The sequence below is a fragment of the Actinomycetospora sp. genome, from assembly GCF_036497245.1.
Lineage (GTDB): Bacteria > Actinomycetota > Actinomycetes > Mycobacteriales > Pseudonocardiaceae > Actinomycetospora.
The window spans coordinates 1-43,350 of sequence record NZ_DASXJS010000067.1 but is presented as its reverse complement, the minus strand read 5'-3'; the positions used below and the strand labels follow the sequence as shown (position 1 = coordinate 43,350).

The 43,350-nt window shown below is 75.4% G+C and carries 42 protein-coding genes; 18 read left to right on the top strand and 24 right to left on the bottom strand.

What is annotated here, in order from left to right; genetic code table 11:
- Window positions 1-88: 88 nt before the first annotated feature.
- A complete protein-coding gene (locus tag VGI02_RS07610; RefSeq protein ID WP_331626690.1) occupies window positions 89-298 on the bottom strand; it encodes a tyrosine-type recombinase/integrase in 210 nt (69 codons plus the stop codon).
- 155 nt (window positions 299-453) lie between these two features.
- Between VGI02_RS07610 and VGI02_RS07605 the strand changes: the two genes are divergently transcribed.
- The 7 genes from VGI02_RS07605 to VGI02_RS07575 all read left to right on the top strand — a co-directional run bounded on the left by VGI02_RS07605 (window position 454) and on the right by VGI02_RS07575 (window position 4,505).
- Window positions 454-819: a DUF2510 domain-containing protein gene (locus VGI02_RS07605; RefSeq protein ID WP_331626689.1), complete on the top strand. Its 366-nt coding sequence runs from the start codon at window positions 454-456 to the stop codon at window positions 817-819.
- Window positions 820-1,090: 271 nt separating this feature from the next.
- Entirely contained in the window at window positions 1,091-1,468 is a 378-nt protein-coding gene (locus tag VGI02_RS07600) for a hypothetical protein (RefSeq protein WP_331626688.1), read from the top strand.
- A 231-nt stretch (window positions 1,469-1,699) separates the two neighbouring features.
- Window positions 1,700-2,248 (top strand): hypothetical protein, encoded by a 549-nt coding sequence (locus tag VGI02_RS07595; protein ID WP_331626687.1) that lies wholly within the window; start codon window positions 1,700-1,702, stop codon window positions 2,246-2,248.
- Between the two features lie 115 nt (window positions 2,249-2,363).
- The gene (locus tag VGI02_RS07590) at window positions 2,364-2,714 is read left to right on the top strand and encodes a DUF4180 domain-containing protein (RefSeq protein ID WP_331626686.1); all 351 of its coding nucleotides are present in this window, start codon (window positions 2,364-2,366) and stop codon (window positions 2,712-2,714) included.
- Window positions 2,715-2,819: 105 nt separating this feature from the next.
- The gene (locus VGI02_RS07585; RefSeq protein WP_331626685.1) at window positions 2,820-3,539 is read left to right on the top strand and encodes an alpha/beta fold hydrolase; all 720 of its coding nucleotides are present in this window, start codon (window positions 2,820-2,822) and stop codon (window positions 3,537-3,539) included.
- Window positions 3,540-3,625: 86 nt separating this feature from the next.
- Window positions 3,626-3,904, top strand: coding sequence for a hypothetical protein (locus tag VGI02_RS07580; protein WP_331626684.1), 279 nt, complete (start codon window positions 3,626-3,628; stop codon window positions 3,902-3,904).
- 49 nt (window positions 3,905-3,953) lie between these two features.
- A complete protein-coding gene (locus VGI02_RS07575) occupies window positions 3,954-4,505 on the top strand; it encodes a DUF4334 domain-containing protein (RefSeq protein WP_331626683.1) in 552 nt (183 codons plus the stop codon).
- Window position 4,506: 1 nt separating this feature from the next.
- Here VGI02_RS07575 and VGI02_RS07570 read toward each other — a convergent pair whose 3' ends face one another.
- Window positions 4,507-5,658 carry a glycosyltransferase family 4 protein gene (locus VGI02_RS07570; protein ID WP_331626682.1) on the bottom strand — a complete coding sequence of 384 codons (1,152 nt, stop codon included), beginning with the start codon at window positions 5,656-5,658 and terminating at the stop codon, window positions 4,507-4,509.
- Window positions 5,659-5,830: 172 nt separating this feature from the next.
- The gene (locus tag VGI02_RS07565) at window positions 5,831-6,712 is read right to left on the bottom strand and encodes an AurF N-oxygenase family protein (RefSeq protein ID WP_331626681.1); all 882 of its coding nucleotides are present in this window, start codon (window positions 6,710-6,712) and stop codon (window positions 5,831-5,833) included.
- A 75-nt stretch (window positions 6,713-6,787) separates the two neighbouring features.
- Here VGI02_RS07565 and VGI02_RS07560 point away from each other — a divergent pair, with 75 nt between their 5' ends.
- The 3 genes from VGI02_RS07560 (at window position 6,788) to VGI02_RS07550 (ending at window position 8,746) form a co-directional block, all read left to right on the top strand.
- Window positions 6,788-7,444: a TetR/AcrR family transcriptional regulator gene (locus VGI02_RS07560; RefSeq protein ID WP_331626680.1), complete on the top strand. Its 657-nt coding sequence runs from the start codon at window positions 6,788-6,790 to the stop codon at window positions 7,442-7,444.
- Window positions 7,445-7,478: 34 nt separating this feature from the next.
- Window positions 7,479-7,958, top strand: a complete 480-nt coding sequence (locus tag VGI02_RS07555) for a VOC family protein (RefSeq protein ID WP_331626679.1) — start codon at window positions 7,479-7,481, stop codon at window positions 7,956-7,958.
- 80 nt (window positions 7,959-8,038) lie between these two features.
- The gene (locus VGI02_RS07550; RefSeq protein WP_331626678.1) at window positions 8,039-8,746 is read left to right on the top strand and encodes a DUF3159 domain-containing protein; all 708 of its coding nucleotides are present in this window, start codon (window positions 8,039-8,041) and stop codon (window positions 8,744-8,746) included.
- Window positions 8,747-8,764: 18 nt separating this feature from the next.
- Here VGI02_RS07550 and VGI02_RS07545 read toward each other — a convergent pair whose 3' ends face one another.
- On the bottom strand, window positions 8,765-9,523 hold the full coding sequence (locus tag VGI02_RS07545) for an SGNH/GDSL hydrolase family protein (RefSeq protein WP_331626676.1): 759 nt from the start codon (window positions 9,521-9,523) through the stop codon (window positions 8,765-8,767).
- A gap of 232 nt (window positions 9,524-9,755) precedes the next feature.
- Here VGI02_RS07545 and VGI02_RS07540 point away from each other — a divergent pair, with 232 nt between their 5' ends.
- Window positions 9,756-11,075: a hypothetical protein gene (locus VGI02_RS07540; RefSeq protein WP_331626675.1), complete on the top strand. Its 1,320-nt coding sequence runs from the start codon at window positions 9,756-9,758 to the stop codon at window positions 11,073-11,075.
- A gap of 51 nt (window positions 11,076-11,126) precedes the next feature.
- Here VGI02_RS07540 and thiE read toward each other — a convergent pair whose 3' ends face one another.
- Complete coding sequence (gene thiE, locus VGI02_RS07535; protein ID WP_331626674.1) at window positions 11,127-11,801, bottom strand: thiamine phosphate synthase; 675 nt, start codon at window positions 11,799-11,801, stop codon at window positions 11,127-11,129.
- A 147-nt stretch (window positions 11,802-11,948) separates the two neighbouring features.
- Between thiE and thiO the strand changes: the two genes are divergently transcribed.
- The 3 genes from thiO (at window position 11,949) to VGI02_RS07520 (ending at window position 14,118) form a co-directional block, all read left to right on the top strand.
- A complete protein-coding gene (gene thiO / locus VGI02_RS07530) occupies window positions 11,949-13,097 on the top strand; it encodes a glycine oxidase ThiO (RefSeq protein ID WP_331626673.1) in 1,149 nt (382 codons plus the stop codon).
- Window positions 13,094-13,294 carry a sulfur carrier protein ThiS gene (thiS, locus tag VGI02_RS07525; protein ID WP_331626672.1) on the top strand — a complete coding sequence of 67 codons (201 nt, stop codon included), beginning with the start codon at window positions 13,094-13,096 and terminating at the stop codon, window positions 13,292-13,294. The genes thiO and thiS overlap by 4 nt, the downstream gene beginning before the upstream one ends.
- 68 nt (window positions 13,295-13,362) lie before the next feature.
- Window positions 13,363-14,118, top strand: a complete 756-nt coding sequence (locus tag VGI02_RS07520) for a thiazole synthase (protein WP_331626671.1) — start codon at window positions 13,363-13,365, stop codon at window positions 14,116-14,118.
- 93 nt (window positions 14,119-14,211) lie between these two features.
- Here the strand turns inward: VGI02_RS07520 and VGI02_RS07515 are convergent, their stop codons facing one another.
- The 15 genes from VGI02_RS07515 to VGI02_RS07445 form a co-directional block, all read right to left on the bottom strand.
- Complete coding sequence (locus VGI02_RS07515) at window positions 14,212-14,967, bottom strand: alpha/beta fold hydrolase (protein WP_331626670.1); 756 nt, start codon at window positions 14,965-14,967, stop codon at window positions 14,212-14,214.
- Window positions 14,968-14,969: 2 nt separating this feature from the next.
- On the bottom strand, window positions 14,970-15,416 hold the full coding sequence (locus VGI02_RS07510; RefSeq protein WP_331626669.1) for an SRPBCC family protein: 447 nt from the start codon (window positions 15,414-15,416) through the stop codon (window positions 14,970-14,972).
- A 137-nt stretch (window positions 15,417-15,553) separates the two neighbouring features.
- Entirely contained in the window at window positions 15,554-16,750 is a 1,197-nt protein-coding gene (locus VGI02_RS07505) for a cytochrome P450 (RefSeq protein ID WP_414638214.1), read from the bottom strand.
- 222 nt (window positions 16,751-16,972) lie between these two features.
- Window positions 16,973-17,668: a hypothetical protein gene (locus VGI02_RS07500; RefSeq protein WP_331626668.1), complete on the bottom strand. Its 696-nt coding sequence runs from the start codon at window positions 17,666-17,668 to the stop codon at window positions 16,973-16,975.
- Window positions 17,669-17,717: 49 nt separating this feature from the next.
- Window positions 17,718-18,554, bottom strand: coding sequence for a bifunctional hydroxymethylpyrimidine kinase/phosphomethylpyrimidine kinase (gene thiD / locus VGI02_RS07495; RefSeq protein WP_331626667.1), 837 nt, complete (start codon window positions 18,552-18,554; stop codon window positions 17,718-17,720).
- A 113-nt stretch (window positions 18,555-18,667) separates the two neighbouring features.
- On the bottom strand, window positions 18,668-19,534 hold the full coding sequence (thiD, locus tag VGI02_RS07490) for a bifunctional hydroxymethylpyrimidine kinase/phosphomethylpyrimidine kinase (protein WP_331626666.1): 867 nt from the start codon (window positions 19,532-19,534) through the stop codon (window positions 18,668-18,670).
- A complete protein-coding gene (thiC, locus tag VGI02_RS07485; RefSeq protein ID WP_331626665.1) occupies window positions 19,531-21,156 on the bottom strand; it encodes a phosphomethylpyrimidine synthase ThiC in 1,626 nt (541 codons plus the stop codon). Before thiC ends, thiD (VGI02_RS07490) begins: the two co-directional genes overlap by 4 nt.
- 188 nt (window positions 21,157-21,344) lie before the next feature.
- Window positions 21,345-22,283 (bottom strand): S1C family serine protease, encoded by a 939-nt coding sequence (locus tag VGI02_RS07480; RefSeq protein ID WP_331626664.1) that lies wholly within the window; start codon window positions 22,281-22,283, stop codon window positions 21,345-21,347.
- 115 nt (window positions 22,284-22,398) lie between these two features.
- On the bottom strand, window positions 22,399-23,688 hold the full coding sequence (locus tag VGI02_RS07475; protein WP_331626663.1) for a lipase family protein: 1,290 nt from the start codon (window positions 23,686-23,688) through the stop codon (window positions 22,399-22,401).
- Window positions 23,689-23,721: 33 nt separating this feature from the next.
- A complete protein-coding gene (locus VGI02_RS07470) occupies window positions 23,722-25,122 on the bottom strand; it encodes an MFS transporter (RefSeq protein ID WP_331626662.1) in 1,401 nt (466 codons plus the stop codon).
- Between the two features lie 98 nt (window positions 25,123-25,220).
- The gene (locus VGI02_RS07465; RefSeq protein WP_331626661.1) at window positions 25,221-26,249 is read right to left on the bottom strand and encodes an alpha/beta hydrolase; all 1,029 of its coding nucleotides are present in this window, start codon (window positions 26,247-26,249) and stop codon (window positions 25,221-25,223) included.
- 121 nt (window positions 26,250-26,370) lie between these two features.
- Window positions 26,371-27,207 (bottom strand): SDR family NAD(P)-dependent oxidoreductase, encoded by an 837-nt coding sequence (locus VGI02_RS07460; RefSeq protein WP_331626660.1) that lies wholly within the window; start codon window positions 27,205-27,207, stop codon window positions 26,371-26,373.
- 8 nt (window positions 27,208-27,215) lie between these two features.
- On the bottom strand, window positions 27,216-31,613 hold the full coding sequence (locus VGI02_RS07455) for a beta-ketoacyl synthase N-terminal-like domain-containing protein (RefSeq protein ID WP_331626659.1): 4,398 nt from the start codon (window positions 31,611-31,613) through the stop codon (window positions 27,216-27,218).
- Window positions 31,610-33,358, bottom strand: coding sequence for a fatty acyl-AMP ligase (locus VGI02_RS07450; RefSeq protein WP_331626658.1), 1,749 nt, complete (start codon window positions 33,356-33,358; stop codon window positions 31,610-31,612). The genes VGI02_RS07455 and VGI02_RS07450 overlap by 4 nt, the downstream gene beginning before the upstream one ends.
- Window positions 33,359-33,500: 142 nt before the next feature.
- Window positions 33,501-34,088 carry a peptide deformylase gene (locus VGI02_RS07445; RefSeq protein ID WP_331626657.1) on the bottom strand — a complete coding sequence of 196 codons (588 nt, stop codon included), beginning with the start codon at window positions 34,086-34,088 and terminating at the stop codon, window positions 33,501-33,503.
- A gap of 197 nt (window positions 34,089-34,285) precedes the next feature.
- Between VGI02_RS07445 and napA the strand changes: the two genes are divergently transcribed.
- Together napA and VGI02_RS07435 are read left to right on the top strand one after the other, a co-directional pair.
- Complete coding sequence (gene napA, locus VGI02_RS07440) at window positions 34,286-34,615, top strand: nucleoid-associated protein NapA (protein WP_414638213.1); 330 nt, start codon at window positions 34,286-34,288, stop codon at window positions 34,613-34,615.
- A gap of 77 nt (window positions 34,616-34,692) precedes the next feature.
- Window positions 34,693-35,445: a LytR C-terminal domain-containing protein gene (locus VGI02_RS07435; RefSeq protein ID WP_331626656.1), complete on the top strand. Its 753-nt coding sequence runs from the start codon at window positions 34,693-34,695 to the stop codon at window positions 35,443-35,445.
- A 72-nt stretch (window positions 35,446-35,517) separates the two neighbouring features.
- On the opposite strand, the gene VGI02_RS07430 is transcribed toward VGI02_RS07435, so the two are convergent.
- The 4 genes from VGI02_RS07430 to moeA all read right to left on the bottom strand — a co-directional run bounded on the left by VGI02_RS07430 (window position 35,518) and on the right by moeA (window position 41,300).
- Window positions 35,518-37,857 carry an AAA family ATPase gene (locus tag VGI02_RS07430; RefSeq protein ID WP_331626655.1) on the bottom strand — a complete coding sequence of 780 codons (2,340 nt, stop codon included), beginning with the start codon at window positions 37,855-37,857 and terminating at the stop codon, window positions 35,518-35,520.
- On the bottom strand, window positions 37,854-38,873 hold the full coding sequence (locus VGI02_RS07425) for a CDP-alcohol phosphatidyltransferase family protein (RefSeq protein WP_331626654.1): 1,020 nt from the start codon (window positions 38,871-38,873) through the stop codon (window positions 37,854-37,856). The genes VGI02_RS07430 and VGI02_RS07425 overlap by 4 nt, the downstream gene beginning before the upstream one ends.
- A 4-nt stretch (window positions 38,874-38,877) precedes the next feature.
- On the bottom strand, window positions 38,878-39,672 hold the full coding sequence (locus VGI02_RS07420) for a phosphatidylserine decarboxylase (protein ID WP_331626653.1): 795 nt from the start codon (window positions 39,670-39,672) through the stop codon (window positions 38,878-38,880).
- A 413-nt stretch (window positions 39,673-40,085) separates the two neighbouring features.
- A complete protein-coding gene (gene moeA, locus VGI02_RS07415; protein ID WP_331626652.1) occupies window positions 40,086-41,300 on the bottom strand; it encodes a molybdopterin molybdotransferase MoeA in 1,215 nt (404 codons plus the stop codon).
- A 164-nt stretch (window positions 41,301-41,464) separates the two neighbouring features.
- Here moeA and VGI02_RS07410 point away from each other — a divergent pair, with 164 nt between their 5' ends.
- Together VGI02_RS07410 and VGI02_RS07405 are read left to right on the top strand one after the other, a co-directional pair.
- Window positions 41,465-42,721 carry a serine/threonine-protein kinase gene (locus VGI02_RS07410; protein WP_331626651.1) on the top strand — a complete coding sequence of 419 codons (1,257 nt, stop codon included), beginning with the start codon at window positions 41,465-41,467 and terminating at the stop codon, window positions 42,719-42,721.
- 188 nt (window positions 42,722-42,909) lie between these two features.
- On the top strand, window positions 42,910-43,350 hold a 441-nt coding region (locus VGI02_RS07405), incomplete at its 3' end, for a TCP-1/cpn60 chaperonin family protein (protein WP_331626650.1).

Below are 43,350 nucleotides of genomic sequence, written 5' to 3'. Positions count from 1 at the left end.
GCGAAAGGTCCGGGGTTCGATTCCCCGCGCCGGCTCGGCGCCCCCACCAGCGGCGATGCTGGTTGATGATGGCGCCTCGGGGCGGTCACTACACCAACGACTGCGTCAACGGTGCCCAAAGGTCCTTCCACTCGATGGCGTCGAGGGCCTGGCGCATCGCGTCCAGGTTGGTGTGGGCGTAGATCGTCATCGTCACGTCGATGTCCGCGTGCCGGGCGATGGCCTGCACCACGTGCGGTGGTGTGCCGAGGTCGAGCAGCAGGCTCACGACGGTGTGGCGCAGGTCGTGGAGCCGCACGCCCGGCATCCCGGCGCGGTCGAGGGACAGATCCCGAAGCCGGCCCTCGTTCGGTCAAGGGCGAGTAACAGCCCGGGTGGACCCGCCGATGCAAGTTCCAGACGCGTCGCGGGGACGCACAGGAGTGGGGGAACGACATGGGCCTCATGCGCAAGATGACCAGCCTCAGCACGCTCGGTCTGGTCGACTACCGCTCCGACAAGGAGCGCATCGCGAAGTACACGCGCCAGACCCGCAATGCCACCCGCGCCGCCGCCGCGCAGAACATGATGCAGCTCGAGCTCCAGCGCGAGCAGCTCGCTCAGGGCCACGTGCACCACGTCGAGTCGCAGGCGAACGCCTTCATGCTCGAGGCCCACCGGCAGCAGCAGGCCGGGGGACGTCACGTGCAGCAGCAGATCGCCGCGACTCCGACTCCGCCGCCCTACGTGTCGAACTCGATCCCGGCCGGCTGGTACGACGACGGCCAGGGCATGACCCGCTGGTACGACGGCACCCGCTGGACCCCGCACACTCGCTGACCCACGGGCGACGTTGATGCACTGCACCAGCACTGCATCAGCCGGGCTCCGTTCAGCGCCGTCCGCTAGGTGGCGTCCCGGATACGGGTCGTCCCGGATACGGGTCTGTCCGAGGCGACCCCCGTGCCGCCGCAGGAGATACGCTGGCGCCGGACCTACCGGAAGCGCAACGCTGAACGAGTGAATCGCCTAGGTAAACACGAAGTCGGCGCGCCACAATGCGTGAGCAAAGTGCCCCTGAATGGGGCACTGCCCGGCCTGGAGTAGAGCGATGGGCGATCGAGGCGCAGTCATCGGCGGCGGCCTGCTCGGCATCCTGGCCGTCGCGGGAGCGGCCACGGTCCTCGTGAGCTCCCCACCACCGGCCGTCTTCGCCATCGTTCTGCTGTGCAGCGTGGTGACGCTCGGCGCCGTGGGGATGTGGGCAGCGGGCCGCTCCCGGCGACCCGCGATGTGGGTCGCCGTCGTGGGAGCGGCGGTGACAGCGTTGTTGTGTGTCCCGCCGATGGCCTTCCCGGACGAGCCGATCGGCGCCGGGGGACGCCTCTACTTCGCCCTTGTCATCGTGCTCACGATCGTCGCGATCGTCCTGGTCCGCGGCGAACTCAGCCGAGGGACCCCGCAGGCGCGATCCACCCGGGTGGCCTGAGCAGAGCGGATCCGTCCTAGTCGGGCGGCTGGTCGAGACCCCCACCTGCGGCAATCCTCCCCGCCGCAAGTGTCGAGTGCCGTCACCGCAGCGCCCGACCCGAGGCGACCCCCGGAGCCGCGACCTCCAAGGGCTACCGGCGCGCCAAGGATGATCATGTGAGCTGGGCCACCACGACGGCGTCGAAACGCCTAGAGTTGAAGCGGCAACCCATCGCAAGGGAAGGTCGCCATGAAGCTCCCGATCAAGGGCCGTCACATCCCCGGGCGCATCGCCGCCGGGGCGTTTATCCTCAACTCCGGGCTCGAGAAGGCCCGCGGTGACGAGCAGACCGCCGCAATGGTCCACGGCATGGCCAGCGGCACGTACCCCTTCCTGGGGAAGATGAAGTCCACCCAGTTCCTGAAGGTGCTCTCGACCAGCGAGATCGCGCTCGGTGCCGCGCTGCTGCTGCCGGTCGTGCCCACGCTGGCCGCGGGTGCCGGCCTCGCGGCGTTCTCCGCCGGACTCCTCGGCCTCTACCTGCGGACGCCCGGCATGCGCCAGGAAGGCAGCCTCAAGCCGACCCAGCAGGGCACGGCGATCGCCAAGGACATCTGGATGCTCGGCATCGCGGCCGGCTTCATCGTCGACGAGATCGTCTCCGCCAAGGACCAGCCGCCGACGCGGACGATCATGATCTATGACCCCCCGGAGGACGACGACGCGATGGCCCCCAGCGGTCCCGAGGATCTCGCTGCGCAGGGCGGATTCGTGATCGTGAGCGGCCCGGAGGCCTGATCAGCGCCCTTGATCACCGAGATGAGGCGGATTCGGACGCCAGGGCCCCAGAACCGCGTCGTTCTGGTGATCATGGAGCAGAAACCCGCTTGGCCTGCTGGCTAGCGTCATCAGCATGGTCACGACGAGGGTCCTCGCGGTGGCGGCCGACGGGTCGCCCGTCGCGGACGAGGCCTCGGCGCTCGACCTCATCGGAGACGCGTTCGGGGCCGGCGCGAACGTGGTCAGCGTGCCCGTCGAGCGGCTGTCCCCGGAGTTCTTCCGGCTGCGCAGCGGCGTCGCGGGCGCCGTCGTGCAGAAGTTCGCGAACTACCGGCTCCGCCTCGTCGTGGTCGGCGACGCCACGTACCACGGGCCCACCAGCGGCCCGGTCGACGACTGGATGCGCGAGGCGAACCGCGGCCGCGAGCTGTGGTTCGTCGCCGACGACGCCGAGCTGGAGCGCAGGCTCGACGCCGAGGGCTGACCGCGAGGATGTGGAGTTGCTGACGTCCAGTGTCAGCGATGCCGCATCGCTGACACACCCGGCATAGGCAGGCCGACGTCCGGGAAGCCCGCCGCCATGCCGCTCATGGACAACGGTGACGTGCGCATCCACTTCGAGGAGATGGGCGAGGGATTCCCGGTCCTGACGTTCGCGCCCGGGGGGATGCGATCGACGATCGAGGCGTGGTCGAACGCCCCCTGGGACGTGCCGGGTGCGGTCGCCGCAGACCACCGCGTGATCCTCATGGACCAGCGCAACTCCGGCGACTCGTTCGCCCCGGTGCAGGCCTCGGACGGCTGGGACTCCTACACCGACGACCACGTGGCGCTGCTCGACCACCTGGGTATCGAGCGGTGCCACCTGCTGGGCATGTGCATCGGCGGGTCGTTCATCGCCAACCTGCTCGCCCGCGCGCCCGAGCGCGTGGCCGCCGCGGTCTGCCTGCAGCCGATCGGGCTCGACGACAACCGCGAGGCCTTCACCGGCCGGTTCGACGAGTTCGCCGCGGACGAGGCCCCGAACCACCCGGAGGCGTCGGAGGCGGACTGGCGGGGCATGCGCGAGAACCTCTACGGGGCGGACAACACGCTCTGGAGCGTCCGGGACGCCGCGGTCACGGGATTCCAGGCCCCGATCCTGGTGTTCGCCGGCGGCGACGAGCCCCATCCGGCGTCCGCGTCGTCGATGCTCGCCGACCTCGCGCCGCACGCCACGCTGGTCGAGCGCTGGAAGGCCCCGGAGTACAACGACGCGGCACGGGAGAGCATCCAGAGCTTCCTCTCGGTGCACACGCCGCTGGGCTGATCGCGGGGCCCGTTCACCGGACGGTCCTCACCGCGCGGAGTGAATCACGAGGGCATTCACCGTCGGTGGCCGTAAAGTCGCTCGACGTGAGTGTCATGTCCGACGCGACCCGAATCCGGATGGTCGCCCGCACCGCCATCGTCGAGCTCGACGTGCTCGTCGACGACGGGCTCTGGGGCCCGGGCGTCGACGCGCTCATCGGCCACGCCGAGGCCCTGGCCGTCGCGCCGTTCGCGCGGACCGGGCGCGACCCGTCCGGGCACCTGTGCGCGCTGCGCGACGTGCTCGGGACCGTCGCCGGACGGACGGCCGAGTCGCTGGTCCACACCCTCGACGAGCTCATCGCCCGCTCGGTCGCCGTCTAGGGCACAGGACACTGGGGTCGCGGCGGCGACGGGCGGCACACTGAGGGCCATGACGACCGTCGACCCGTCCTTCGACGTCCTGCTCGCCCGGGCGAACCGCGGCGAGGTACGGACCGACGAGGCCCTGGCGCTGTTCGACACGCTGCCCGCGGTACGCCCGGAGGAGATGTTCGGGGAGTGGCGCGGTGAGGAGTTCCCCACCGGCCACCCGATGGACGGCCTGCTCGCGGCGACCGGCTGGGCGGGGAAGCGGTTCGAGGACGCGGACCGTGTCCACCCGCTGCTGTTCTGGAACGCCGAGCGGACCGGCACCTTCCCGGTCGACCCAGTCCGTGTGCCCATGGGGCTCCCCGTCCCGACGGCGCTGCGGGGCCCCTGGCTGCACCGCGTCATCACCGCCGGGCGCCCGCTGCTGGCCACGACCCGGTACACCGCGCGGCTGCGGGCCACGGAGTTCCGGGGCGTCTCGTCGGCCACGATGATCTACGACGCGCGCCCCATCAACGACGTGTTCCGGCGGGTCTCCCCGACGAGGCTGCTCGGCCTCATGGACCACCGCGGCGACGCCGCGCCGTACTTCTTCGTGCTCTACCGGCCCTGAGTCAGGCGTCCGCCCAGATGGTCGCGAGCCGTGCCGCCCAGCGCGGCGCGGCGTAGGCCTCGGCGTCCGCCCGGGCGCGCTGCCCGAGGGCGGCACGGCCCGCGTCGTCGACGAGCAGGGACTCGAGCGACAGCGCGAGGGCGGCGGGGTCGCCGACCGGGACCATCGTGCCGTTGACGCCGTCGTGCACCAGTTCCGGCAGGGCGCCCACCGGGGTGACCAGCGGCGCCACCCCGAACGCCATCGCCTCGAGCACCGCCATGGGCAGGCCCTCGGCCGAGCTCGGGAGCACGAACAGCTGGGCACGGCGCAGCAGGTCGTCGCGCTCGGCGCGGTCGAGCCACTCGGCGACCTCGACGACGTCGTCGACCCCCGCCGCCGCGACCGCGGCACGCACCCCGTCGACCTCGCCGTCGCCCGCGGCCACCAGCCGCAGCCGCCGCCGTTGCTCGGGCGCGAGGCGGGCGCAGGCGTTGACCAGGTCGTAGATCCCCTTCCGGGCGCCGAACCGGCCCAGGAACAGGGCCAGCACCGACCCGTCCTCGACGACGGGAGGCACCGTGAGCGGCCACTCCACGGGGTTGGGCAGAGCGACGACGTGATCGAAGGGGACGCCGAGCCGGGCGCTGTACGGGCCGCGGAGGGTCTCGGAGAGGACGACGAGGCGGTGCGGGCGCAGCAGGCCGCGCACGACGGCCCGGGCCGGCCGCGGCAGGCCGTCGAACCAGTCGAGGAACTCCGAGCCGTGCAGGTGCAGGACCACCGGCACGCCCTGCGTCCGGGCGACCAGCCCGAGCAGGCCCTTGCGGAGCACCGACGCCCGCTGCGAGACGTGCATGTGCACGACGGAGGGGCGGTCGACGACGATCCGCCGCGCGGCCCGGAGGGTCCCGACGGCCATCGTGCGCATCCGGGCGCCGGTCGGGCCGTCGCGGTGGGTGGTGACGACGTCGAGGTCGGCCAGCGCGGAGGCGTGCTGCTCGAGGACGTGCTGGACGCTGCCGATGCCGCCGTGGGCGTCGGCCCGCGGACCCACCACGAGCACGGCCGGGCGCGTCTCGGCCGCGACGGCCGCCGCCGGCACGGCCGGCTGCGCCGACTGGTCCGGCTGGGCGACCGGTCGCGGGGGATCCGGCACCTGAACGTCCGTCACCGGTACATCTCCTCTGCGTCGGTCGAGTGATCCGTCCCCCTCACGGCCTATGTACTCGATCGCTTCAGTATGTCGATCCGGTGACGTGCGTGTGCGAATCCGATGTCGGACGTCGACCGGTGGTGCCTCGACGCCCGGCGGTTGTCGATCTTCGGGTGACGGACCCGGCCGTTCAGCCGAGGGTGCGGGACCAGACGCGCTCGGAGGTGCCGCCGACCATGCCCACCTCGTCCAGGAAGCCCCTCACCTTCTCGAGCATGAACCGCTTCGTGGCGCGGTGATGCGGGTTCGCCAGCGCCGCGGTCCGGCCGACCCGGCCCGAGATCCCGACGCTGCGATAGATGCGCGCCTGCCACAGCGAGTTGACGACCTCGGTGCCCACCAGCGCGGTCAGCCAGCGCTCCTTCTCGAGCTGGGCCCGCGACAGCGTCGGGACCAGCCGCTCCAGTTCCTCGCGCGCGAACCGGACGTGGCGCGCCTCCTCGACGACGTGCACCCGGGCCACCGAGCGCATCAGGGGGAGCACGCGCTCGTCGTGCATGGACTCGCGCTGCAGGCGGTCGGTCGCCTCCTCCGCGACGAGGACCGACGCGAACATGCTCGCCCCGGCACCGAGGTGGCCGTACCAGCCGCCGAACCGGTGCAGCAGGCCGTGCGGGCGGTAGTCGGGGCAGTCCAGGGCGTCGACCGCCTTCGCGAACATCACCGAGTGCCGCGTCTCGTCCCCGACCTCGGTGAGCGCGTACTGGGCGTGCGGGCGGCGCAGGTCGAGGTCGTAGGCGTGGCGCACGAGCATCTGCATCAGCAGGACCTCGAACCACAGTCCGACCGAGAGCAGGCTCGCCGCCTCGTGGCGCGCCAGCGTGCGCCGGGCGTCCTCGTCGAGGTCGTCCCAGAGCGGGGTGCCGTAGATCGAGATCCGCTCGGGTGGGACGGCCCACCCGTCCGGGTCGACGGGGGCGGCCCAGTCCACCTCGAGCGCCGGGTCCAGCGTGTGGCGCGCGCTCGCCGTGAGCAGTCGGGCCGCGGAGTGGTCGCGGTCGAGGGCTGTCATGCAACACAATGTACCCCGTACATCGTGTAGCTCATAGTTGGCGGTTCCCCGGAGTCGGTGCACCCTGGTCTGACCATGGACGGCAGGACGCGACGCTGGGCGGGCCACCGCGAGGCCCGTCGCCTCGAGCTGGTCGACGCCGCGGTGGTCGCGATCGAGAAGCACGGACCCGAGGTCACCACCGAGCAGATCGCGACCGAGGCCGGCGTCTCCCGCCCCGGGCTCTACCGGCACTTCGACGGCAAGGACGACATGCAGGCGGCCATCGCCGCCCGCAGCGTGGAACGCCTGGTGACCGAGCTCGAGCCGGTCTGGCGCCCGTCGGGGAAGCCGCGCGAGATGCTCGAGCGCGCGATCTCGGCGCATCTGCGCTGGCTCGCCGCGCACGAGAACGTCTACCACTATCTCAAGCGCAACTCGTTGCCCTCGAGCGACTCGGCGGAGTCGGCGAGCACCAACGTCCGCGGCGTGGTGTCCGCGCACACCGCGCAGATGCTCGTCGACGGCTCGCTCGGGGCGGAGATCCCGCCGGCCACGGCGCACCCGCTGGCGTACGGGCTCGTCGGGATGGTCGACGCCGCCGCGGCGCACTGGCTCGACGAGGCCCACGGCGCGGACATCGGGGCCCTCGGCGCGCAGCTCACCGAGGCCTGCTGGGCGGTGATCCGCGTGTCGGTCGGCACCCGCGTCGTGGCCGCGCTGGACCAGGTGGACGCCGAGAGCGTGTCGTGACCCCTGCTGGTCGGTGCCGGGGCGGGTATCGCCCATGATGGAGCCGACCCGCGAGGAGGCCCCGATGGTGCTGCAGCGTGCGTATTCGACCATCCTGTCCGACCGCCTGCCCGAGACCCGCGACTTCTACGTGGGTCTGCTGGGCTTCGAGGTCACCTTCGACAGCGACTACTACGTGGCGCTCGCGACGACGCCCGAGGCTGAGGGCGAGCCGGTCTGCGAGCTCGGGGTCTGGGCGGTCGGCCACGAGATGGTGCCGCCGCCGTACCGGGCCGATCCCGCGGGCATCGTCCTCACGTTCGTCGTCGACGACGTCGACGCGCTCCACGTCCAGGCCCGTCGGCAGGGCATCCCCGTCGTGGCGCCGCCGCGCGACCAGTTCTACGGCAGGCGCCGGATGCTCGTGACCGACCCGAACGGTCTGCTCGTGGACGTCTCGACGCCGTCCACGCCCTCGCCGGAGTTCCGGGCCGAGATGATGCGCCGCGGGATCGCGCCGGCGACGAGCCCGTAGCCATCCGGTCGGGGGCCGTCGTCACTCGGACGCCGACGCCGTCCTGAGGCGAGGCTGCCCTCACACCTAGAGTGGATCGCGTGCGGTTGAGGCGTCGGGACGACCCCATCCTGGAGATCCTCGCGGGCACCGGGCGCCAGATGGCCGACGCCGCGCTGCCCACCGTGGCGTTCGTGGCCGTGTGGCTCGTCGCCCAGGCCCTGGCGTGGCCGGAGCCGATCCTGCTCGGCGGGCTCGCGGCCGTCGTCGTCGCCGGGGTGATCTCGGTGGTCCGCTGGCGCGGCGGGGAACGGCCCCGGGCGGCGGCGGTGGGCCTGCTCGTCGCGGTCGTCGCGACGTTGATCGCGCTCTACACCGGCCGCGCCGAGGACTTCTTCCTCCCGCGCATCATCGCCAACGCCGGGAGCCTCGCGGCGTGGCTGGTCTCGATCGCGATCCGCTGGCCGCTGCTCGGGCTCGTCGTCAGCGCCGCGCTGGGCCGGCCCCGGGCGTGGCGCAACGACCCGGACCTGGTGCGCGGCTACTGCCGGGCCAGCTGGCTGTGGGCCGCGCAGTATCTGGTGCGGATCGTCGTGATGCTGCCGCTCTGGGCCACCGACCACGTCGTGGCGCTGGGCATCGCCCAGGTGGTGCTGACCTGGCCGCTCGTCCTGGTGTGCGCGCTCGGGTCCTGGCCGCTGGTGCGCTCCGTACTGCCGCCCGGGCACCCCGGACCGCGCCACCCGGTGGACGGCGGATTCGTGCCCGGCGAGCAGGGTGTCGACGCGGAGGCGCCCGGCCCGGCGTGAGGATGTGGCCCGGGCGACCTATCGGACCGGTACCGGCTCCGGACGCTTCGGTGGCCTGCCGTCGCCCGTGCTGCGGCCCTGCACCCGGCGACCCACCCACGGCAGCAGGTACTCCCGCGCCCAGCGCAGGTCCTCCTCCCGACGGCGGACCCAGGGCGTGGAGGCCTGCGGTGGCCAGGGGTCGCGCCAGTCGTCCCCGGTCGGCACGCCGAGAACCTCGCAGACCCGTGCGGCGACGCGCCGGTGCCCCTCGGCGTTGAGGTGCAGGCGGTCGTCGGCGCGGGCCCGCGGGTCGGCGAGGGTGTCCATCGCCCACAGGTCGACCAGCAGGGCGCCCTGGCGCTCGGCGATGTCGCGGATGTGCTGGTTCATCGTCGCGAGCCGTCGTCCGACGAGGTCGACGACGGGGGTGGCCCGCGTGTTGAACCCGGTGAAGACGAGCACGTCGGCGCCGCCGTCGGCGAGGCGGACCACCGCCTCCTCGAAGCGGCGCGCCAGATCCGCCGGCCGGGTGGAGGGGCGCAGCAGGTCGTTGCCCGCGGCGCAGAGGCTCACGAGATCGGGTGCCATCGCGTGCGCCCGCTCGACCTGACCCGTGACGATCTGGTCCAGGAGCTGGCCCCGCACGGCGAGGTTCGCGTAGCGCAGGTCGGGGGACCGGACGGCGAGCGCCTCCGCCACCCGGTCGGCCCAGCCGCGCTCGGCGCCGGTCGGATCGAGGTCCCCGACTCCTTCGGTGAAGCTGTCGCCCACGGCGACGAACGTGCTCCAGGGCATGGTCCAGATCATCCTCGCGCCTGCCGCGGGCGGTGCGATGCCCCGTCCGGAGCAGTCGGCTCGTCCTGCTCGTCTCGATGGCCTCCGCGAAGGGGGTGAACGTTCTCACCACGGCTGAACACTGGCAGGCTGTCCGACGTCCTGGATGGTGGATCCTCGTGGAGCCGGCGTGCTGCCTGCTGCGCGACGTCCGGCCCGCACGACCCCGATGTGACGACGAGCCCTGGGAGTTATGGCACAGACCTCGACGAGGACGACAGGCGGTGGCGCGACTCCGCCGCCCGACGACTCGACGAAGAGCTCGTCGTCCTCCGGCCTCACCGTCCCGCAGATCGTCGCCAGCGCGCTGGCGGCGGCCACTGCGGCGATCCTGGGCTCTTTCCTCGGTGTCGTCGGCACCATCGGTGGCGCCGCCGTCGCCTCGATCATCTCCACGATCGGCGGCGCGCTCTACCAGCGCTCCCTGGAGAAGACCCGGGACGCGGTGAAGGACCGCCTGGTGGTGAACGCGGTCGCGGGGAACAAGGTCGCGAACGCCGTCGCCAAGGTCACCGGCGACCCGGGTGCTCCGACGCGCCAGGCCGGTGTCGTCGGACGCCCGGTCGGCCCGGGCGCACCCCCCGGGGCGCGGCCGCCGGGTCCGGTCGGCCCGCCGAACCGTCCCGTGGCGCCCGCCCTCCCGACCCACCGTCTCCCCGACGGCGGGCTCGCCCCCGGACGCCGCCAGGTCGGCACCCCGCAGCAGGCCGCGAACCCGCAGCCGGGCCTGACCCCGCAGCCGGGCGGTCCGCAGCAGCTCCGCGCAGGCGGGCGCACGGTCACCACGCGCCTCGACGCGTCGGGCCGCCCGCTGCCGCCGCCCGCGGACCCGACGCGCCGCATCCCCGACGCGCGCACTCCCGACGGCGGGCCGCCCCGCGGTCCCGACGGCAGGCCCCTGCCCCCGGGTGCTCCCGGGACGCCGCCGCGCGGCACCGGGCCCGCCGACCCGACGCGTCGCGTCCCGACGCCGGGTCTGCCCACGCCCCCTCCCGGCATGCCGGTGACACCCCCGGGCGAGGCGGTCACCGCCCTCCTCGGCGCGGGACCGGGCAACGACCCCACCCAGCTCTCCGACGCGGTCGAGGCGCCGCGCCGGAAGCTGAACTGGAAGCTGGGCTGGAAGACCTGGGCCGCCCTCGGAGGTGTCGCGGCGAGCGTCTTCGCCATCGCGATCCTCGCGAGCTTCGCGGTCGAGTCGGCGGCCGGGCACCCGCTCTCGGGCGGGGACTCGGGCACGTCGGTGGGCTCCGTCTTCGGGCAGTCGACCGGTACGGCGACGAGCAGCGAGACCCCGACCACCGGGAACACCGACAGCTCCGACTCGACGTCGTCGACCTCGGAGACCCGGGAGAGCGGGTCGAACCAGGAGAACGGCGGCCAGACCGGGTCGAACTCCTCGCAGTCGTCCGCGCCGAGCACCAGCCGGAGCCAGCAGCAGCAGGGCAACGGCGGGGTCCTCTCGACGCTGCTGCCGCGCTTCCAGGGTCAGACGGGCAGCTCGTCGCCCTAGGTGCGCTTCGCGCTTGTGAGCACTTTCCGGGGCTATAGCCCCGGAAAGTGCTCACAAGCCGAAGGCACCTACGAGCGACCGAGCCGCGGCCTCCGGGTCCTCGGCGTCGGTGATCGCGCGGACGACAACCACCCGCGTCGCCCCGGCGGCTACGACCTCCGGCAACCGCGCGTGGTCGATCCCCCCGATCGCGAACCAGGGCCGCTCCGGCGCCGCCGCGGCGGTGGCGCGCACGAGGTCGAGGCCCGGGGCCGGACGGCCCGGTTTCGTCGGGGTCGGCCAGCATGGGCCGGCGCAGAAGTAGTCCACGCCGGGCTCGACGGCGCCCGCGAGCGCCTGGTCGACGTCGTGGGTCGAGCGCCCGATCAGCACGTCGTCGCCGAGGATCCGGCGTGCGTACCCGACCGGCAGGTCGTCCTGGCCGAGGTGCAGGACGTCGGCTCCGGCGGCCAGGGCGATGTCCGCGCGGTCGTTGACGGCGAGCAGGGCGTCGTGGCGGTGGCAGGCGTCGGCGAGCACCTCGAGCGCTGCCAGCTCGTCTCGCGCCTCCATCCCCTTCTCGCGCAGTTGCAGCAGGTCCACCCCGCCGCGCAGGGCCGCGTCGGCGAACTCGGCGAGGTCGCCGCGCTCGCGGCGGGCGTCGGTGCAGACGTAGAGCCGGGCCCCTGCCAGCCGCTCGCGGCGGCGGGTGCCGATGTCCTCCGGGGCGTGCGTCGAGCTGGTCATCGCCGCCGACGCTAGCGCGTAGGGTGGCGGTCGAGCACCACCACGGGAGCCCGGAGGAGCCGGGCTGAGAGGGGACGGCGCGCAGCGCGCCAGGGTCCCGACCGTCGAACCTGATCCGGGTCATGCCGGCGCAGGGAGGGAAGCACCATGAGCGACCGCCTTGTGATTCTCGGCGCGGGCGTCGTCGGCACGACGGCGGCCTGGGTCGCCGCGCGCGACCGGCTCGCGGACGAGGTCGTGCTCGTCGACCCGGAACCGGCCTCGGGAGCGTCGTGGGTGGCGGGCGGCATGCTCGCGCCGATCACCGAGGCCTGGCCCGGCGAGCGCGCGCTGCTCGAGCTGGGCGCGGCGTCACTCGCGCGGTGGCCGGCGTTCGCGGACGCCGTCGAGCGGGCCTCCGGGCGGTCCGTGGGCCTGCGCCGGGAGGGCACGCTCGCGGTCGTCGTGGACGCCGCCGACCGGGAGGACCTCGACCGCATCGTCGAGCACCTGCGCGCCTGGGGCCGCGACGCCGAGCGCCTGACCGGCCGCGAGACCCGTCGTCGGGAACCGGCCCTGGGACCCGCCGTCCGGGCGGGCCTCGCCGTGCCGGACGACCTGGCCGTCGACAACCGGCTCCTGCTCGCCGCGCTGCGGACGGCGGCCGAGCGGGCGGGGGTCGTCGTGCGGACCGAGCCCGCCGCGCGGGTGGCCGAGTCCGGCGGAGCGGTCTCCGGCGTGGAACTGGCGTCGGGCGAGGTGCTCGCGGCCGGGCGGGTCGTCGTCGCGGCCGGGGCGTGGTCGGCGTCGCTGCACCCGGCGCTGTCCGGGCTGGTGCGGCCCGTGAAGGGCGAGATCCTGCGGGTGCGGGCCCGGCCCGGCTCGCTGCCGCCGCCGACGCGGACCGTGCGGGCCGCCGTGGCCGGGCGCGCGGTGTACGCGGTGCCGCGCGACGGCGGGCGGCTGGTGCTGGGCGCGACCCAGTACGAGGTCGGGTTCGACGGCGACGTCACCGTCGGCGGGGTCCGCGACCTGCTCGCCGACACCGAGCGCGTGCTCCCGGGGATCGCGGACTACGCGCTCGAGGAGAGCTCGGCGTCCTTCCGGCCCGGCACCGAGGACAACCTGCCCGTGCTCGGTCCCGTCCCGGGCGCGCCGGAGGGCCTGTTCGCGTGCTTCGGGCACGGCCGCAACGGCATCCTGCTCACCGCCCTGACCGCCGACGTCGTCGGGGAACTGCTCGCCGGTCGTCCGGCTCCGGACGAGTCGCTCGCGGCGTCGGCGTCACGGCTCGCGCCCCTGGAGGTGTCCTCATGAACGTCCTCGTCAACGGCGTCGTCACGCCGGTCCCCCCGGACGCGACGCTCGCCGACGTCCTCGCCGCGCACGGCGTGCCCGAGCGCGGGGTGGCGGTCGCGGTGTCGGGGGAGGTCGTCCCGCGCGCGTCGTGGGCGTCGACCCCGCTGCGCGAGGGCGCCGTCGTCGAGGTGCTCACCGCGGTGCAGGGAGGTTGAGTCACGTGGCAGGGGCGAGCGCAGCGACGGGGGTCGGTGCAGGGGCGAGCGCAGCGACGAGGATCGGGGTGGATCCCCTGGTGATCGGCGGCCGGGAGATCGGATCCCGGTTGATCATGGGGACCGGGGGCGCGGCCAACCTGGCGGTGCTGGAGCGGGCGCTCGTCGCGTCCGGGACGGCGCTGACGACGGTGGCCATGCGCCGCCTCGACGCCGGCGGCGGGCCGGGGGTCCTCGCGCTCCTGGAGCGGCTCGGGATCGAGGCGCTGCCCAACACCGCGGGGTGCCGGACGGCGGCCGAGGCGGTGCTCACCGCGCGGATGGCGCGCGAGGCGCTGGGGACCGACCTGGTCAAGCTCGAGGTCGTCGCCGACGACCGCACGCTCCTGCCCGACCCCATCGAGCTCCTGGACGCCGCCGAGCAGCTCGTCGACGACGGGTTCACGGTGCTGCCCTACACCAACGACGATCCGGTGCTGGCCTCGAAGCTCGCCGACGCCGGGTGCGCCGCGGTGATGCCGCTAGGCTCGCCCATCGGGACCGGGCTCGGCATCCGGAACCCCCACAACATCGAGATGATCGTGGCCTCGGTGAGCGTGCCGGTGGTGCTCGACGCCGGGATCGGGACCGCGTCCGAGGCGGCGCAGGCGATGGAACTGGGCTGCGACGCGGTGCTCCTGGCGACGGCGGTGACGCGGGCGTCGGACCCGGAGGCGATGGCGTCGGCGATGCGGCTCGCGGTCCAGGCCGGCCGGCTGGCCGGTGGGGCGGGGCGCATCCCGCGCCGGTACTGGGCGCAGGCGTCGTCGCCGACGGTGGAGTAGGTCGCCGCCGGGTTCGTCAGCGATGCCCTATCGGCGTGCTGAACTGAATGCTGACGCGAGACGTCAGTAGCTCCGCATCCTCGACCGGCTGACTCAGCGGGCGAGGAAGTCCTCCAGGATCGGCAGCACGACGTCGGCGCGGTGCATGAGGCCGTTGTGCGTGGCGTCCGGGACGACGGCGAGGCGCGCGCCCGGGATCCGGTCGAGCTCGAGGGCCGCGTGCTCGATCGTCACGAAGTCGTGGTCGCCGACGAGGATCAGCGTGCGTGCCGTGACCCGCGCCAGCTCGTCGTCGGACCAGCCGGTGAACCCCTGGATCGTCGGCTGCATCTTGGCCATGAACACGTCCAGGCCCGCGCCGCCCGCCGGCGCGAGTCGCTCGTGCTCGCTCTTCATGGCCGCGAAGTCGTCGGCGGTCGGCATCCGGGTCGAGGTCGCCCAGCGCGAGGGGTCGGTGATCTCGACGTGGTACCCGTCGGGGCGGACGTGGCCGGAGGCGAACACGAAGCGCTCGAACCGGTCGGGGTACCGGATCGCCGCATCCATCAGCGCCAGCCCGCCGAGGCTGAAGCCCAACGCGTCGACGCGGTCCAGCCCGAGGTGGTCGAGGAGCCCGACGACGTCGTCGGCGAGGTTCTCGAGCGTCGGCGCCCGGTCGACGTCGGCGGTCCGCCCGTGGCCCTGCTGCTCCATCGCGACGACCGGCCTGCCGGACGCGAGGGCGGGGAGGACGTCGTCGTAGTTCAGGTCGATCGTGAGGTGACCGCCCGGGACGAGCAGCAGGGGGACCCCTCCGGAACCGTGCTCCTCGTAGTAGAGGGACAGGCCGTTCACGGGTGCGTACGGCATCGTCAGGACCCTCCCCGGTCTTCGACGTGGGCCTTCAGGCGCGGCAGCGTCGCCTCGATCGCGCGGGTGTTCGTCGCCGGGTAGCGCAGCAGCTCGAGGAGCTTCGGGGCGCGGGCGGTCGACCAGTCGAAGGTCTCGGTGACCTTCGTCGAGCCCTCGCCCGCCGGCTCCAGCTCGTAGCGCCAGCGGTGGTGGCCGACGTGGCGCCACGCGATGCAGTGGTCCTCGTCGAACTCGACGACCTCGTTGTTGATGACGTACGGCACCCCGAGACGCATCGACATGCCGAACCGCGCGCCGAGTGCGAGCCGGTCGGGGCCCTTGATCGCGGACCGGACCGTGCCGGACCCGTCGAACCGGCCGTGCTCGCGCGGGTCGGCGAGGACGCCGAACACGGTGGCGGGCGGGGCTTCGACGACGATGTCGCGGCTGACCTGGCGGGCGCTCACGGGCGCGCATCCTAGCGAGGCCGGCCGGGGGCGAGACCGTGGAGATCGAGGATGTGGAGTGACTGACGTCGAGCTTGTCAGCATTCGGTTCAGCACGCCGATAGGGCATCGCTGGCACCGGCACCGGCACCGACCGGTCAGCGCAGCGTCACCGGCAGCGCGTCGACCCCGTAGACGATCGACGTCGTCCGCAGCGGCAGCGTCCGCTCGTCGGCGGCCATCGCGATCCCCGGGAACCGCCGCAGGAGCGCCGGGTAGGCCGTGCGGAGCTCCATCCGGGCCAGCTCCGCCCCGATGCAGCGGTGGATCCCGTGGCCGAACGCGAGATGCGGGGACGGCGGGCGGCGCGGGTCGAAGACCTCGGGGTTCGGGGTCAGCCGCGGGTCCCGGTCGGCGGCCGAGAGCGAGACGAGGATGCCGTCGCCCTCGGCGATGTCGACGCCCCCGACCGTCATGTCCTCGGTCGCGAACCGCGGGAACGCGATCTGCACCACGGTGAGGTAGCGCAGGAGCTCCTCGACGAAGCCGTGCACCGAGCCGGGCTCGTCGCGCACCATCGAGGCCACCGACGGGTCCCGCAGCAGGATCACCGACCCGAGCGCCAGCATCGACGCGGAGGTCTCCAGCCCGCCGGTGAGCAGGCCGTCGGCGAGCTCGGCGAGCTCGTCGGTGTCCAGTTCGTCGCCGTGCTCGCGGATGAGCATCCCGAGCAGGCCGTCTCCCGGTGCGGCCCGCTGCCGCTCGACGACGCCGCGCAGGTAGACGAGCGACTCGGAGATCTTGTCGAACGCCGCGGTCGCGCCGGCCAACAGGTCGAACCGGGCGGTCGACAGGGCCTGGAACTCGTCCCGCTCGTCGTAGGGGATGCCCAGGAGCTCGCAGATCGTCAGCGAGGGGATCGGCGTCGCGAAGTCGCGGACGAGATCGACCTCACCGCCCTCGTCGGCGATGGCCGCCATCGCGTCGAGCCGCCCCGACACGATCTCGGAGATGCGCGGCCCGAGCCGGGCGAGCCGTCGCCCGGTGAACTCGGGGGTCAGCAGCCGACGCAGCCGGGTGTGCTCCGGCGGGTCCGTGAAGCCGAGCCCGCCGGGGTTCTGACCCGACGCGATCCCGGCGCGCCCGATGAGGTGGGTGAAGTCGGTGGAGAGGCCGTGGGTGCGGCCCAGGATCTCGCGGGCCTCCTCGTGGCCGGTCACCAGCCACGCCTGCACCCCGAAAGGCAGGGGGAAGTCGGTGACCGGGTTGTCCTCGCGGGCCTCGCGCAGGGCGGGCACCGGGTCGAGGCCGTCGCGGCGCAGCGGCATGAGGGCGTAGTCGGGGATGAGGCTCATCGGGTCGAGCCCGCGCCTGCTGCGCCAGGAGAGGTACTGACGGGCGACGAAGCCGGTGACCCGTGTGCGCACGGCCGTCACCCCGCGCGCGAGGGCGTCGCGCGTCGTCCTGCCGGAGCCCACGGTGACCACGACCCCACCCTCCCGTATCGCCCGAGCTGCCCTTCCGGACGGGTGCAGGGTAGGACGTACCAGTAGCGCCCGGGTGTGACGGGCCCCGTGTCACCCGTCTCCCAACGCGTCCGGACGGGTGACGGGTGCGGTGCCGGTCGTCACCGACATCGGGCCCCGCAGGCCCATTCTCCGCAGCTCCACGTCTGCCAACCGGAGGAGCACTCTGGGCTCACCCCGGCGCCATGCGCTAGCCGGGTCCCCACCCGGTCCCGCGGCGCGGCGCACCGGTCCGGGCGCCCCGCCGACGAGGGCGCGCAGCGCGAGCAGGTCCACGTCGAGGTCCCGGGCGGTCAGCGCGTGCCGCGCCCGCAGCACCCAGCGCAGGCGCAGCGCGAGCCACGTCACGACGACGGGCACGACGGCGACCACGACGACCAGCCACGCGAGTCCCGTCGCGATCGCCGCGACCGCCTCGACCTGGGCCCGCCCGGCGTCCGCGAGGGCGGTGCCCGCGTCGGTGCCGGGGGTGAACGCGCCGGAGAGCCGGTCACCGACCAGCGGCACCCCGCCCGCGGCCTGTGCGGCCCCGTCGAACGCCCCGCGGACCTGGTCGCCCGCGCTGGTGAGCCCGCGCCCGGGGGCCTGCAGGGCGAGCACCGTGTCGTGCAGGGCGATCGCGGCCGTGGCCACGAGCACGACCCACACCACGACGGCGAGGTCGGTGAGGATCTGCAGCATCCGCCGGCGCGGCCGCTCGGCGTAGAGGAGCAGGCGGGGGCCGCGCGGGGCGAGGGTCGAGGTCACGCCCAGATGTGTGCCCGACCTCTCACCCCGGCACACCGGAGGTGGCCGCTCACGAGGTCTCGGCCCACCTGGTGACCGCCCAGAACGGGGAGACCGGGCCCGTGCCCGCGCCGAGGGGGTAGGAGGCGGCGACCGCGCGGCGGATGTAGCGCTCCGCGAACGCCACCGCGTCGGGCATCGCGAGACCACGGGCGAGGCCGGCGCAGACGGCGCTGGCCAGGGCGTCTCCCGCCCCGTGCACGTTCGGGGTGTCGATGCGCGGCCCGGAGAACTCCCACGTCCGCTCGCCGTCGGAGAGCAGGTCGGTGACCTCGGGCGAGCCGTGCAGGTGGCCGCCCTTGACCAGCGCCCAGCGCGCGCCGAGGTCGTGGAGGGCGTCGGCGGCCTTCCCGGCGGACTCGCGGTCGCGCACGGTGATCCCGCAGAGCAGTCGGACCTCGTCGAGGTTCGGGGTCACCAGCGCGGCCCGCGGGAAGAGCCGCGTGCGGATGGCCTCCATGGCGTCGTCGTCGAGGAGCGGTTCGCCGTACATCGACGCCGCGACCGGGTCCACGAGGAACGGCACCCGGTGGTCGCCCCGCCCGATCCCGACCTCGTCGACGACGTCCGCGACGGCTTCGATGATCTCCGCGGTCGCCAGCATCCCGGTCTTCGCCGCGCCGACACCGATGTCGCCCACCACGGTGCGGACCTGCGCCGCGACGACGTCCGGGGGCACCAGGTGCACCCCCGAGACGCCGAGCGAGTTCTGCACGGTCACCGCGGTGACCGCTACGCACCCGTGGACGCCGCACGCCGTCATCGCCCGGAGGTCGGCCTCGAGTCCGGCGGCGCCGCCGGAGTCGGAGCCGGCGATCGTCAGCGCGCGCGGAGGGGTCTCGGCCACGGTCGGGAGGATGTCACGACCGCGGATGCGGCCCGCCGGCCGACGAGCGGATGGCGCCGTCCGCTCGTCAGATGACAGCAATGGGCCATTGCTGTCACCGACCGGAGGACCGCTCACATCGGCATCGCCCTGACCGGACCGTGGCCCGCGCCCAGCGGGTAGGAGTGCTCGACGGCGAGGGTGATGAACTCCTTGCCGAGCGCCACGGCGTCCACCAGGGACATCCCCCGCGCCAGCCCGGCCGTGATCGCCGAGGCCAGCGAGTCGCCGCCGCCGTGGGTGTGCGGGCGGTCCAGGCGCGGCGAGCGGAACTCGTGCACCTCGCCGCCGACCGACAGCAGGTCCACGCACTCCGGCTGTGGCCGCCCCGTCGTCGCCTCCAGGTGCCCGCCCTTGACGAGCACGGCGGCGGCGCCGAGGTCGTGCAGCGCGGCGGCCGCGTCCCGGGCCGAGGCCAGGTCCACCACCTTGACGTCGACCAGCAGCGCGATCTCGTCGAGGTTCGGGGTCACCAGCGTCGCCCGCGGGAGCAGCTCGGTGCGCACGGCGTCGAGCGCGTCGCCGGCCAGCAGCGGGCTGCCGGACATGGACGCCGCGACGGGGTCGACGACGAACGGCACGCCCTCGCCCACCGAGGCGCGGCGGCCGATCCCGACGGCGTCGCACGCCCCGACCACCGCCTCGATGATCTGCCGCGTCGCGAGCATCCCGGTCTTCGCGGCGTCGACGCCCATGTCGCCGGCGACGGTGCGGATCTGGGCGGCGACGACGTCGGGCGGGACCTCGTGGACGTCGGTCACCCCGAGCGAGTTCTGCACCGTCACCGCGGTGACCGCGACCGCCCCGTGCACGCCACAGGCGGCGAACGCGCGGACGTCCGCGGTCATCCCCGCCCCGCCCCCGGAGTCGGTGCCGGCGATCGACAGCGCGACGGGCGGCGCGATACCGGCCGCGCCGGTCGTCGTCGGGACCTCGCTCACGAGCCCGCCACCGGCAGGTAGATGCGTGAGCCCTGGTCGGTGAACTCCGACGCCTTCTCCGCCATCCCGGCGTCGATCGCCTCGGCGCTCGTGAGCCCGTGCTCCTCGGCGTAGGCGCGGACGTCGTGGCTGATGCGCATCGAGCAGAACTTCGGCCCGCACATCGAGCAGAAGTGGGCGGTCTTCGCGGGCTCGGCGGGCAGCGTCTCGTCGTGGAAGGACCGGGCGGTGTCCGGGTCGAGGGCGAGTCGGAACTGGTCGTGCCAGCGGAACTCGAACCGTGCTGTCGACAGGGCATCGTCCCGGGCCTGCGCGTTCGGGTGGCCCTTCGCGAGGTCGGCGGCGTGCGCGGCGATCTTGTAGGTGATCACGCCGGTCTTCACGTCGTCGCGGTTCGGCAGCCCGAGGTGCTCCTTGGGCGTGACGTAGCAGAGCATCGCGGTGCCGGCCTGCGCGATCTGCGCCGCGCCGATCGCCGAGGTGATGTGGTCGTAGCCCGGCGCGATGTCGGTGGCGAGCGGCCCGAGCGTGTAGAACGGCGCCTCGCCGCAGAGCTCCTCCTCGAGCCGCACGTTCTCGGCGATCTTGTGCATCGGCACGTGGCCCGGCCCCTCGATCATCACCTGCACGCCGCGGTCGCGCGCGATGTGCGTCAGCTCCCCGAGCGTCCGGAGCTCGCTGAACTGGGCCTCGTCGTTCGCGTCGGCGATCGACCCCGGGCGTAGCCCGTCGCCGAGCGAGAACGTGACGTCGTAGCGGCGCAGGATGTCGCAGAGCTCGGAGAAGTGCTCGTAGAGGAACGACTCCCGGTGGTGGGCCAGGCACCACGCCGCCATGATCGATCCGCCGCGGCTGACGATGCCGGTGACCCGCTGCGCGGCGAGCGGGACGTAGCGCAGCAGCACGCCGGCGTGGACGGTCATGTAGTCGACGCCCTGCTCGCACTGTTCGACGACGGTGTCGCGGTAGAGCTCCCAGGTGAGCTGCGTCGGGTCGCCGTCCACCTTCTCCAGCGCCTGGTAGATCGGGACGGTGCCGATCGGGACCGGCGAGTTGCGCAGGATCCCCTCACGGGTGGCGTGGATGTCCGCGCCGGTCGAGAGGTCCATGACGGTGTCCGCGCCCCAGCGGGTCGCCCACACCATCTTCTCGACCTCCGCCGCGAGCCCGCTGGTGACCGCGGAGTTGCCGATATTCGCGTTGATCTTCACCGCGAAGGCCTTGCCGATGATCATCGGCTCCGACTCCGGGTGCCGGTGGTTCGCGGGGATCACGGCCCGCCCGGCGGCGACCTCGCGGCGCACGAGCTCGGGATCGACGCCCTCCCGGATCGCGACGTAGCGCATCTCGGGGGTGGTCCCGCCGTCGCGGGCGCGTTCGAGCTGGGTCCGCGCGGTGTCGAGGTCGGTGCCGATCCACGGTTCCCGACGACGGGGCAGGCCCGCCTCGACGTCGACCGTCACCTCGTCGTCGGTGTACGGCCCGGAGGTGTCGTAGACGTCGAGATGGGTGCCGTCGGTCAGCTCGATCCGGCGTGCGGCGACGTCGACCCCGTCGGGGCCGGGCAGGTGGATCCGGTGGGACCCGTCGATCGGGCCGGTGGTGATGGTGGGCGCACTCATGCTGCGCGATGCCTCCCTACGCCGGCATTACCCGGTCAGGTTCGTGCGGTCGGCGGCACCGGAACACTCGGGTTCCAGCCGCCCTCTCAGCCCGCTCCTGGCGCGAGCTCCCGCGGTGTGCAGTTGTCCGTTCGGCGTCCGACCGTGCCATCCCGGGTCCGGGCGCGGCAAGGTGGCCTCCGCCGCACCTACCCCAGCTCGGTCGGCGTCGCGAGCACGTCGACCATGGCCTGACCCCGCAGCACCGTCACCGGCAGCGTGCGCCCGATCGACCCCGCGAAGAGGCGCCGCTGCAGGCCCTGGGCGTCGGTCACCGGCTCGCGGTCGGCGGACACCACCAGGTCCCCGGGGCGCAGGCCCGCCCGGGCGGCGGGGCTCCCGGCGACGACGTCGGCCACGCGCAGGCCCCGGGCGCGCCCCAGTCGCGCCGCCACGTCCACCGGCAGCGGGGCGGGGGAGCCGACGACGCCGAGGTAGCCGCGCCGCACCCGGCCCTCCCGGCGCAACGCGTCGAGGATGTCGCGGGTGGTCGTCGTGATCGGGACCGCGAGGCCGAGGCCGACACCCGCGACGGCGGTGTTGATGCCGACGACGCTCCCGGACGCGTCGGCGAGCGCGCCGCCCGAGTTGCCGGGGTTGAGCGCGGCGTCGGTCTGGATCACGTCCTCGACGACGCGGCTCGCGGAGCCATCGCGGGTGGGCAGCGACCGGCCGAGGCCGCTGACGACGCCCGCGGTGACGCTGCCGGCGAGGCCGAACGGGTTGCCGACGGCCACCACGAGCTGGCCCACCCGCAGGCCCGCGGCGTCGCCGAGGGCGACCGGGGGCGGGGTGTCCGCGTCGGGGTGCGCGGCGAGGACCGCGAGGTCGGAGAGCGGGTCGGCGCCGAGCACGCGGACGTCGGCGTGGGTGCCGTCGGCGAAGGTGGCGCGCCCGGTACGCGTGCGGGCGACGACGTGCGCGTTGGTCACCAGGACGGTGCCGTCGCCCGCGGGGTCCTCCACGACGACCGCGGAGCCCGCGCCGCGCGGGTTCTCCGGGTCGCCCACGGCGAGGGCGGCCACGGCGGGGCCGACCGTCTCCGCGACGGCGACCACGGTGCGGGAGTAGGCGTCGAGCTCGTCCACACCCTCGTGCTTACACCGTTGCAGGCGTTGCGCGAGATCATGTGCGCTGAGGGCGAACCCGTGACGGGGGGCCGGCCGAGGCGGACGTGCGCAGGGCTGACACCCCAGGGCACCGCTACGGATTGCACGACCCCGCGAGCGCGCGGCCGGCGAAGGCGTCGGCGAGCCAGCTGATCGCGATGGCCCCGCCCCGGACGGCCCCCGCGGTGTGCCCGCCGGGCTCGGTGTCGAGGCGGGTGTCCGCCCCACGTGCGCACCAGCTCCGGTGCAGCGCCGCGGCCTGGGCGAACGGCACCAGCTCGTCGGCGCCGGCGTGGAACTGCAGCATCGGCACCCGCGGGGGCGGCGCCGAGGCGAGGTTCGTCGCCGCGAGGGCGGCGGCCACCGCGGGCCTGCGCGCCACGTCGGCGAACGAGCGGTGGCCGGTCGTCACGTCGGCCACCCGGACCCCGCCCACCGCGTTGAAGTCGGGATCCCCCAGACAGGCCTGTTCGAGGCGTGCCGCCCCGGCCTTCCCGGCGTCGTCGAGCAGCCCGAGCAGCCCGATGCCCGGGTAGGCGTGGTCGAGCCCGATGAGCGCGCTGAACAGCAGGCCCGCACCCGGAGCACCGTCGAGCGCGCGTCCGACCGCCGCCAGATCCGCCGGGATCCCGCCCGCGGTCGCGGCGACCAGGTGCATCTCGGGCGCGTACCGCGGCTGGGCGGACGCGGCCCAGGCCGCGGCGGCGCCGCCCTGCGAGTAGCCCGCCACCGCCCACGGCGTCGACGGCGCGATCCCGGTGCCGGGCACCGCGCGGGCGGCCCGGGTGACGTCGAGCAGCGCGTGCGCCATCGCGGGGCCCGCGACATAGGACGGCTGTCCGCCCTCGGTGTAGCCGTCGTAGTCGGTGACCGCGACGCCCCACCCGCGCGCGAGCAGCGCCGACACGGACAGGGCCTCGGCCTCGGTGCCGTCGACGAGCCGCCGGGAGGGGGCGCAGCGCTCACCGAGCCCCTGGCTGCCCGGGGCGTACGCGACCCACGGACGGGGCCCGGGCCCGGTCCACGGCGTCGAGGGCACGATCACGGTGCCGGTGACGGCCTCGTCGGCCCCGGTCGCGCTGCGGGAGTGGTGCAGCACCAGGGTCGTCGTCGCGGCCCCCAGGAGCCGGGCCGTGACCGGTTCGGTCCGGACGAGGTCTCCGGGCCCGCCGGGCGGGAGCGGATCCGGGTCGGCGTGCACGTCACCGGTCGGGACCGGGCCCGGCGTGGTCGCGGGCTCCGACGACGATCCGGCCGAGGACCCCGTGGCCGACGAGGGCGTCGCCGGCGGGTCGGTGGTCCCCGGCGCCCCGCATCCGCCGAGGAACAGCGCGGCGACGGCGAGGAGCGCGGCGGCGAGCAGGACGGGCCTCGGGCGGGACACGTGCCATCCTCCCCCGGGACCGGGTCCGGACGCTCAGCGGCGGTGGCGCCCGCCGGCCGGGCGCAGCCCCGGGGCCCCGCCGAGTCGCCACGTCGCGACGAGGGCGACCGCCAGGGCCACGGCGGTCAGGGCGACGGCGCGGGCGACGCCGTCCGCGAGGGCGGGGGTCGCGAACGTCACCGCGCCCAGCACCGCGACGCCGAAGGCCGCCCCGATCTGCTGGGCCGTCGTCATCGCGCCGGACCCGGCGCCGACGTCGTCGCCCGCGAGGTCGGCCAGCACGATCGAGCCGAGCTGGGCCGAGGCGAGCCCGAGCCCGACCCCGTAGAGCGCGAGCAGGGCGGCGCCGAGCCCGAACGGGGCGGCGCCGGTCGCCACCACCAGGGCGAGCCCGGTCGCGGCGGCGCCCTCGCAGGCCAGTCCGGCGCGGACCGTCGCCCGCGGGCCCACCCGGCGGACCAGCACCGAGGTCACCAGCCCGCCGGCCAGCGCCGCGACGGCCGGGAACACGAGCAGGACGGCAGCCTGGGCCGCGGTCCAGCCCAGCACGTCCTGCCACCAGAAGGGCAGCACGAACATCAGGCCGAACTCGCCGAAGTGGATCACCGCGGCGGCCGCCGTCCCGGCCCGGAAGGACCGGACCCGCAGCAGCCGGGGCGCGAGCAGGGGAACCTCGCCCTGCGCGCACAGCCGGCGCTGGCGCCGGACGAACCCCACGGCGCAGAGCACCGACAGCGCCGCCAGCGCGGGCACCGGGGAGATCGGCCAGCCCGGCGCCGCGGCGGGGCCGGGGACCCACCAGCCCCATCCCGGGCCCTGCACCAGGGCGAGCACGCCCGCGCCGACGCCGACCGCGGACAGCAGGGCGCCCACCGGGTCGACCGATCCGGTGGGCTCGCGGCTCTCGGGCAGGGCGGTCCGGGCCGCGACGGCGATCGCCACACCGACGGGCACGAAGGCCGCGAACACCGCCCGCCAGCCGAGAGTGGTGGTCAGCCAGCCGCCGAGCAGGGCGCCCAGGCCGGCGGTCGCGGCGATCGTCGAGCCCCACAGTGCGAAGGCCGTGCCGCGCGCCGGCCCGCGGAACGTCGCGCCGAGCACCGAGAGCGTGGCCGGGAAGACGAGGGCCGCTCCCGCACCCTGGAGCGCCCGGGCGACGAGGAGCACGGCGGGCCCGGGCGCCGCGGCGGCCAGCGCGCCCCCGGCGGCCAGGATCAGTGCCCCGGCCGCGAGGCAGCGGCGCCGCCCGAACCGGTCGCCGAGGCGGCCCGCGGACAGCAGCAGCGACGCGAAGACAACGGTGTAGGCCTCGACGACCCCCTGCGCGCCCCCGCCGCCGATCCCGAGATCCGCGACGAGGGCGGGTGCCGCGAGGTTGACCACCGTGGCGTCGACGACGACCAGGCCCGCGCCCGCGCTCGCCGTCGCGATCACGGCGGCGGCGCGCAGCCCGGTGGGGTCGTCGCCGGGGTCGCCCGGCCGCAGCGCGGCGAACTGGACCGTCGGCGCCCCGGCGAGCGCCGCGGACGACGTCAGGCGGGGATCCCCAGCGCGGCCGCGATCGTCGGCCAGGCCTTCTTGTACTCGGCGTTCCAGAGCGGCCAGTTGTGGACGCCGGTGGCCGGGAAGTCGGCGGTGACCGGCACCCCCGACGCGGCGGCCTTCTGCGCGAAGAGCACCGACGTCGCGAAGGCGGCGGACTCGATCGTGCTGCCCTGGGAGGCCCCGGCGAGCGCCGCGGCCGGGTTCTGCAGGATCTGGCCCACGGCGGGGTCACCCGCGCCGGTCAGGGAGGGCACACCGCTCGAGGCGGAGACGAAGAGCGCGGTGCCGCGGAGGTTCTGCACCTGGGTCGCCGGGTCCTGCGCCGCCCACACGGCGGACTGGGCGACCGGGTCGCCCCACGGGGCCTTCGGGTCGACGCCCGCGTCCATCATCGACTTCTCGTAGAGCGTGGAGATGCCCGGCGCGGAGGAGAACGGGATACCGGAGAACGAGGCCGCGGCGGCCCACTGGCCCGGCTGGTGGGCGGCGTACTTCAGCGCGGCGTGCCCGCCGAGCGAGAGGCCCATGACGGCCTGGCGGGCGCTGCCCTTGAACTGCGAGCGGATCAGCGCGGGCAGCTCGACGGTGTTGAAGGTCTCCCAGCGCGGCCCCCCGGCGAGCCAGTCGCTGAACATGCCGCCCTTGCTGGTCGGAGGCAGGACCACCAGGGCGTCGTGCACCGCGGCGAAGGCCGGCAGATCGGTGAGCTTCGTCCAGGCCTTGTCGTCCATCTCGTCCATGCCGGACAGCGTGTACAGCGTGGGGAAGCTGGCACCGTTCGCGTAGCCGCGGGGCAGGAGCAGCGTCACCGGCAGCGTGGCGTTCATCGACGGGGAGAAGACCTGCAGGTCGATCTCCGAGGCGCCGCGCTGGACCGCGGAAACCACCCGGGCTCCCGGGGCGGGCGCGGCGGCCGCCGTGCCGCCGAGGCAGGCGACCAGCGCGGCGGTGACCGCGAGAACGAGGGCGGCAGCGCGACCGGAGCCCCTGTGCAGGCCGCTGGGGCGTCGGAACACGTGCGCTCCTGGAGGTTCTCTGGTCGTATCCGGCGGATGCCGGACCCGTGTCGTCGGGATCAACGACGCCGATCGCGCAACGTGACGGTGCGCGGCGGTCGGGTCACGTCCCGTGATCGGCTCAGTGCCGGGCGGCGAGCAGGCGGTCCCGCACGCGGCCCGGGAGCGTCGCGAGGGCGGCGGCGAGGTGGGCGTCGCGGCCGACGAGCCGCCGCGCCCGGGGCCGCGGAGCCTCGACCTCCCGCACGATCACCTGCGCCACCCGCTGCGGCGGGGCGCCGCCCTCGGCGTTGCGCGCCCCCTCGGCCGCGAGCTGGTCCCACAGGGCGCCGTAGTCGCGCTGCACGTCCGGACCGAGACGGTCGCGGAGATCGGCGGTGGCGGCCAGCGCCCGGTGCCAGATGGGGCTCGCGGTCACCCCCGGTTCGACGAGGACCACGGGCACCCCGCGCGGCGCGAGCTCGGCGCGCAGGACCTGGGTCGCCGTGGCGAGGGCGGCCTTCGACGCGGCATAGGCCCCGAGCATCGGGCCCGCGAGCCTGCCCGCGAGCGAACCCACGACCACCACCCGCCCGCCGTCGCGGCGCAGCGCGGGGAGCGCGGCCTGCACGAGGGCGACCTGGCCGACCACGTTGACCTCGAGCACACGGCGGAGGTCGTCGACGGGGAGGTGGGCCAGCGGCGCCGCCACCGCGATGCCGGCGTTCGCGACGACGGCGTGCAGCGGGCCCGCCGCGGCGACGTCGCGCACCACCTCGGCCATGCCCTCGGTGTCGGTGACGTCGAAGCGCACGACCTGCAGGCGGGCGCCGTCGTGCCTGCGCTCCAGGACGGCGGCGTCCGCGGGGTCGCGCACCGACGCGGTGACGGCGTGGCCGCGCGCGAGGAGGGCGTCGACGGTCGCGGCGCCGATGCCCGAGGACGCCCCGGCGACGAGGACGTGACGGGGCGTGCTCACCGGCCCGCTCACCGGCTCCGCCCTGCCAGCGCGCCCCATCGGGCGGCGAGGTCGCGGGCGATGGTGTGGGCGTGGGGCGGGTCGATGATCCCGAGGTGGTCGGTGTCGAGCCCGACGACCTCGAGGTCGGCCACCGAGGCGCCCCACCCGCCGTCGGGTCCGAGGCGGTTGTAACGCGGGTCGAGGACCTCGAAGTCCGGGCACGGGTGCAGCGCGCGGTACTGCACCGCGGGCACCGTGAGCCGTCCCGGGACGTGGATCTCGGCGTCGCGGGCGTCGAGGATCGAGGTCCGCTGGTGCTCGAGTGCGGCGGGCCCCCACGGCTCCGGGGCCTGGCTCAGGGCGCGGACGAGCCGCTCGAGCTGGTCGTCCTCGTCGAGCTCGGCCAGCCCGTCGAGGTCGATCGCGAGCACGGTGTCGTGGGTGTGCTCGAGGTGGCGCACCAGCCGGGAGAGCCGTCCCGCGGTGAACGCCCGCGGATCGCCCGAGAGGTCCTGGCCGGGCGCGGCGGACGGCCGCAGCGCGTCGACCAGGGCGACGATCTCGACCTCCTGACCGTCGGCGGTGAGCGCGACCGCCGCCTCCTGGGCGAGGACACCGCCGAAGGACCAGCCCAACAGCCGGTACGGGCCCGCCGGCTGGAGACGTCGCAGCTCGGCCAGGTGCCCGCGCACCCGCCCGGTGACCGGCCCGGGGGACGCGGCGCGCTCGTGGCCGAGGCACGGCACGTCCCGGGGCAGCCCGGCGACGAGCGGTCCGTAGACCGAGGTCGGGGTGCCCGCGGGGTGGAACAGGTGCAGCGGGGTCACCCCGGGCCCGCCCTCGCGCAGCACGGTGACCGCGGGGAGCTCCGTGGGGATCGCGGCCCGGACGGCGGGTCCCCGCGCGACCGTGGGCGTCTCGGGTCCGTGCTCCTGCGCGAGTCGCCGGACCGTCGCCTGGGCGAGCAGCTGCGCCACCGTGATGACCACGCCGAGCTCGGCGTCCAGGAGGCGGCGCAGTCGCAGGGCGCCGAGCGAGTCCAGCCCGATCGCGATGAGGTCGGCGTCGACGTCGAGGCGCCGCTCGTCCAGGCCGAGGACGTCGGCCGCGACCCGTCGGACGCGGTCGAGCCGGGACCTGGCGTCGTGGGTCACCCCGTCCCGGGGCGTCCCGGCCCTGGTCCGCGCGGTGGCGAGCGGGACCCAGTCGCCGTCCGCGGTGCGCAGGTGCACCTCGACGGTGCCGTCGCGGCGCGCGAGCGTGCTGAGCGCGGCGCCCCGGCCTGCCGATCCGGGTCCGGGGTCCGCGAGGTGGTGCAGCTCGTCGAGGAGGGCCCCGCCGGGACCGTGGCGGTGCTCCGCGGCGGCGAGCACCCGCTCGCGCAGCCGCGCCGAGGTCAGGTCCTCCCGACCCGCCTGCGTCTGCCACACGTCGGCCGACCCGCCGGGCAGTTCCTGGTGGGCCCCGAGCAGCGGGTGCGCGCTGATCCCGGCCGGGGCCGGGACCGCGGTGGGCGCAACCGCGTCGGCCGGTTCCGCCCAGAACGTCTCGTGGCGCCAGACCGGCCCGGGCAGGTCGACGACCCGCCCGGACGGGAGCACCGCGGCCCAGTCGACCGCCACGCCGGAGACGTGCAGCTGCGCCTGCGCGGTGCGCAGCGCCCGTACCTCGTCGTCGCCGCGGCGCACCGAGGACAGCAGGACCGGCTCGGTCCCGCCCGCGGCGAGCGTGCGCGCGGTGGCCCCGAGGACCACCGGGTGCGGCGAGAGCTCGAGGAAGCGGGCGTGCCCGTCGGCCCCGGCGGCCGCGACGGCGTCGCTCCAGCGCACCGGGTGCCGGGCCGCGTCGGCCCAGTGGGCGGCGTCGCCGACGGGGGTCAGTCGCGGGTCGTCGCCGGTCGTGTCGTACCAGGGCACGGTCGCGGGCCGGACGTCCAGGTCGGCGAGCTCGCGGCGCAGGGCGGCCCGCACCGGTTCGACGGCCGCGGTGTGGCAGGCCACGCCCAGCGGCAGGATCCGCGCGGTGCGGCCCCACCCGCGGGCGGCGTCGACCACGCGGTGCACGGCGGGAGCGGGCCCGGAGACGGTGAGCTGGTCGGGTGCGGCGTGCACCGCGATCTCCACCGCGTGGCCCGCGTCGCCCGCGATCGACGTGAGCTCGGCGGGGGTGAGCTCCACCGACGCCATGGCGCCGTCCCCGGCCGCGTCCAGCTCGGCGAGCAGCCGGGCGCGGACCGCCATGACCCGCACTCCCGCGTCCTCGGTCAGCGCGCCCGCCGTGACGGCGGCCGCGACCTCACCCATGGAGTGCCCGACGACGGCCGCGGGCTCCACCCCGGCGGCGCGCCACGTCGCGGCGAGCGCGAGCTGCACGCCGCACACGGCGAGCTGGGTGCGCGCGAGATCGGACTCCGGCGGGGGGTCGGTGAGCAACGCGGTGAGGCTCCGTCCGGCGTACCGGACGAACGACGGGTCGAGGCGGGCGACGGCCGCGGCGAAGGCGGGCTCGCCGTCGAGCAGGCCCGCTCCGGTGCCGGGCCACCAGGAGCCGTGGCCGCCGAAGAGCCAGACCACGCCCGGTCCGGCGGTCGGGTCCGGCTCGGTGGTGGCGCCGAGCGCTCCGGCGCCGGTCAGCCGCGCGGCGAGCTCCTCGTGGTCCGTGGCGACCACCGCGAGCCGTCGTCGCCTGCCGGTGCGGCCCGAGGTCGCGTCGCGGCGGGCGAGGGTGTGCGCGACGTCCACCGGGGCCGGGCGCGCCCCGGCGGGCCGGTCGCCCAGCCACCGGCCCAGGGTGCGGGCCGCCTCGTGCAGGCGGTCGTCGTCGGCGGCGGAGAGCAGGGCGACGACGGGCCGGTCGCCGGACGGTGCGGGTGCGGGGGACGAGGGTGCCGCCGGAGCCTCCAGGAGCACGGCGTGCGCGTTGGTGCCGCTGAAGCCGAACGCCGACACCCCGGCGCTCGCCCGTCCGCCGTGGCGCGGCCATGCGGTGGGGTGCCCGACGACACGCAACCCGGTCCCGGCGAGGTCCACGTGGGGAGTGGGCTCGTCCTGGTGCAGGGTCGCGGGCAGCCGGTCGTGGCCGAGGGCGAGCACGACCTTGATCAGCCCGACGATGCCCGCCGCGGCCTCGGTGTGCCCGACGTTGGACTTCACCGACCCGATGAGCAGCGGGTGCTCCGCGGACCGGCCCGCCCCGAGCGCGGCGCCGAGGGCGCCCGCCTCGATGGGATCGCCGAGCGCGGTCCCGGTGCCGTGGGCCTCCACGTAGTCGACGGTCGCCGGGTCGAGACCCGCCGTGCGGTACGCGGCGGTCAGCAGGTCACGTTGCGCACCCGGGTGCGGCGCGGTCAGGCCCTGCGAGTGCCCGTCGGCGTTCACGGCGGTGGCGGCGAGCAGCGCGAGCACCCGGTCGCCGTCGCGCCGCGCGTCGGCGAGGCGCTCGAGGACGACCACTCCGACGCCTTCACCGCGGGCGATGCCGTCGGCGGCGGCGTCGAACGGGGCACAGCGACCCCGCGGCGAGAGGGCCCCGAGGGCCTCCATCGAGGCCTGGCCCTGGGCGGTCGCGAGCACGTTGGTGCCGCCCACGATCGCGAGGTCGATCTCCCCCGCGCGCAGGGCGTGGGCCGCCTGGTGCAGCGCGACCAGGGAGGAGGAGCAGGCGGTGTCGACGGTGAGCGCCGGTCCCCGCAGGTCGAGCACGTAGCCGAGCCGCCCGGCGACGACGGCGGCGGAGGTGCCGGTGGCGTGCCACGGCTCGCCCGGGCTGCCGGGGTAGTCGGTGGAGGACACGCCCACGTAGACGCCGGTGGCGCTGCCGCGCAGGCTCGCCGGGTCGATCGCGGCGTGCGCGAGGGCCTCGTGCGCGACCTCGAGAAGCAGCCGCTGTTGGGGATCGGCCGCCGCGGCCTCGCGCGGCGAGATCCCGAAGAAGCCGGCGTCGAAGCCCGCGACGTCGTCGAGGAAGCCGCCGCGGTCGCAGACGTCGGAGGGCTGGCGGGTCCACCGTCCGGCCGGGACCGGGCCGACGGCGTCGCCGCCGCGCGCGAGGAGCTCCCAGAACGCCTCCGGGGAGTCGACGCCGCCGGGCAGGCGACAGCCGAGGCCGACGACGGCCAGCGGTGCGTCCGCGGCCGGGCGGGGGTCGCCGGTGGACGGCCCGGGCCCGCCGGCGGCCGCGTCGGGTCCGTCCGGGCCGAGCGCGCCGACCAGCGAGGAGATCGTCGGGGACTCCCAGAGCACCGTCGTCGGGAGGTCGACGCCGAGCTCGTCGCCGATCTCGCCGGAGAGCGCCACGATGTCGCGGGAGGAGAGCCCGAGGTCCTCGAGCGGCGTGTCCGCGTCGAGCTCCGCGGGGTCGAGGTCGCACCACGTCGCGACCAGCTCGACGAGCCGTCGGCGCAGGTCGTCGATCGGCGGGGTCACCGGACGCCCGCGGGCTCGGCGGCCAGGTAGGCCTGACGGCTCGCGGCGCGGGCGATCTTGCCGCTGCTCGTGCGGGGGAGCTCGTGCGGCGGGACGAAGCGGACCTCGCGCACCGGCACCCCGTGCTGGGCGGATACCGCGCGACGCACCGCCTTGGCCGCGCTGCCGTCCTCGTCGTGGTGCCGCCGGACGGCGAGCACCACCACCTGTTCGCCGTCGCCGCCGTCGTCCACCCCGAAGGCGGCGACCAGGCCCTGCCGCACCTCGGGGTCCGCCGACTCGGCGGTCGCCTCGAGGTCCTGCGGGTAGTGGTTACGGCCGTCCACGATGATCATGTCCTTGAGTCGCCCGGTGACGAAGAGGCGCCCGTCGTGGACGGCGCCGAGGTCGCCGGTGCGCATCCACGGCCCGGCCGGGAGCCCGCCGCGGGCGTCCTCGGCCAGCGTGGCCTCGAACGTCTCCCGCGAGCGCTCGCCGCCGCGGTGATAGGCCCCCGCGACGTTCGGCCCGCGGCACCAGAGCTCGCCGACCGAGCCGTCCGGGCACGGCCGCCGCGTCGCGGGGTCCACGACGAGGACCGACTGACCGACGGCGGACCCGCACGAGACGAGCGCGCGCGCCGCGTCGTCGCCGGCCGCGGTCGCCACCGCCTCCCCGGTCCGCAGCCGCTCGGCGTCGAAGGCGACGGCGTGCGGCTCCTCGTCCGGGGGGCCGGTGGCGACGAAGACGGTGGCCTCGGCCAGCCCGTAGGAGGGGCGGTGCGCCCCGGGCCGGAACCCGACCGGGCCGAAGCGCTCCGCGAAGCGCGCGATGGTCGCCGGGCGGACCGGCTCGCTGCCGTTCACCAGGGCGGCGACCCCGCGCAGATCCAGCCGCTCGAGGTCGGCGTCACGGACCCGGCGCACGCAGTGGTCGAAGGCGAAGTTCGGCGCGGCGGCGAAGGCGCCGGGCGCCCCGGCGAGCAGGTCGAGCCAGCGGGCGGGGCGCTGCACGAACGCCGCCGGGTCGATGAGGTCCGAGCCCAGACCGGTGCAGGCCGACAGCAGGACCCCGGTGACCAGCCCCATGTCGTGGAACAGCGGCAGCCAGGTCACGCAGCGGTTGGTGTCGCGGTGCAGGCGGTAGGCCTCGACGAGCTGGGCGCAGTTCGCGGCGACGTTCGCGTGGGTGACGACGACGCCGGCCGGGGTGCGGGTGGAACCCGACGTGTACTGCAGGTACGCGACGTCGTCGGGCACCGGGGTCGCCAGGTCCGCGGTGCTCCGGGCGGGAAGCGCGTCGGTCGTCCCGTCGAGGGCGAGCACGCGGCCCACCGCGCCGGTGGCCTCCACGGCCCCGACGCTGTCCGGGGTGACCAGGGCCAGCGCGGGCGCGCAGTCCTCGAGCACCGCCCGGACGCGCTCGGCGTGCCCCCGGTGGTCCGGGCCGAACAGCGGCACCGCGACGAGGCCCGCCCGGACCGCGGCGAGCATGCCGACGACGAACTCGAGCCCGGTGGGCAGCATGATCGCGCAGCGCTCGCCGGGCCCGGCCACCGTGCGCAGCCTGCGGGCCAGGTCGTCGGAGTCCCGCTCCAGCTCGGCCCAGGTCAGCGAGGACCGGTGCGGGGGTGACACCGCGTGGTCGGTGACCGTGAACGCGGTCGACGTGCCGCGCTCGGCGGCCCACATCGCGGGGCCGGCGACCATCGGAACGGGGCCCGCCTCACAGGGGCCGGCCACCGGTTCGGTCTGGACCGTCGTCACAGGGGCGCTCCCGGTCTTCTCGGACGTCAGCGAGGACGACCGCGCCCCCGCCTCCGGTCAACGAGCCAGCCCGCGACCACGATGCGGCTTGCTGTGATCGTGTCGTCACTCACCGTGTCTACAAGGGTGGTCAGAACGGGGCTCAGTGGCCGAAGGGGTCCGGGTCGAGGCCCGGCATCCACGAGAGGCCGGGCACGCCCCAGCCCTGGTCGCGTACCGCCCGCTTGGCGGCCCGCTTGTTCCGCCCGATCAGCCGGTCGGTGTAGAGGAGGCCGTCGAGGTGGTCGGTCTCGTGCTGCAGGCAGCGGGCGAAGAACCCGACGCCCTCGACCTCGACGGGTGCGCCCTCGACGTCGCGGCCGGTCACCGTGGCGTGCTCCGCCCGCCCCGTCGGGAACGACTCCCCGGGCACCGAGAGGCAGCCCTCGGCGTCATCGTCCTCGTCGGGCATGGTCTCCGGGACCTCGTCGGTCTCGACGGACGGGTTGACGACGACGCCGCGACGCCGCTCCCCGTCGAGCTCCGGGTCGGGGCAGTCGAAGACGAACACCCGCCGCCCGACGCCGATCTGGTTCGCGGCGAGGCCGACCCCATGGGCCGCGTCCATCGTCTCGAAGAGATCCTCGACGAGGGTCCGCAGCTCCGCGGAGCCGAACTCGTCCTCGTCGAACGGCCGCGTCGGGGCGTGCAGGACGGGTTCGCCGGTGATGACGATCGGGCGGACGGTCACGGCGCGGCAGCGTAGTGATCAGGGGTGTGGGGGCGGGCGGCGGTGGTGACGCCGTGCGTTGCCAGGGAGTTGTCGGAGGGCCGTGGTTGAATGGAGGTCACCGGAATGACACCCGTGTCATTCGGGTACGGATCTCCGGCGTCGGCACCGCAGGCACGGCCCGGAGCCCGGCGGAACGAGCCTCTCCGAGGAGAGTGATGGACGCTCCAGCAGCCTCGACCGACCCGGCGCTGCCCACCGGCCTGACCGGGCGGCACGCCTCGGCTCCTGACGACGGCATGACGCGTCGCGACCGGGAGATCCTCGCCTTCGAGCGCCAGTGGTGGAAGTACGCGGGCGCCAAGGAGCAGGCGGTCCGCGAGCTCTTCGACATGTCGGCCACCCGCTACTACCAGGTCCTCAACGCCCTCGTGGACCGTCCCGAGGCGCTCGCGGCCGACCCGATGCTCGTCAAGCGACTGCGCCGGCTGCGTCAGACACGTCAACGTGCCCGTGCGGCGCGTCGGCTCGGTGTGGAGCCGACCTAGTGTTCTCCTGATCCCCGACGAGGTCGACGCCCGGTGAGTACGGGCGTTCCGACCGGCATCGGAAGGGGAGCAGGGTCATGACGGGTCCCGGGGCGTCCGGCGCCTCCCGCTTGCGCATCGCGGGTGTCGCGCTGCTCGGCGTGGCAGCCATCGCCGCCGTCGTGGGCCTGATCAGTCTGGGCGGTCAGGGCACCTCGAGTGCGCCGGCCGCGCCGCCGACGGCCACCGGTGCGGCTCCGGGGCTCGGCCAGCCCGGCGCCGCGGCGCCCGGTGCGCCCCCGCCCGGCGGTGCCGCGGCGGGACAGCCCGGCGCAGGCCTCCCCGGCACGGGGACGGCGCCCGGTGCCCCGACCCCCGGTGCCGCGCCGCCGGTCGTCGGCGCCCTGCCTCCGGTGGCCGTCGCGCCGCCGATCGTGCCGGGCGGTGGCAGTGGCGGTGGCGCTGGTGGATCCGGCGGCACCGGATCAGGTGGCGGTGGTGGGAGCAGCGGCTCCGGTGGCGGCGGTGGCGGGGGTCCCGCGGCCTTCGCCGGCGTCCCGGTGCGTGTCTACAACAACTCGATGATCGTCGGGCTCGCGGAGAAGGCGGGCGACCAGATGCGGGCCCGGGGCTTCGACGTCATCGAGACGGGCAACTACGCGCAGGGCGTGATCCAGGAGAGCACGGCCTACTACCGCCCCGGCACCGGCGAGCAGGGAGCGGCGGACGCCGTCGCCGCGGCGTTCGGCATCCACTCCGAGCCGCGCTTCCCGGGCCTCGCGAACGCCTCGCCCGGCGTCATCGTCATCGCCACCAACAACTGGGGCCAGAACGCTCAGCGGGGTTCCTGACCCGGGTCCGGCCGGCATGAGGGAGTGGCCCCGCCCGCTCGTCAGGTGACATCCGGCCGCCCGCAAAGGTGGTCACCCCCGGTTCGCGTACGCCTCCAGGTCGGCGAGCTGGCGGGGGTCCAGCGAGGGCCGGACCGCCGTCCGCGCGGCGGCGAACTGCGCGGCGGTCACCTCGGTGGAGTCCAACGACTCGCGCATCGCGGTGAGGGCGGCCTCCCGGACCAGCGCCGAGCAGTCGGCCGCCGAGTACCCGTCGAGGTCCGCGGCCAGGGCGGCCAGGTCGACGTCGGAGGCCAACGGCGTCGCCTTCGACGCGGCACGCAGGATCTCGGTCCGGGCCTCGGCGTCGGGCGGTGGCACGTAGATCTGGCGCTCCAGCCGGCCGGGACGCAGCAGCGCCGGGTCGATCAGCTCGGGCCGGTTCGTCGCGCCGAGCACGACGACGTCGCGCAGCGGCTGTGCCCCGTCCAGTTCGGTCAGCAGCGCCGCCACGACCCGGTCCGCCACTCCGGCGTCGGTGGACCCGCCCCGTCGCGGCGCGAGCGCGTCGACCTCGTCGAGGAAGACGAGCGCCGGTGCCGCGTCCGCCGCGCGGCGGAACAGCTCGCGGACCGCCCGCTCGGACTCGCCGACGTACTTGTCGAGCAGCTCCGCGCCCTTGACGACGAACACGTTGAGCCGACCGGTCCCGGCCAGCGCCCGCATGAGGAACGTCTTCCCGCCGCCGGGCGGGCCGTAGAGCAGCACCCCGCGCGGCGGCTCGACCCCCAGGCGGGCGAAGGAGTCCGGATAGCTCAGCGGCCAGAGCACGGTCTCGGTGAGCGCCTGCTTCGTCTCGACCATGTCGCCGACGTCGTCGAGGGTCAGCCCGCCCGAGTGCAGCGTCTGCGACCCCGATGCGGACAGCGCGACCGGGCGCACGGAGGCGACCGCGCCGAGCAGGTCGTCCTGGCACAGGCGGAGGTCCTCGTCCTCGGGGCCGGGGCCCCGCAGTGCCGCCTGCACGGCGGCCTCGCGGCGCAGCGCGACGAGGTCGGCCGCCACGAAGCCCGGGGTGCGGGTCCCGACGACGCCGAGGTCGACGTCGGCCCCGAGCGGCACCTCGCGCAGCAGGACGCGCAGCAGCTCGGCGCGGTCCCGGTCGTCGGGGGCGGCGAGGCCGAGCTCCCGGTCGACGAGGTCGGGGGTGCGCAGCCGCGGATCGACCGACTCGGGCCCCTGCGCGGTGGCCACGAGCGCGACCCGACCGGAGGCGACCACCGCGCGCAGCTCGTCGAGCACGACCGTGGCCAGCGGCGGCGGATCCGACGACGGGAGCAGGGCCTCGACGTCGGGCACCAGCAGCACGGCGCGCTCCTCGCCGGTGGCGGCCTCCCGGGCGCGCCGGCACGCCGTCCGCACGCGTTCCGCGGCGGCGCCGGCCTCGAGGGCGGCGGCCGCCGGCGCGTCGAGCACGACGAGGCGCACCTCGGCCTCCGCGGCGACCGCGCGCACCAGCGTCGTGCGCCCGACGCCCTCGGGCCCCACGACGAGCACGCCCAGCCGCGGCGCGGCGCCCAGGCGGGTCAGCAGCTCGGGACGCCGGAACACCAGGTCGAACCACTCGCGCAGCCGCCGGGCCGCGTCCTGGTGCCCGACGAGGTCGCTCACCGCGGGCGGGGGTGGTTCCGGGGCCGCGACGGGGGTGGCGGCCGCTGCCGGGATCGCGGAGGACGCCGCCGCGAGGGTCGGCCCGGGCACGGCGGGACCGGCGGGCGGGGCGCCGGCGAAGAACCCGGACGGGGTCCACCGCGCGGCGTCGGCCCCGGGATCGGCCCCCGAGCCGGTCTGTGGGCCGCCCTGCCAGGCCACGACGGTGCTCGGGCCCACGACGTAGGCCCCGCCCTGTTCGGGCTCCGCGGTCACCACCGTGACCAGCTCCGTGGTCCACGTGCCGCCCAGCTCGGCGGAGAGCCGGGTGCGCGTGCCGACGGCGTCGGCCCCGGGGACGGGGGCGAGGTCCTGGGGGAGCAGCGAGACGGTGTCCCCGGGCGCGAGGACCTTGCCGGTCAGGGCCAGGCGCACGGTCTCCGGGGCGAGGGCGGTGGACGCGAGCCGCGAGCCCGCCACCGTGATCGTGCGCGCCGCCGTCACCGTCACCGGCTCGACGGCCACGGCCGTCCCGGCGACGATCCCGGCGTTCACCATGGCGGTCTCGTCCAGGGTGGCCGTGCCCGGCGAGACCGGGACCGTGGCCGGAGCGGCGAGGGCGACGGTCGCGCGCGTGCCGACCACCCGGACCGCGTCCCAGGCGACGAGGCCGAGGGCCGCGAGCACCTCGCCGTGCAGCCGGACCACGCCGCGGCGGGCGTCGGCGGCCGAGGTCGACAGCTGGGCGGTCAGCGTGACCTGCGGGACCGGGGCCCCGGTCACGGCCGCTCCTGGTTCGGCCGCTCCGGACCGGGTCGCTCCGGGTTCGGGCGGTCCTGCCCACGACGGTCCTGACCACGGCGGTCCGGACCCCGCCGCCGGGAGCCGCGCAGCCCGAGCCGCCGGGAGCCGGCGTTCCCGACCCGGTCCCGGTTCATCGTCCGACGGCCCGCCCGGGCGGCCGCCCCGGCCACGCGGCGCGGCAGCGGGCGGCGGGGCGGGAGGAGCCCGAGACGCCGGTGGGCCCGCCGGACCGCCCGGCGCTGGCGCGGCGGCACGTGCCAGACCTCGGGGTGCCGCTCCAGCCAGCGATAGCGGTAGACCGCGTACGGGATCGTCGCGAGGTAGAGCACGATCGCGACCGGGTAGAGCGCGAACGGCACCACGACGACGGCGGCCGCGACGAGCGCGACCAGCACGAGGGCCGGGGCGACGGCGGACGGCGGCACCCGGACGCTCTTGAGCGACGACGTCGGGATCCGGGAGATCATCAGCCCGGCCGAGAACACCGTCCAGATCGCCACTGTCACGGGCGCCGACCACCAGCCCGGGCCGAGCAACAGCTCCGTCGCCAGCGGGGTCAGCGCGACCAGCGCCCCCGCGGGCGAGGGGACACCCACGAAGAACTCGCCGGCGAACGGTGGCGCCTCGGCGTCGTCGGAGAGCGTGTTGAAGCGCGCCAGCCGCAGGGCCGTCGACACCACGAGGACGAGCGCCACCACCCACCCGACCCGCAGGTCGTGCAGCGACCACAGGAACAGGATCAGCGCGGGGGAGACCCCGAACGAGATGCAGTCCGACAGCGAGTCCAGCTCGGCGCCGATGCGGCTGGTCGCGTCGAGGAGCCGGGCGAGGCGGCCGTCGAGGGTATCGAGCACGCCCGCCAGCGCGATCGCGGCGACCGCGGCCACCTCGTTGCCGCTGAGCATGAACTGCACGCCCGACAGTCCCGAGCACAGCGCCAGGACGGTGACGGCGTTGGGCAGCAGGCGCACGCCGGGCGCGGTCGACGCGGGCACGGCCTCAGCCTCCGTCACGGGGCGCCGCGGACGGGAGGGTCGCGAGCACGGTCTCCGCGCCGACCGTGCGCTGTCCGGTCTCGACGCCGATCTCGGCGCCGGGCGGCAGCAGCAGGTCGACGCGGGAACCGAACCGGATCAGTCCGTAGGTCTCGCCCGCCGCGACCTCGTCGCCCGCGGCGGCGTCGCACACGATCCGCCGGGCGACGAGCCCGGCGATCTGCACGACCGCCAGGTCGCGGCCCACGGTGTCGCGCAGCCACAGCGAGGTGCGGGAGTTGGCCTCGCTGGCCTCGGGCAGGTCCGCCGAGACGAAGGTGCCGGGCCGGTGCTCGACGGCCAGGACCTGGCCGTCGGCCGGCACCCGCTGGACGTGCACGTCGTAGACCGAGAGGAAGGTGCTCACGCGGGGTCGTGGACCGGCCGGGAAGCCCTTCGCGACGAGTTCGGGCGGGGCCTCGGCGTCCCCGATCACACTGACGGTGCCGTCGGCGGGCGCGACCGCGATGTCGGCCCGGCGGGGCGTCGCCCGGTGCGGGGCCCGGAAGAACGCGGCGACCGCGGCCGTGGTCAGGACGGCGCCGAGCGTGCCGCGACCACGGGCGGCCCGGACGGCGAGGGCGCCCGCGGCGACGGCGCCGATGACGGGCCTGCCGCCGGGGTGCAGCGGCGGGATCGTCTCGCGGACGAGGTCGACCGCGTGGAGCACGGGGTGTCGTCGAGGCGCGGGCAGCTGGTCCCGGGCGGTGGCCCCGGGGTCACCGGGTGCGGGTGCGGGGGAGCGGTCGGGCGCGACCATCGGTATGGGGATCCCTCGGTCGAGGTGCGGACAGGGCCGAACCTATCGGGCGGCGCGGAGGAACGGCGCAGCGGAACCGGGGTGTGCACGAACGGCGACAGGGGTGTGTCCGGACGAAGAGGTGCCGGGGCCGCCATCCCCCGAGACGGCGACCCCGGCGTGAACCGCTCGTCCGCTCCCCAGCGACAAGCGGTTGGTCGACGGCGATCGTCACTCGATCGCCCATCGGACTACCCCGGTCGAACTCCCCGGCGTCCCCGCCATGAGAGTTCTCACACATGGTGCCCGATCTTCGTCAGGAGTCCAAGGGCGATTCCCTCGGACAGCCCATCAGGAGCACTCGCCCGGCGGCTCGACGGCGGGTCCGTATGCAGTCCGGAGCCTCAGGAACGGTTCAGGTGACGCGACATCGATCACCGCATCGGGTCGAGGATCCAGACCTCCACCTCGGTGTCCTCGGCGACCTCGGTGACGTCCTCGGCGACCACGAACAGGCAGTCGGCGAGCGCCAGGGCGGCCAGCAGGTGCGAGCCCGCCGCCCCGACCGGGCTCACCGTGCCCGTCACCGCGTCGAGCCGGCCCCGGCGGAACTGGCGCCGCCCGGCAGGCGAGCGCAGCGCCTCCGAGACCCGTGCGCGGACCCGCGGCCGCCCCGGGTGCGGGTGACATCCGGCGGCGCGCAGCACGGGCCGGACGAAGACCTCGAACGAGACGAGCGAGCTGACCGGGTTGCCGGGGAGCGTGACGACGGGGACCGCGTGCCCGTCGTGGGAGTAGTGACCGGCGCCCTGCGGCATGCCCGGTTGCATCGCGACCTTGACGAAGTCGACGCCCCGCGAGGCGAACGCGTCCTTGACCACCTCGTAGGCGCCTGCGCTCACTCCTCCGGAGGTGAGGACGAGGTCGGTGGGCTCGACGAGCGCGGCATCGAGGGTGGCGAGGAACTCCTCGACGTCGTCCGGGACGAAGCGGAGCAGGCGTGCCTCGCCCCCCGCGTCGTCCACGGCCGCGGCGAGCATCGGGCCGTTCGACTCGTGGATCTGGCCGTGGCGCAGCGGCTCGCCGGGGGCGACGAGCTCGGAGCCGGTCGAGAGCACGAGCACGCGCGGACGGCGGTGCACGACGACCTCGGCGGCCCCGACCGCGGCGGCGAGCCCGATCTGCGCCGGTCCGAGCACGGTGCCCGCCGTCAGCACGACCTGCCCGGCGGTCACGTCCTCGCCCGCCCCGCGCACGCTCTGCCCGGCGTCCACGGCCCTCTCGACCGTCACCGTCGCGCCCGGCAGCCCGCCGTCGGTCCATTCCACCTGCACGACGGCGTCGGCGCCCTCGGGCAGCGGTGCCCCGGTCATGATCCGGTGGGCGGTGCCCGGCGCGAGCGGCGGACCGTCCACGCGTCCCGCGGGGACGTCCTCCGGCACGGGGAGCGTGACCGGCAGCCGATCGAGATCCGCGGCCCGCACGGCGTAGCCGTCCATCGCCGAGTTCGCGAACGGCGGCAGCGCGAGGGGTGAGGCGAGGTCCGCGGCGAGGACCCGGTCACGCGCGTCGGCGAGCCGGACCGTCTCGCTCCCGGTGGCCGCGACGAGGGCCGCGACGGTGGCCGCGTGCTCCTCCACCGGACGCATCGCGGCGGGGTCGCCGTGGTCGTGCCCGTGCGCGCCTGTCGGTGCCCCCCCTGTCGGTGCCCCTACTGTCCGTGCGTCGTCGCCCACCGGGTCATCGTGCCCGGCGGGACACGGCGGGCCCGATCGGACCCGGTCGCCGCGACCCGGCGACTACCCTCGGCGCCGTGTCGGTACCCCCGTCGGACGGAGTGACACCGGGTGGCACCCGGTCGGTCGCCCCGGCGCGCTCGGAGGATCTGAGCGGGACCTCGCTCGGCCGGTTCCGGGTCGAGTCCGTGATCGGCCGCGGCGGGATGAGCACCGTCTACCGCGCCACCGACACCCGCCTCGACCGCCGGGTCGCGCTCAAAGTGATCGACCCCGCGCTGGCCGGTGACGAGGAGTTCCGCGCCCGTTTCCTCGACGAGGCCCGCAACACCTCGGCCGTCGACCACCCCCACGTCGTGCCCCTCTACGACGTCGACCGTGCGGACGCCGCCGGCGGCGAACGCCTCTACATCGCCATGCGCCACGTCGACGGCCGGGACCTCGCCACGCTGATCGGCGGCCGCCCGCTCGCCCCCGAGCGGGCCCTGCGCCTGCTCGACCAGGTGGCCGACGCCCTCGACGCCGTGCACGCCCACGGCCTGGTCCACCTCGACGTCAAGCCGGCGAACGTGCTCGTCGAGACGCGGGGCGGGCTCGAGCACGCCTACCTCGCCGACTTCGGGCTGACCCACCGCGGCGCGACCGGGCACCGCACGCACGGCGGGGACTTCCTCGGCTCGCCCACCTACGCGGCGCCCGAGCACCTGCGCGGCGAACCGGTCGGCGCGCGCACCGACCTCTACTCGCTGGGCTGCGTGCTCTTCACGTGCCTGACGGGCCGGGCGCCCTACCGGGGCTCGGTCACGGAGGTCATCGACGCCCATCTCGTCGGTGAGGTGCCCGCGGCGACGGCGGTGCTCGACGCGACCGCCACGGGGGCCGCGCCGCTCGGCCGCGAGGTCGACGACCTGGTCCGCCGGGCCCTGGCCACCGACCCGGCCCGGCGTCCCGGCAGCGCCCGGGAGCTGGTGGCGTCCGCGCGGACGGCCCTCACGCGCCGCCCGTCGTCGCGCCCGCCGGCACCGTCCCGTGCGGGGGCGCCGTCCGGCCCGCCGTCGAACGGGACGGGACGCCCGCCCGGACCGATCCCGCGCCCGGCGACGGGCCCGGTCCGGCGCACCCCGGCGGGGCCTCCCGCCACCCCGGCGCGCGGGGCGGCGGCGCCGGGAGTCCGGACCAGCGCTCCGCCCCGGCGCGTGCAGGCCCCGGCCGCCCCGGCCGACCTCGGGGCGTTCGGCCCGGGGGCGGGCTCGCGGGGCCCCGTCGTCGCGCTCGTGGTGGCGGGCGCGGTCGTCGTCGTGCTGGTCCTCGTGCTGGTCCTGGCCCTGACCTGACCTCCGGCGACGCCCCGCCCACCCTGAGCCGCTTGCACTCACCCCACCCGAGTGCCAGACTCGCTGTTGGCACTCTCTAGGTTCGAGTGCCAGGTCGGGACGGTGAGGCCGGCGGAACGGAGCCGGTCGTCCGTCGCGGGCACCGCGCCTGGCCGAGTTACGTGTCTCTCATCGGAGGACCACCAAGCATGGCCAAGATGATCGCGTTCGACGAAGAGGCCCGTCGCGGCCTCGAGCGGGGAATGAACAGCCTCGCGGACGCCGTCAAGGTGACCCTCGGCCCGCGCGGCCGGAACGTCGTCCTGGAGAAGAAGTGGGGAGCCCCCACGATCACCAACGACGGCGTCTCGATCGCGAAGGAGATCGAGCTCGAGGACCCCTGGGAGAAGATCGGGGCCGAGCTCGTCAAGGAGGTCGCCAAGAAGACGGACGACGTCGCAGGTGACGGTACGACCACCGCGACTGTCCTGGCGCAGGCGCTGGTCCGCGAGGGCCTGCGCAACGTTGCCGCCGGCGCCAACCCGATGGCCCTGAAGAAGGGCATCGAGAAGGCCACCGAGGCCGTCTCGCAGTCGCTCCTGAAGTCGGCCAAGGAGGTCGAGACCAAGGAGCAGATCGCTGCCACGGCC

What these genes read in the sequence shown, in the direction of transcription:
- VGI02_RS07605 (WP_331626689.1), top strand. Translation starts at nt 454, where the DNA reads ATGACCAGCCTCAGCACGCTCGGTCTGGTCGACTACCGCTCCGACAAG.
- VGI02_RS07600 (WP_331626688.1), top strand. Translation starts at nt 1,091, where the DNA reads ATGGGCGATCGAGGCGCAGTCATCGGCGGCGGCCTGCTCGGCATCCTG.
- VGI02_RS07595 (WP_331626687.1), top strand. Translation starts at nt 1,700, where the DNA reads ATGAAGCTCCCGATCAAGGGCCGTCACATCCCCGGGCGCATCGCCGCC.
- VGI02_RS07590 (WP_331626686.1), top strand. Translation starts at nt 2,364, where the DNA reads ATGGTCACGACGAGGGTCCTCGCGGTGGCGGCCGACGGGTCGCCCGTC.
- VGI02_RS07585 (WP_331626685.1), top strand. Translation starts at nt 2,820, where the DNA reads ATGGACAACGGTGACGTGCGCATCCACTTCGAGGAGATGGGCGAGGGA.
- VGI02_RS07575 (WP_331626683.1), top strand. Translation starts at nt 3,954, where the DNA reads ATGACGACCGTCGACCCGTCCTTCGACGTCCTGCTCGCCCGGGCGAAC.
- VGI02_RS07565 (WP_331626681.1), bottom strand. Translation starts at nt 6,712, where the DNA reads ATGACAGCCCTCGACCGCGACCACTCCGCGGCCCGACTGCTCACGGCG.
- VGI02_RS07560 (WP_331626680.1), top strand. Translation starts at nt 6,788, where the DNA reads ATGGACGGCAGGACGCGACGCTGGGCGGGCCACCGCGAGGCCCGTCGC.
- VGI02_RS07555 (WP_331626679.1), top strand. Translation starts at nt 7,479, where the DNA reads ATGATGGAGCCGACCCGCGAGGAGGCCCCGATGGTGCTGCAGCGTGCG.
- VGI02_RS07545 (WP_331626676.1), bottom strand. Translation starts at nt 9,523, where the DNA reads ATGCCCTGGAGCACGTTCGTCGCCGTGGGCGACAGCTTCACCGAAGGA.
- VGI02_RS07540 (WP_331626675.1), top strand. Translation starts at nt 9,756, where the DNA reads ATGGCACAGACCTCGACGAGGACGACAGGCGGTGGCGCGACTCCGCCG.
- thiE (WP_331626674.1), bottom strand. Translation starts at nt 11,801, where the DNA reads ATGACCAGCTCGACGCACGCCCCGGAGGACATCGGCACCCGCCGCCGC.
- thiO (WP_331626673.1), top strand. Translation starts at nt 11,949, where the DNA reads ATGAGCGACCGCCTTGTGATTCTCGGCGCGGGCGTCGTCGGCACGACG.
- thiS (WP_331626672.1), top strand. Translation starts at nt 13,094, where the DNA reads ATGAACGTCCTCGTCAACGGCGTCGTCACGCCGGTCCCCCCGGACGCG.
- VGI02_RS07515 (WP_331626670.1), bottom strand. Translation starts at nt 14,967, where the DNA reads ATGCCGTACGCACCCGTGAACGGCCTGTCCCTCTACTACGAGGAGCAC.
- VGI02_RS07505 (WP_414638214.1), bottom strand. Translation starts at nt 16,750, where the DNA reads ATGAGCCTCATCCCCGACTACGCCCTCATGCCGCTGCGCCGCGACGGC.
- thiC (WP_331626665.1), bottom strand. Translation starts at nt 21,156, where the DNA reads ATGAGTGCGCCCACCATCACCACCGGCCCGATCGACGGGTCCCACCGG.
- napA (WP_414638213.1), top strand. Translation starts at nt 34,286, where the DNA reads ATGGACGCTCCAGCAGCCTCGACCGACCCGGCGCTGCCCACCGGCCTG.
- VGI02_RS07435 (WP_331626656.1), top strand. Translation starts at nt 34,693, where the DNA reads ATGACGGGTCCCGGGGCGTCCGGCGCCTCCCGCTTGCGCATCGCGGGT.
- VGI02_RS07420 (WP_331626653.1), bottom strand. Translation starts at nt 39,672, where the DNA reads ATGGTCGCGCCCGACCGCTCCCCCGCACCCGCACCCGGTGACCCCGGG.
- moeA (WP_331626652.1), bottom strand. Translation starts at nt 41,300, where the DNA reads ATGCGTCCGGTGGAGGAGCACGCGGCCACCGTCGCGGCCCTCGTCGCG.